Origin of the sequence: Phyllobacterium sp. OV277 (genome assembly GCF_900104355.1) — a bacterium.
In the GTDB taxonomy this organism is placed as follows: Bacteria; Pseudomonadota; Alphaproteobacteria; order Rhizobiales; family Rhizobiaceae; genus Phyllobacterium.
In genome coordinates this window covers 57672-115342 of sequence record NZ_FNIY01000009.1, presented here as the reverse complement: position 1 = coordinate 115342, position 57671 = coordinate 57672, and the positions used below count along the sequence as shown (strand labels likewise).

Sequence of the window (57671 nt, the reverse complement as noted above, 5' to 3'; positions counted from 1 at the left end):
ATATCCTTGAGGGCGAAGTGACGCTTATCGAAGATGGCGGCGAAACGATATTGAAAGCAGGCGACTGCGCAACGTTTGCCAAAAACACCGGTAATGGCCATCACATGATCAACAGATCGTCGGCTATGGCTGTTTATCTCGAGGTGGGCTCACGCAACCCGCAAGACCTTATCACCTGTTCCGATATTGATATGATGAGCGCCAGTTCCGATGGGCGGTTCGTCCACAAGGACGGTACGCCCTATACCGGCTCCTGAAGCCGTCTAGTTCTCGAAGGCGATTTCGATTGTTTCGCGGCTTTGGACGTTTGCGAACTCAATCGCGATCCCTTCTTCGAAATGGCGCACGACACGTCCGCGCATGGAACCCAGAACAACCTGACTGTTCAGGGCAGGGCGCATGCGGATTTCGACGGCGGCACCTGAAATCGACAGATCGATGATACGGCAGGGATATTCGCGGCCATCGGACATGCCAAGCATGGAAATCGGATTGCTTGGCGCAATGCGCTGATGGCGCCGGTCCTCGGGCATATCAAGTTCATGCTTGTTGGCAAGCCAGGTCAGCTGCGCCGCGATCTTGTTCTTCTTGCGGTCTGAAGCAATGAGCGCAAGCAGGAAGCCGCCACTGACCAGACGCTCCACATGACCCTCAACCCGGCCGATATGATCGATATAGGCGATGATACGCTCGCCGGTGCTTGCCATAACTTCCGTGGTGAAGAGGGCATCGCCCGGCGACATCTCGTCGATCTGGCAGACATGCTCGGTGCGGTCTTCCAGCATGAAGCGGCCATAAAGCTCCACCTTCACGCGATGAAACTTTCCCATGGCGCCGATAGTCGGATTTGTATCGTCACGGGTCAGATGCATGAAGTGTATCCGGGAGGCTAAAATGGATTTCGATCAATCCAGATTAGAACACAAGTCTTAACGGCGAGGTAACAGGGTAAGGATTTATTAGAGTTTGCCGACCTAATCGGGGATTTTCCCACCGTCGAAAACCATGAGATGCCTCACCCGGCGGCTGCCATTGGGGGCAGGCAACAGCCTGTTCGCCACCACAAGTCTGTGGTCTTCCTGTAATGGATGATTGACCGGCACAACAGTTGACTGAAGCGGGTCGACCATGGATATCGACCGGAGACTGTTCTCGATGATCGCATCGGATTCCAGCCAGAACGGTTTACCCGCGGCGGTTATCATGCCGAGGAGATGCCGTTCATTCACCTCGTTTGCCAGCGGCAGGAGAATGAGATTGAACAGCATTTTGCGGCCACGGCTGCTTTTGCCCTCATAGGTGGACTGGACGACGGTCTTGGTTGTCAGGCTGCTGGAGATGATCCGTGCAATGACTGATTTGTCCTTGGTCTGCCAGATTGAGGTAAATGTCTGGCCTTTAAGTTCACGTCCATAGATCGAGCAGATGCGCGTTCCTGCCAACCGGAAGCGTGCTTCAGATGCCCCGCTGGCGCGCAGGATGAACGTGTCGGACAGGCGCGAGCGGATGAGGGCAGGTGATATTTCCCGCCGCTCCGGTGCTGCGCGGGTTCCGCGCAGATCGTTCCAATAGGCGAAAAGCTCGCTCGCTCCATCATGCCGCATATGATGCTTCCGGTTGAGGGTTGAGACCCGCTGGTTTCTAATTCTGCATGGAGAGTGTGTTTAACCAGCCAGACATTCGCACCGGCGGCTCAGAAGCGCCATTGATGATGCGGCTGTGTCCACCGTGGGGGGCAGTTAAGGTTAACAAATGGTTTAGATTGAGCGGGTGGGTGCTCTGTGCCACAAGGATGGCGAGTAGAGTTATCTGTTGAAGTATTCAAATTGAGGCCGTTCATGTTCATTGAACGGCCTTATTTTTGTTTGGTGAGTTTGCTGCTAAGCAGAGTTCTCAAGTGAATCAGCGGCGGGAAGAATGACCGAGCCTACGAACGCGCACAATCAGCCACCGGCACGCGAGCCGATCTTCAACATTCCCGGCGTCATCCTTGCCATTTTTGCGATTTGCATCGCGGTGTTTTTGATCGAGAATTATGTGCTGACCGACGCGCAGGACAATAATTTCCTGCTGGATTATGCTTTCATCCCGGCGCGCTTTTCCCAGTTTGGCGGGTTTTATTCACCGGCGGCGTGGCTCACCACCGTCACCTATTCCTTCATGCATGGCAGTTTTGCCCATATCGCGCTCAACATGATCTGGCTGGCTGCGTTTGGCTCGCCGCTCGCTGCGCGTATCGGGCCGCTGCGTACATCGCTGTTCTGGGTCGTCACGGCGATTGCCGCCGTCATGCTGCATTTTGCCATTTATCCGGCAAGCCCGATCCCTCTGGTTGGCGCTTCGGGCGCCATCTCAGGCATGATGGGTGCTGCTGCGCGTTTCGGCTTCCGCCGCTCAACGCAGCGCAATTCTGCTGCATTCACCGGACCGATCCTGCCAATCGCGGTCGCCTTGAGAACCCGCACGGTTCTTGTCTTCGTCGCAGTCTGGTTCATCACCAATATCGCAACCGGTCTTTTTGCCTTCACGCCGGGCCAGGGCGCGGCAACCATAGCCTGGGAAGCGCATATTGGCGGCTTTCTCCTTGGCTTTTTCGGTGTTGCCCTGTTCGATCGTCCGGACCGGCGCTGAACTGTTGGAATAATTGCAAAGCTGTTGCATTGGGTGCAACATACGCGCACCATGGCGTATTGGTCGCGGGGATAAAGGAGGATTCCGGCGGTCAGGTGTTCATCAGGCTAATGTGCAAGGAGGACGTACATGACAGTCAAATTAATACTGGAACGCAAAGGCTACGACGTTTTTAGCGCTGCACCCGACACGACACTCGGTGATGCTGTTGCTGCACTTGCAAAGCACAAGATTGGTGCAATTGTTATCGTGGATGAAAAACGAGCCATCAAAGGCATTTTGTCCGAGCGCGATGTTGTGCGCGCCATTGCTGCCGACGGCGCTGATGCGCTCTGGCGTCCGATCTCGGATATCATGACCGTCAAGGTCAGCGTCTGCTCGGAAATGCACACGGTGAATCAGGTGATGGAAATGATGACCCGCGGTCGGTTCCGCCATCTGCCTGTCGAAAAAGACGGGGCATTGCATGGCATCGTCTCGATCGGTGACGTGGTGAAACTGCGTATCGAAGAGGTCGAGCGCGAATCCGAAGAAATTCGTAGCTATATCGCAACCGCCTGAAGCGGTTGTGTTGATACTGGTGGTTTAAAAAACAACCTTTTGCATGCGCTCGAGTTCGCCGAGCCGGGCCATGGTTTCCTCATAGCCGAGTTTGATCGCCTCATCGGCACGATGAAACTCGGCAAGCCCCACATGGCCGATTTTCGGCAATAGCGCGATATCAGGCGGATCGCCTGCCATGCGGGCGCGTGAAATCCGGTCCTGAATGATGTTGAAGGATTCCATCATCACGCCTGTTATCCCAAGCCGCGTGGCCCGCGCTGCACGAAAATGGCTGCCTGCGCCTTCCGGTTCGACGTCCTGCGCGCTCGGTGCTTCCGCCGAATGCTTGATCACCGCTGCACGACCGAACTGGTCGTAATGCAGGTTCACCGCCACCACCAGCGGTTGTTCATAGGAGCGGCAGACGGAAACCGGCACAGGGTTTACCAGCGCGCCATCAACCAGAATGCGGCCATTGCAGGCAACGGGTTCAAACACGCCGGGCAGGGCATAGGAAGCACGCATGGCAGTGATGAGGCTGCCGCGCGTCAGCCAGATTTCGTGACCGGTATTGATCTCGGTGCACACCGCAACGAAAGGCTTTGGCAAATCCTCAATGGCAAGTTCGGCCAGATGTTCGCGCAAGCGGCGGTCAAGTTTCATGCCGCCGAAAATGCCGTTGCCACCGAAACGCAGATCCAGCAGGCTGAAAATACCGCGTTTGGTCAGGCTGCGCGCGAACTCTTCCAGCTGATCGAGTTTGCCGCCAAGATAGCAGCCGCCCACCAGTGCGCCAATCGACGTTCCCGCGATCATGGAAATTTCGATACCCGCTTCGTCAAGCGCACGCAACACGCCAATATGGGCCCAGCCGCGCGCCGCGCCGCCGCCAAGCGCCAGCGCAATGGGGGCTCTTTTTTCAACATGTGGGGACGGGTCCAGAACAGGTACCTTCGGGCCGTCAGTGACGCCAATCGGTTCCGCCGCACGCAACCGTCGCGATGCCCATTCGAGCATGGCTTGCACTCCTAAAGTCGTATTCGCACATTATCCCCTCACTTTGGTATCCAAAGCATGAATATTGCGGAATTATGGCCGCTTAGCCAACCAACGAAAATGAGAGCAGTCGTTCGACAGTGCTTGGTAGCAAAAGTTGCGCTACGTCGCGGGTGTCATGACCAGATGGGATGTGCCATTTTCGCTGACGACTTGGCGGTAGAAACATGATCTGCGGCCAGTGTGACAGGTAGGGCCATTTCCAGCCACTGTCACCTTGAGCCAAAGAGCATCCTGATCGCAATCGGTACGCATTTCTACGACTGATTGCAGATTTCCTGACGTCTCGCCCTTTTTCCAGAGCGACTGACGCGAACGGGACCAGTAATGGGCAATGCCGGTCGCCAAAGTGAGGCGCAATGCTTCCGCATTCATATGCGCCACCATGAGGAGATGACCATCATGCGCATCGGTAACGATGGTGGTCACCAGACCAGCAGCGTCAAAGCGCGGTGCAAACACCGCGCCTTCTTCATTGTCATGTTTGTCCGCAAGGGGAGACGAAAAGGAACCGTTGCTCATGAATGCCAATTCTGGAAATGAAAGCGCCTAGCGGCCCTTGAGAAGTGTCATGAAGCGAACCTGCTCATTGACATCAGCCTTGAACGCACCGGTGAAAGTGGTCGTGGTTGTTGTCGAGCCGGAGACGCGAATACCGCGCATGGCCATGCACATATGCTCGGCCTCGATCATGACGGCTACACCACGCGGGCGCAGCGAATCCTGAATGGCATTGGCAATCTGCGCCGTCATGCTCTCCTGCGTTTGCAGACGACGGGCAAACATGTGAACCACGCGGGCAATCTTGGACAGGCCAACCACTTTTTCGCCATCGGGAAGGTATGCAACATGTGCCTTGCCGATGATGGGAACCATATGATGCTCGCAATGGGAAAAGAACGGAATGTCTTTTATAAAGACAATATCGTCATATCCGGCGACCTCCTCGAAGGTCCGGCCGAGCACGTCATCAGGGCTTTCATCATAGCCCGAGAACAGCTCCTTATAGGCCTTGGCGACGCGCTGCGGCGTATCCAGAAGACCTTCACGATCCGGATTGTCACCGGCCCAGAGTAACAGCGTGCGCACTGCTGCTTCCGCTTCTTCCTGTGTCGGACGTCGTAGATTGTTCTGATTGACAGTCGTTGACTGCAAACTTTTTATTACCGCATCCATCGCGATCTCCCGTAGTCGCCCTCAGAGGAGCGACGAGTTAAACGGCAATACACGATAATCGTTCCGTAACGAGTACGCGGTGTATTGAAGCCGGCTTGGCCCGAAAGCTTCCGCCTGGGCGATCACAAATACCATTGTCGCAGAATTTACGCCATGGTGCTTTATGCTGGCCCGCTCAAATACTATATAGAGAGTGAATTCAGGATTCATAGGGCCAAATACCAGACAATTCTCTGGTTACACTTTGGTTCGGATGAGGTGCGGAAGTCCATTATGATCAACGACGTCTACAATACGCGTATTCTGGAATTTGCAGGAAATATTCAACGGCTTGGACGTTTGGATAGCCCCGATGCATCCGCAAAAGCCCACTCCAAACTCTGCGGCTCGACGGTGATTGTCGATCTGAAGGTCAAAGACGGTGTGGTGACGGATTTTGCCCATGACGTCAAAGCCTGCGCCCTTGGTCAGGCGTCCTCGTCGATCATGGCCCGCCATGTGATCGGGGCCACAAGCCAGGAATTGCGCGATGTGCGCGATGCCATGTTTAAAATGCTGAAAGAAAATGGCACGCCGCCGGAAGGGCGTTTCGAGGAATTGAAGTTTCTGGAGCCGGTGCGTGATTACAAGGCGCGGCACAATTCCACCATGCTGACTTTCGAGGCCGTGGTCGATTGCCTCGACCAGATCGAGAAGAAAAACGCCGAAGCTGCGGCCTGACGCTCATGTGTGAGCATTCGGCTGATGATCCCGCCGGGAAACCCAAAAAATATTCCCGTAACTGGGGCGGTGTCTGGCCGAAAACTCCCGGACGATTGTTTGGAACCGGCTTTATCAGGCTCTACCAGCTGACTTTATCAGGCTTTATCGGCAATTCCTGTCGGCACCTGCCGACCTGTTCTGAATATGCCTATGAATCCATTGCCCGCTATGGGTTGTGGACGGGTGGCTGGATGGGGCTCTTCCGCTTTGTCCGCTGCGGGCCCGGTGGCAGCCATGGTCATGATCCTGTGCCGACATCGCTCGATGCGCGGTTTGTGTGGTACTTGCCGTGGCGCTATTGGGGGGTGAGCAAGCAGAGTTGACACCCATCTCTCCCACTCTCCGTCATCCTCGGGCTTGACCCGAGGACCCACGACTGAGTAGCCGAGATCACGGCGCATTCAACGTTTGCCCTAACGTGAAACTTAAAAAATTGCGGATGTATTCCTGCTGTTTACCGTGGGTCCTCGGGTCAAGCCCGAGGATGACGGAGAAAAGGGGCTTGAGGTAAAGTAAGGCAGCCAATCCCCTTTTCATCGACAGGTACTTTACGCCGGTCACAACTCTGATTAAAAGTCCGCTCGCCGGAGCCGTTCCGGTTACCAAACACCACCCGCAACCGTTGGCGGGACTGGATAGGAGCAATCTGATGTCACAGACAGTTTCCAAAACTGTATCCATGCAATTCCCCGATGGCTCGACGCGCGATTATGACGCTGCCATATCTGGTGCGGAACTTGCTGAATCAATCTCGAAATCCCTTGCCAAGAAGGCAGTCGCCTATGCGGTTGATGGCGTTGTGCGCGATCTTTCCGACCCGCTGCTGGCTTCGGGCAGCATTGAAATTCTGACCCGCGATGATCCGCGTGCGCTTGAGCTGATCCGGCACGACTGTGCCCACGTTCTGGCCGAAGCCGTGCAGGAACTGTTTCCGGGTACGCAAGTTACCATCGGTCCGGTGATCGAAAACGGATTTTACTACGATTTTGCCAAGAACGAGCCCTTCACGCCCGATGACCTGCCTGTCATCGAGAAGAAGATGCGCGAGATTATTGGCCGCAACAAGCCATTCACCAAGGAAATCTGGTCACGCGAAAAGGCTCGGAAAGTCTTTGCCGACAAGGGCGAGGCCTACAAGGTTGAACTTGTCGATGCCATTCCTGAAAATCAGGACCTGAAGATTTATGCGCAGGGCGACTGGTATGACCTTTGCCGTGGCCCGCATATGGCCTCGACGGGGCAGGTCGGCAATGCCTTCAAGCTGATGAAAGTGGCCGGTGCTTACTGGCGCGGCGATAGCAACAATCCGATGCTCAGCCGCATTTACGGCACGGCCTTCGCAACCGATGCGGAATTGCAGTCTTATCTGCATGTGCTTGAGGAAGCCGAGAAGCGCGATCACCGCAAGCTTGGCCGTGAGATGGACCTGTTCCATTTCCAGGAAGAAGGCCCCGGTGTTGTGTTCTGGCACGCCAAGGGCTGGCGCATGTTCCAGACGCTGGTCAGCTATATGCGCCGCCGTCTCGATGGCGTCTATCAGGAGGTCAACGCACCGCAAGTCCTCGACAAATCCCTGTGGGAGACGTCGGGTCACTGGGGCTGGTATCGCGACAACATGTTCAAGGTGACGGTTGCCGGCGACGAAACCGACGATGAACGCATTTTTGCGCTCAAACCGATGAACTGCCCCGGCCATGTGCAAATCTTCAAGCATGGCTTGAAGTCTTACCGTGATCTGCCGGTACGGCTTGCAGAATTCGGCAATGTGCATCGTTATGAACCATCGGGCGCCCTGCATGGCCTGATGCGCGTGCGTGGTTTCACACAGGACGATGCGCATGTTTTCTGCACGGACGAACAGATGGCGGCCGAATGCCTGCGCATCAATGATCTGATCCTGTCGGTCTACAAGGATTTTGGCTTCGATGAGATCACCATCAAGCTTTCGACACGTCCCGAAAAGCGTGTCGGTTCGGACGCGCTCTGGGATCGCGCCGAAGAGGTCATGATGGGCGTTCTGGAGCAGATCCAGCAGCAGTCGAGCGATATCAAAACCGGCATTCTGCCGGGCGAGGGTGCCTTCTACGGCCCCAAGTTTGAATACACGCTGAAGGACGCCATTGGCCGCGAGTGGCAATGCGGAACGACACAGGTGGATTTCAATCTGCCTGAGCGTTTTGGTGCGTTCTATATCGACTCGACCTCGGAAAAGAAACAGCCGGTGATGATCCACCGTGCCATCTGTGGCTCGATGGAACGTTTCCTCGGCATTCTCATCGAGAACTTTGCCGGTCATCTGCCGCTGTGGTTTGCGCCGGTGCAAGTCGTGGTTGCCACAATCACCACGGAAGCAGACGATTACGGCAGGCAGGTTGCCAAGGAACTGAAAGCTGCTGGTCTTCAGGTCATCACGGATTTCCGCAACGAGAAGATCAACTACAAGGTGCGCGAGCACTCCTTGCAGAAAGTGCCGGTCATTCTCGTCTGCGGCATGCGTGAGGCGGAAGAGCGTACGGTCAATATGCGCCGTCTTGGCTCGCAGAATCAGGTTTCACTCAGCCTTGACGACGCCCTTAAGCAGCTCAGCCATGAAGCAACGCCGCCCGATCTTTTGCGTCTGGCCGCCGAGTAATCCCGAAACACTTTATGACAGCGTGGTGAATTTCATCACGCTGTCATGGAATGGCGTGATTATTCAGCCGATTCACTATTTGCCGGGATGCAAACGTGCAGTTCAGAGAACTCTCCTACGCCAACGACACCCAGTCACGCGCAACGCAATGGCTGATCCGTTCGATTGAAGGTCTGTCGGGCCGCGATCATTATGTGCGGCTCTACAATGCGTGGCGCACGGATATTGTCCCTGTTGGTATCGATGTGTTCTGCCGCATGATGGACCTGATCAACATCAAACTCGATGTTCAGGATCAATGGCCGCCGCAGCATTTGCCTGAAACACCGCTGGTGATTGTTGCCAACCATCCTTTCGGCATTGGCGATGGCATTGCCGCCCTGGCATTGGCCGAACAGCTCGGGCGTCCGTTCCGGGTACTCATCAATAATGACCTGATGAAAGTGCCGGAAATCCGTCCCTATGCGCTGCCTGTCTGTTTTGACGAGACCAAGGAAGCCGTGGCGATGAATATGGCGACGCGTCACGAAGCCGTGCGCCTGTTGAAAGAGGGCGTCACCATTGTCGTCTTCCCGGCGGGCGGCGTTGCGACAGCGCGCAAGGGCTTTGGCCGGGCGGAAGACCTTCCATGGAAGATTTTCCCGGCAAAGCTGGTGCAGCAGGCCAAGGCCTCGGTCATTCCTGTATATTTCGGTGGACAGAATGGTCGCTTCTTCCATCTTGCCAGCAAGATTTCCATGACCCTGCGTATTTCTCTGCTTATCCGGGAATTCCGTAAACTGTCGGGAAAAGCTATCAATGTGCGCATTGGCCGGACCATGGACTGGTCGGAACTTGCCCCATTGGTCGATCGCAAAGCTTTGCTGGATTATATGTATGGCGCGGTGTTTTCGCTCGATCCGGCCAAATCCCGCTAGGCATTAATCCAGCGGTTCGTCGCCACCAACAGGTTGATTGGCTGTGGACGCCGCACTGGCGCCGCCTGTTGCCAGCACTTCGACATCCTGATTGCGTCCGGCAACGACCTTGAAGTCGCGCTGGTAAATCTTGTCCTTGTTCTTGGCGATGATGATGTATTCACCCTCTGCCAGAACAATGGATGCAAAAGCGCCGACGCTTTCACGCACAATATCGCCTGAGGTCGTCAGTACAGACCAGGCCGTATCCGCAAGCGCTTCACCGCCGTTTTCACGTACCAGTTTCATGGTCAGCTGCGCCGCGCGGTGTTCCACATTGGCTTCGGTGATCTTGCCCGCTTCGACGCGAATATCCGCACGGATGACCGCATTGGCTGTGCCGTAATTGGAAACGATCTGATAGGTCCCGGCATTGAGCCGCACAACGCTTTCCGGTTTGACGTCGGGGATGATCAGCGCGCGCTCGCCCGTTGCATCTTCATGATCTTCATAGATCGAGAAGCGCAACTGGTCCTGCGGAATACGTCCGCCACCGGAGAGAACGGCATTCAGCTTAACCCCGCCCGCATCAAGAATCATCGTCTCGTTGCGCTTGGCGCGTGTCATGGTGATGCGTTTTGTGGCGCCCGCCCGTCCGAATGCCACATGCACGAGATAGCTGCCCGGTGCCAGATTGAACGAGGTTGTGCCGCCCTTTGAAGTTGCAAGAAGTTGCAACTTGCCGTCGGGATCAGGTTCCGGTGAGAATACGCGCCAGACAAGGCCGCGCCCGATATTTTCGCCATTTTCCGCAAGCTTTGCCGACAGAACCAGTTCCGGCTCATTGGCAATAGGGTTGTTGGCAGGTGCTTTCGGATTGGCATATTCATTGATGGCGGGAATCGCCGGTAGCTTTACATCGGGCGCAAGCGACTGCGCCGATGCACTCCCGGCAAACAAGTTTGCCGGGGCAAGCAGGCTCACAGCCAGCGCGACAAGCAATTGCCTGTGTTTGCCGGAGCCAATGGCTGCTTGCTGATTGAAGAATTTGCCCATTCGCTGTTTTGATCTCAAGCGGGTGGCAATTTCAAGGCTTTTTCGCACGATCGTGACTTTACACAGGCGATGAAACCAAGACATTGTCCGCCCATTCGAAAAACAGGACCTGGTACATCATTCCATGGATCATTCTATGCCTTCTCCCATTATAGAGTTTTTGTCGCAGCGCAGCTCCACGCCCATCTCGGCCATTGGCCTTCCCGGTCCAAGCGATGCGGATATCGAAACCATGATCCGCATCGCCTCGCGCGTGCCCGATCACGGCAGGCTGACCCCTTGGCGCTTTGTGCTTTATCGTGGCGATGCCCGGGTTGAAGTCGGCAAATATCTGGCTGATCTGGCCGAAGAGCGGGAAGGGCCGCTAACCGAGCAGCGCCGCGAGCAGGAGCTGAAACGCTTTGCCCGTGCGCCTCTGGTCATCGGTGTGATCTTTTCCAAGGTGGATCATCATATTCCTGAATGGGAACAGTTCCTGTCCTCCGGCGCAGCGGCAATGAACCTTGTTCATGCGGCCAATGGCCTTGGCTATGCCACCAACTGGATCAGCAACTGGTATTCTTCCGATGAAAAGGGCCGCGCCTTGCTGGGCCTTGCACCACACGAACGGGTTGCGGGGTTTGTCCATATCGGCACATGCGATACCAAGGTGCCGGAACGTCCGCGCCCTGACATTAAGGACATCCTGTCCGAATATTCCGGGCCTTGGAAGGGCTGAGCATCAATGTTCTACAAATTCGATGATGGCCATGGCCTGCCGCACGATCCGCTGAAGGCCATTGTTGCACCGCGTCCTATCGGTTGGATATCAAGCCGCTCAGTTGATGGCAGGGTCAATCTGGCGCCTTACTCCTTCTTCAACATGATCAGCACCAAACCGTGCCTGATCATGTTTTCCTCGGAAGGACGCAAGGACAGTGTGACCTTCATTGAGGAAACACGCGAATTTGCTGCCAATCTGGTCAGCGCCAACCTGTCTGTTGCCATGAACAAGACATCGGTGAATGCCCCGCGCGGTATCAGCGAATTTGAATATGCCGGGCTGCATGCCGCCGATTGCAATCTCATCGGTGCGCCGCGTGTGGCCGAGGCTTTTGCAACACTGGAATGCATTGTGACCGATATCCAGCATCCGAAGGATCGCCACGGCAATCCGGTTCAGGCAATCATGGTCACGGGTGAAGTGGTCGGTGTGCATATTAACGAGGCAATTCTCAAAGATGGTCTTGTTGATATGACCAAGGCGCAACCGGTCTCCCGCCTCGGTTATATGGATTTCGCCACGGTATCAGAGACATTTCAGATGTTCCGCCCGAAATGGGAGGGGTGAGCACCTGCGTGGTTCGTGGTTCGACAAGCTCACCATGAGGGAGAGTGGGGATGAAGGGGCGTGATATTCTGCAAACTCTGTGATGGGCCGCAACGTTGGACATTATCGTTGCATCACCCATCTGCCTCATGGTGAGTTTGTCGAACCACGAACCACGAACCACGAACCACCCGCAACAGTCCTGCAATCTTGTTGTCTAACCACCCACCCGTGCCATCAACCGCTCCGCTCTTCTCAAATGCGGGCGATCGAACATCAGGCCGTCGATGCCGATAACACCGGCAGTGGGATCATCGGCAAACGCCTGAATGATTTTTTGTGCATGGGCGACCGCGTCGATGGATGGCGTAAACACCTCGTTGATCACGGGCACTTGTGCCGGGTGAATGGCGAGTTTAGCCGTAAATCCCTCCCGTTCAGCCTCGGCACATTCGCGCGCAAGACCTTCATCGTCCCGGTAATTGATATAAACAGTATCAATCGCAGCCACATCGGCGGCGGAAGCACCCAGAATTGTCAGCGCACGGGCCAATCGAAACACATCCGTATAGCGCCCATTATCATCCCGCACTGCCCGTGCGCCGATCACGGCGGACAAATCCTCCGCCCCCCAGCTCAAACCGATCAGCCGCGACGAGGCATCGGGATAAGTGGCTGTTGATAGCGTACCAAGCGCGGTTTCGGTGATGATCGCAAGGATTTGCGTTGAACCTTCTGCCGCGCCTGCATGGGCTTCATGCACGTTCAGTTTGGCCGAAAGCCGGGTGACATCCTTGCCGCTGTTGGATTTGGGCAGAAGAATGCCGTGAGGAAGCGACGGCATCACCGCATCGAGATCCGCATCGGCCAAGCCGCTGGAAAGATCATTGATGCGGACGAACAGGCGCGGCGCGTCTTTATCGCGGTGGGATTTCAGAAAATCCGCGGCGATCTGCCGGGCTGCATCCTTGCGCTCGGCACTGACCGAATCCTCAAGATCGATCAGCAGCACATCCGCACCACTGGTCAGACCCTTTTCCAGCTTCTTTTCCGAATCGCCCGGAACAAACAGCAGCGAGCGCATCAGGCAGTACTCTTGGATTTCATCATCGCCTGACGCGTGCATTTGGCAACAAGAACGCCATTCTGATTGTAAGCGCGGTGCTCAAACTCGACAATGCCGCGATCCGGCTTGGATTTGGAGGGCCGCGTTGACAGAACGGATGTTTCCACCCGCACCGTATCGCCATGGAACAGCGGAGAAGGGAAGGTCACGTCGGTCATACCAAGATTGGCAATGGTGGTGCCGATGGTGGTGTCATTGACCGAAATACCGATCATCAGCCCCAGCGTGAACAGGGAATTGACCAGCGGCTTGCCCCATTCTGTCTTGGCGGCAAAGTCAAAATCAATATGCAGCGGCTGTGTATTCAGGGTCATGACCGAAAACAGCATATTGTCGCTTTCGGTGATGGTCTTGCGCAGGCTGTGATTGAAGACGTGCCCGACTTCGAATTCTTCCAGATATAGTCCGGCCATTTGTCTGGCGTCTCCTCGATGCGAATTTTTGCAAAAGATTAGGGCGGCTTTACCGGCTTCGCAACGGGCCGGAGAAAACTTCTCTCAGGACGTCAATTGAGTATGGTTAATCGATATGGTGAACCGATCGTAAACCTTTTGCCATTAGCCTCCATCTTAATAAAAAGCTTGGGGTTTAACAGTTCATGACAATACAGCATTATCTGGCAATGGTCGGACATGCTGCGGCGGCACAACGTTGCCACGCTGCAGGGGCTCTGGCTCATATCTATCTCGAAACTGGCCGTGCCTTTGAAGATCGCTGTGCGGCGGAAGCCGCCTTGACGCTGCTGCTTGATGATCCCTCGCCAAAGGTGCGCCTTGCGCTGGCGGAAGCGTTCTCAACCAGCGCCCATGCACCTGTTCATATCGTTGCCAGCCTTGCCCGCGACCAGATCGAAATCGCTGCCTATATGCTCGCAAGGTCCACGGTGCTGACCGATATTGACCTGATTGACTGTATCGCCGGTGGCTGCGGCGAAACCCAGAAGGTGATTGCGGGCAGGGCGAAGGTTTCCTTCGCTGTCAGTGCGGCTCTTATCGAGATTGCCGAGCCAGTCGCAATGCTTGCGCTGCTCGCCAATACCCGCGCCCAGATCGCCGATATCAGTTTTCGTCGCCTGATCGAGCGCTTTGGCCATGTGGCCGATATCCGTGCGCTTCTGGCAGATGATAATAGATTGCCCGCCGATTGCCGCCATGCGCTGGCGCTGAAAGTTGCTGAAGCCTTGTGCCGGATGGATATCGTCATGGCGCTGATGGGCGAGCGCCGGGCAAAGCGCATTACCAGTGAAGCCTGCGTAAAGGCGTCGATCAGCCTCGTGGCCGCAACGCCTCCGGAGCAATATCCGGCACTGATTGAGCATTTGCAGTTGCGTGGTGATCTGACCACTGCCTTCGTCATCCGCATTGTCGCCTCGGGCAAGATCGATTTCTTTGGCGCTATTCTGGTTTCATTGTCCGGCCATACCCTTTCTCGGGTGCGCAACCTTTTGATTGATGGCCGCGATGCGGCACTTGGCGCGCTGTTCACCGCCGCTGGCCTGCCTGACAGTACCCATCAACCGCTGCGCATTGCACTTCATGCCTGGCGTGATGTTGCCAATGGCAAGCTGGCGATTGGACCACAGGAAGTCACGCGCCGCATGATGGAGCATCTTGTGCCTGAGAATCATGGTCTATCGGGAGATTTCACTGTCGCTAACGATGATATGCAGTCCCTGCTGCGCAAGATCTATCTGGAGGCGATTCGAGAGAATGCGCGGGATCATGCGCTCGCGATGGCTGCTGCCTGAGCCCGGTTTTCATGGTTGAGCACGCATTTGATTACAAAATCAGATGCCCGGATGAACGAATGAATACGCGGCTCGCGTATTCTGGGATGCAATATTGCTTTTTTGCGATAGGCTGAGCGAAAACAAAACCACCGTTTGTCCGGAACAAGTATTTATTTCAGATGGTTATATCCGGATGTTACCAATTTTCTGCAGCTCTTGGAGGAGAGGGCGGAATAATAAGACAGTATTACTGACCTAATATTTCATGTTAGACTGCGTGGAAAATCGCCTGACTGGGAGGTCTGCTGAATGTCTGATGATTCCCTTAGTGAATTTGGTCCACTAAGCCTGCACGTGCCTGAGCCGGCCGTGCGCCCCGGCGGCGAGCCGGATTTTTCCAATGTGAACATTCCTGAAGCGGGTTCGGTGCGCCGCCCGCCCGTTGATGCCAATCCGGAAGAAATCCGCGATCTGGCCTTTTCCATCATTCGTGTTTTGAACCGGGATGGCGAAGCGGTTGGTCCTTGGGCTGGCGAGCTTTCGGACGAGCAACTGGTTGAAGGTCTGCGCCATATGATGACGCTGCGCACTTTCGATGCGCGCATGCAGATCGCACAGCGGCAGGGCAAAACCTCGTTCTATATGCAGCATCTGGGTGAAGAAGCCGTCAGCTGCGCCTTCCGCAAGGCGCTCGCACCGGGTGATATGAATTTCCCGACTTATCGGCAGGCCGGTCTCCTGATCGCGAATGATTATCCGATGGTCGAAATGATGTGCCAGATCTATTCCAACGAGAAAGATCCGCTGAAGGGCCGCCAGCTGCCCATCATGTATTCCTCCAAGGAACATGGTTTCTTCTCGATTTCAGGCAATCTGGCCACGCAATATATTCAGGCTGTGGGCTGGGCCATGGCATCGGCGATCAAGAACGACACGAAGATTGCTGCAGGCTGGATTGGCGATGGATCGACGGCGGAGTCAGATTTCCACGCTGCCCTGGTTTTCGCATCCACCTATAAGGCTCCGGTTGTTCTGAACATCGTCAACAATCAGTGGGCGATTTCCACCTTCCAGGGCATTGCCCGTGGCGGTGCGGGTACATTTGCAGCACGTGGTCTTGGTTTCGGCATGCCCGCGTTGCGCGTTGACGGTAATGATTATCTTGCTGTCTTTGCCGTGGCCAAATGGGCGATTGAGCGGGCGAGACGCAATCTCGGGCCGACGGTTATCGAATATGTGACCTATCGTGCCGGTGCGCACTCAACTTCGGATGATCCTTCAGCCTACCGGCCGAAAACCGAATCCGATGCCTGGCCACTGGGTGATCCGGTCATGCGCCTGAAGAACCATCTGATCGGCCGCGGTGTCTGGTCCGAAGAACGCCACACACAGGCCGAAGCTGAGATTCTCGACACTGTTATCACTGCCCAGAAGGAAGCTGAAAGCTTCGGAACATTGCATGCGGGCGGCAAGCCATCGGCGCGCGATATGTTCGAAGGGGTCTATGAGGAAATGCCGCCGCATCTGCGTCGTCAGCGTCAGCAGGCGGGAGTTTGATCAATGCCGCGTAAAACAATGATTGAATCCATCCGCGATGCGATGGATGTGATGATGGAACGCGACGACAATGTGGTCGTGTTCGGCGAAGATGTCGGGTTTTTCGGCGGTGTTTTCCGCTGCACCCATGGTCTGCAGGCGAAATATGGCAAGACACGCTGTTTCGATGCGCCGATCAGCGAACTGGGTATCGTCGGTACGGCGATCGGTATGGCTGCCTATGGTTTGAAGCCATGCATCGAAATCCAGTTCGCCGATTATGTCTATCCGGCCTATGACCAGATCGTATCGGAGGCGGCGCGGCTGCGTTATCGCTCCAATGGCGGCTTTACCTGCCCGATTGTCATTCGCATGCCTGCCGGTGGTGGTATTTTCGGCGGACAGACGCACAGCCAGAGCCCGGAAGCACTGTTCACGCATGTATCGGGGCTCAAAGTGGTTGTTCCTTCCAATCCGCATGACGCCAAGGGCCTGTTGATTGCAGCCCTTGAAGACCCCGATCCGGTCATCTTCCTTGAGCCAAAACGGCTCTACAACGGACCTTTCGACGGCCATCATGACCGCCCGGTCACGCCTTGGTCGAAGCATGAGCTGGGTGAGGTTCCTGATGGTCACTATACGGTGCCGCTGGGCAAGGCCATCAAGCGCCGCGAAGGCAAAGAACTGACCGTCCTCACCTATGGCACCATGGTCTATGTCGCGCAAGCTGCCGCCGAGGAAACCGGTATCGACGCGGAGATCATCGATCTGCGCACGCTGTTGCCGCTCGATCTTGAAACCATCGTGGAATCAGTCGCCAAAACGGGCCGCTGCGTCATCGTGCATGAAGCAACGCTGACATCAGGCTTTGGCGCGGAACTGGCGGCACTCGTCCAGGAGCATTGTTTCTACAATCTTGAAGCACCGGTTGCGCGGGTCACGGGCTGGGATACGCCCTATCCGCATGCGCAGGAGTGGGATTATTTCCCCGGTCCCGCGCGCGTTGGCCGTGCATTCGTTGAAACGCTGGAAGGGTAGGAGCTGGCGATGGGTGAATATGTCATCAAGCTGCCGGATGTCGGTGAAGGCGTTGCAGAAGCCGAACTTGTCGAATGGCATGTAAGGGTCGGTGATCTCGTGCGCGAGGATATGGTCCTTGCCGCCGTCATGACCGACAAGGCAACCGTAGAAATTCCGTCACCCGTGGACGGCGAAATTATCTGGCTGGGCGGTGAGATCGGGCAGGTGATTGCCATCGGTTCGCCGATTATCCGCCTGAAGATCGAAGGCGAGGGCCATGCCCCGGCGCCGGAATCGGCGAAGCCTGCCGAGGCAGAACAGCCAAAGGCTGAACCCGTCAAGGCCGTGCCAAAGCCCGAGATCAAGGCCGAGAAGCCGGTTGAAAAACCCGCAGTACCGGTTGTTCACACACCCTTGGCTGCACCTGTGACCATCGGCGCACCGCGTGCCGAGGGCGACAAGGCACTTGCTTCGCCAGCCGTGCGCCTGCGGGCCCGTGATGCGGGTGTTGACCTCAGGCAGGTGACTGGCACTGGTCCTGCCGAACGTATTACCCATGAGGATCTCGACACTTTCTTTGCCCGTGGCTCGCAAAAGCCTGTTGTCTCAGGTCTTGCACCCGATACATCGGTCAAGGAAATCAAGGTGGTGGGCCTGCGCCGCAAGATTGCGGAAAAAATGGCGATTGCCAAATCGCACATTCCGCACATCACCTATGTGGAAGAAATCGACGTCACATCGCTGGAAGAGCTGCGTGCCTTGCTCAATGCCAAGAAGCGCGCCGACCAGCCAAAGCTGACGCTGCTGCCCTTCCTGATGCGTGCCATGGTGAAAGCCATTGCCGAACAGCCGCAGCTGAATGCGCTCTACGATGATGACGCCAATATCATTCATCAGCATGGCGGCGTGCATATTGGTATCGCTGCTCAGACACCTTCGGGTCTTGTAGTGCCCGTCGTTAAACATGCGGAAGCGCGTGATCTCTGGGGCTGTGCTGCCGAAGTCAATCTTCTGGCAGATGCGGCCAAAACCGGCACGGCAACGCGCGAGCAGCTGACCGGCTCGACCATCACCATCACCTCGCTCGGCAGCATGGGCGGCATCGTCACCACGCCTGTCATCAACTATCCCGAGGTCGCCATTATCGGCGTCAACAAGATGATGACCCGGCCAATGTGGGACGGCGCAGCCTTTATCCCGCGCAAGATGATGAACCTGTCCTCAAGCTTCGATCATCGCGTCATCGATGGCTGGGACGCCGCTGTCTTTATTCAGCGGATCAAGACGCTGCTCGAAACACCAGCGCTGATTTTCGTGGAGGGTTGATCCGATGAAAGATATTTCCTGCAAGCTGCTGGTCATTGGCGCTGGTCCCGGCGGCTATGTCTGCGCCATTCGGGCCGGACAGCTCAATGTCGACACGGTGATTGTCGAGGCAGCAAAGGTTGGCGGTACATGCCTGCTTGTCGGCTGCATTCCCTCCAAGGCGCTGATCCACGCGGCGGATGAGTTCGCGAAGGTCGCGCATTTCGCCGCAAAGCAGACGCCGCTTGGCATTTCCGTTACCGAACCCGCGATTGACTTTTCCAAAACAATCGCCTGGAAGGACGGCATTGTCAGCCGTCTGAACAATGGCGTTGCCGGTCTTTTGAAGAAAGCAAACGTCAAGATCGTCACGGGCAAGGCAAAATTCCGCGATGGCAAGACAATCGAGGTGGAAACGCTGACAGGCCAACAGATCATCCGCGCGGAAAATGTGGTGATTGCCACGGGATCAGCGCCGGTTGAAGTGCCGTCACTGCCCTTTGGCGGCAATGTCATTTCCTCGACCGAAGCGCTGTCCCTGCCTGAGATTCCTGAAAATCTCGTGGTTGTTGGCGGCGGCTATATCGGGCTTGAGCTTGGCACTGCCTATGCAAAGCTTGGCTCCAAGGTGACTGTGGTCGAAGCACAGTCAAAAGTTCTGCCGCAATATGATGCGGAACTGACCCGTCCGGTGGTCAAACACCTGAACGAGCTTGGCATCACCGTATTAACGGGTGTGAAGGCCAAGGGCGTTGCCACCAAGGGCGATGCACTGCTCATTGAAACGGCTGATGGCAAGGATGAAAAAATTCCTGCCGACAAGATACTCGTCACCGTTGGCCGTAAGCCTGTTACGTCGGGCTGGGGACTGGAAGAGATCGACCTCGATATGGATGGCCGGTTTGTCCGCATTGATGACAAATGCCGCACATCCATGCGGGGCGTCTATGCCATTGGCGATGTCACCGGCGAGCCCATGCTCGCACACCGTGCCATGGCGCAGGGCGAGATGGTGGCGGAAATCGTTGCCGGCGAAAACCGCAGCTGGGACAAGCGCGCCATTGCTGCCGTCTGTTTCACTGACCCAGAGATTGTCACGGTAGGCCTGTCGCCAGACGAGGCAAAAGCCGCCGGGCATGAGATCAAGATCGGACTCTTTCCTTTCGCCGCCAATGGCCGCGCCATGACCAAGGAAGGCGAGGAGGGGTTTGTGCGTGTGGTCGCCGCTTCAAGCAATCATCTGATCCTCGGCATTCAGGCGGTGGGGCATGGGGTTTCCGAACTTTCCGCTTCCTTCGCGCTCGCCATGGAAATGGGCGCGCGTCTGGAAGACATTGCCGGGACAATCCACGCCCACCCGACACAGGGCGAGGGCTTTCAGGAAGCCGCCCTCAAGGCGCTGGGTCACGCGCTGCATATCTAATCAGATTTATTGCCGCATCAGGGCGCCAGTGATGGCGCCCTTTTTGTTTGTGGGTGGTGCGTGGTTCGCCCTTCGACAGGCTCAGGATGAGGGGTGCTAAATTCTGCGACCTTTGAGATCTGCAATCTTCGCGATTAGCGTTGCATCCACCGCTCTCCCTCATGGTGAGCTTGTCGAACCACGCACCACGAACCTCGCACCATGCATACATATCGGCGGTGCTCACCCCCCTCTGTCCTGTCGGACATCTCCCCCACAAGGGGGGAGATCAGCCTTCAATGCTATCTTGCACAATTTGCAAAGTTTCCGGTTGTGCAAAGGCGTTGATGTCAATGTGATCTCCCCCCTTGTGGGGGAGATGTCCGACAGGACAGGGGGGTTATTGCATCCACAACATTGCAGTTACGGAACACACTCCCCCATCACCACACCCGCTTTCGCGTCTGGCTATTGATAAGGTGGGAAAGACGGGCGATCCAAAGGGGAACGCGGAAGTCTTGGTATTGGTAGTTTAATCAGTGCGTTCCCCGGAGATTTTCCTGTTTCAACCAAGAAAACTCCCGGATCACCCGTCCCGATGACTGATTTTACCCTTGTGAGATAAAACCGATTCCCCTGCGGCTGGGTTCTCCCCGCAGATGAAATCACCGATCCTTTCCTGACTTCAGAAAGTTTCCGGAGCATTCCCGCCGGAAAGGACACCATCAGAATAAGCGAGGTGGGATGGTGTTGGATAAGTTGGCATGATTTTTCTTTGAAAAGATTGTTGCAGTAACATAGCGCGTGGTTCGACAAGCTCACCATGAGGGAGAGGGAGGGTTGCAAGGTGCTCTATTCTGCACCGGTTGGCGATTAGCATTGCAGCCAACACTCTCCCTCATCCTGAGCCTGTCGAAGGGCGCGACAATGGTTGTGCAACCCACCATCTCCCTCATGGTGTTATGTCGAACCACGAACCACCAGCATTCACCCCTCCAAACAAAAATGGCGGTACCGAAGCACCGCCATTTCAAACTGATTACCTCAAACGGATGTTCAAATATCCAGCTCTTCCACGAATGCAGCGCGGTCCTGAATAAACCGGAAGCGGGCTTCGGGCTTGGTGCCCATCAAATCATCCACCGCAATTCTGGTTTCTTCGATCCATTCCTCATCGATCTGAACGCGCAGGAGCGTGCGTTTCTTGCGATCCATCGTCGTTTCCTTGAGCTGGTCGGCGCGCATTTCGCCAAGGCCTTTGAAGCGTCCGATTTCAATTTTGCCTTTTCCGGTGAACAGCGTGCGCATCAATTCATCCTTGTGGGCATCATCGCGCGCATAGGCAACTTTGCCGCCCTGAGCGATGCGATAAAGCGGCGGAACGCCAAGGAACAGATGGCCATTGCGGATAAGATCAGGCATTTCCTGATAGAAGAAGGTTATCAGCAGCGAGGCGATGTGCGCACCATCGACGTCAGCGTCGGTCATGATGATAACGCGGTCGTAACGCAAATCCTCATCGCGATATTTTGACCGTGTGCCGCAGCCGAGCGCGAGGATAAGATCACCGATCTGCTGGTTGGCAGTCATCTTTTCGCGACCGGCACTGACCACATTGAGGATTTTACCCCGTAGCGGCAAAACCGCCTGCGTGGCGCGATCGCGCGCCTGCTTGGCCGAACCGCCAGCTGAATCACCCTCAACGATGAAAAGTTCAGCGCCAAGCGCGCCGGTCTGGCTGCAATCGGCAAGCTTGCCCGGCAAACGCAGTTTGCGCACGGCCGACTTGCGGTTGACTTCCTTATCCTGACGGCGTTTTACGCGCTCGTCGGCGCGCTCCACCACCCATTCGAGCAGTTTTGATGCTTCCTGCGGCGAGGCAGCAAGCCAGTGATCGAATGGATCGCGGATGGCGTTTTCAACGATACGCTGCGCTTCAACGGTCGCCAGCTTGTCCTTGGTCTGGCCGACAAACTCCGGCTCACGGATGAACACGGACAGCATGGCCGCCGAAGAAATCATCACGTCATCGGTGGTGATGATTGAGGCACGCTTGTTGCCTGTTAGTTCCGCATAGGCTTTGAGGCCACGGGTAAGGGCGATGCGCAGACCCGCCTCGTGCGTGCCGCCTTCGCCTGTCGGGATGGTGTTGCAATAGGAATTGACAAAGCCATCGCCGCCATACCAGGCAACGGCCCATTCCAGCGCGCCATGGCCACTGGTCTTTTCGGTCTTACCTGCGAACATTTCGCGCGTAACCTGAAAATCCTTGCCAAGCGAAGCGCCGAGATAATCCTTCAATCCGCCGGGAAAGTGGAAAACCGCCTTGTCGGGCGTCGGGTCCTTCGGGTCGAGCAATGACGGCGCACAATTCCAGCGGATTTCAACGCCGCCGAAGAGATAGGCCTTGGACCGCGCCATCTTGAAAAGCCGGGCAGGATCAAACTTGGCGCCCTGACCAAAAATATCGGGGTCCGGATGAAATGTCACGCGCGTACCGCGACGGTTGTGCACCTCGCCAATATCCTCAAGGGGGCCGAGAGGGTGGCCACGCGAAAACCGCTGCCGGTAAAGACGCCGGTTGAGCGCCACTTCCACTTCCACGTGATCGGACAGGGCATTGACGACGGAAATGCCAACGCCGTGCAGACCACCGGAGGTCTCATAGACCTTCGAGTCAAATTTGCCACCGGAGTGAAGCGTCGTCATGATGACTTCGAGAGCAGATTTGTCTTTGAATTTGGGGTGCGCATCGATCGGGATACCGCGGCCATTGTCCGTCACCGAGAGATAGCCGTTCTCGTCAAGGTCGATATCGATGAAATTGGCATGGCCAGCCACCGCTTCGTCCATGGCATTGTCGATGACTTCGGCGAAAAGGTGATGCAGCGCCCGCTCATCCGTTCCGCCAATATACATGCCGGGGCGGCGGCGAACCGGCTCAAGCCCTTCGAGAACCTCAATATCCGCAGCGCTGTAGCTGCCGCTGCTTGCGGGTGTTGAACGCGGGGATGCTTTGGCCGCCGGAGCAGGTGCGATTTTCACAGGTGTCACTGACGTGACTGGCGTCACTGGAGCGGCCGGGGTCACAACAGGTTCGGGCTTAGGTTGCGCAACCCCCGCCTGACGTTCCCGTGCTGTTTTGACTATCGCTGAAAAGAGGTCGTTATTGTCATCCATATCGTATTTTGGCCAATGCTACAGGGGCTGCGAATCACCAGCAATCTTTACATGGTTCGCATGGAAACGCGATGGGAGTTCGCGATCTGTTCCGGCGTTCACCACAGAACTATGGTCTGATAACCCAGGTTTCAAGCCGCTTTAAGGCTTAAGACCACCTTTTCGAGTTCTTCAATGCGCTCGCCAAGCGCTTCATGCAGAACCTTGAGATTCGCAATCTGGCTTTTCAGCACCTGATTATCGTCGACTGTTTCGCTTTCGTCAGGTGATTGCCCGACACCGTGCATCAGCCATGTCGGCGTAACGCCCAACGAACCTGCCAGCATGAACAATCTGTTGGCGCGCGGTTCCGACCGGTCGGATTCCCAGGCGGCAAGCGTTTCTGCTTGGACACCAATACGTTCAGCCAGTTCTGCCACTGTCATGGACTTGGCATCACGGGCGCGCGACAGGCGGCCGCCTGTCGTGTCCATATCGGGCACATCAGTCATGATGTTATTGGAAAAAGTCATGGGGATTCTCCATTTTTTTCTTGTTTTTGCGGGTGTGGGAGGGGCCTTTTGCAACATTTACTGGCTGAAAAGTCAAATCTGCCGCCGTTTTGCGTCAGTATTCCATTCTCCGGGCGATTGCATTTTTCCACAGAGCCGATATGCCAGAAGGCCTCGCCTGAGCTATTTGTCCCGGAAAGGTCGACAGCATGGAAAACACAACCTCACCGCAAATGAGGGGCGTTGGAACGATGGCCGGTGCCATGTTTATCCTGCCGATGATGGATGCGATCGCCAAATGGCTTTCAACGGTCGATAGCCTGCCACCTGCGACCGTGACGCTCTCCCGCTTCGTGGTCCAGACAATCCTGACTTTGCTGATTATTGTCGCGCTGACAGGTATGCATTCTCTGAAACCACACAATCTCTGGGGCAATCTGTTTCGCGGCTTTCTGATGGGGATTGGCAGCCTGTGTTTCTTCGCCGCCGTCAAATATATGCCGCTGGCTGATGCCATGGCGGTGTTCTTTGTCGAACCGCTGATGCTGACGCTGCTCTCCGCTGTCGTCCTGAAAGAGACGGTGGGCTGGCGCAGGCGCATTGCCGTTGCCATCGGGTTTATCGGCACGCTGATCGTTATCCAGCCAAGCTGGGAGCTTTTCGGTTGGGTGTCGCTTCTGCCGCTGGGCACGGCGGCGCTCTTTGCCGTCTATCTCGTTCTCAATCGCCGCTTTGGCGCCCATGATACGCCGCTTGTCATGCAGCTTTATGCGGGCATTGGCGGCACGGTGACAGTCATCATTGCTCTGTTTTTGGGTGCTTGGTTCGGCGTCAGCGATATGACGCTGGGAACGCCGTCAACGGGCATGTCGTGGTTCCTGCTGTTTGCCATCGGGGCAATTGCCACGGGTGGGCATCTTCTGGTTGTGCAGGCCTCGCGCCTTGCACCTGCCTCGCTTCTGGCGCCATTCCAATATCTCGAAATCGTCATGGCCGTCATTATTGGCCTCTTCGTATTTCAGGAGTTTCCGACCGCTTCGAAATGGCTTGGTATCGCCATTATCATCGCGTCGGGTGCCTATGTGGTCTGGCGCGAAGGCAAAAAACAGAAGGCTCCGGAGCCCGCTTTCAATTAGCGATCTTACCTGTTGAGCAAAGCTGCCATTGGCAATAGAACCAAAGACGCATTTTGTGCGGGAGGTCCATAAAAGTGTTCAAGAAAATCCTGATTGCAAACCGTGGGGAAATTGCCTGCCGTGTCATCAAGTCGGCAAGGAAAATGGGGATCGCCACGGTCGCCGTCTATTCCGATGCGGATCGCGATGCTGTTCATGTCGAAATGGCCGACGAAGCGGTGCATATCGGCCCTGCTGCAGCCTCCGAAAGCTATCTCGTCGCGGACAAGATCATCGCCGCCTGCAAGGCAACAGGCGCGGAAGCGGTTCATCCCGGCTATGGTTTCCTGTCCGAGCGTGCCTCCTTCTGCGAGGCGCTTGAGAAGCAAGGTATCATTTTTATCGGGCCAAAACCCAGGGCGATCATCGCCATGGGCGACAAGATCGAATCGAAAAAGTTTGCCAATGCCGCCAAGGTCAACACCGTGCCGGGCTTTCTTGACATCATCACCGATGGCGCCCATGCGGAAAAGATCGCCGGTCAGATCGGCTACCCCGTGATGATCAAGGCTTCCGCTGGCGGCGGTGGTAAGGGAATGCGCATTGCGTGGGACGAGAGCGAAGTGCGCGACGGGTTTGAACGCGCTACCTCGGAAGCGCGCAATTCCTTCGGCGACGACCGGGTTTTCATCGAAAAATTCGTCGTTGAGCCGCGCCATATCGAAATTCAGGTGCTCGGCGATAGTTTTGGCAATTGCATCTATCTGGGCGAGCGCGAGTGTTCCGTGCAGCGCCGCAACCAGAAAGTGGTTGAGGAAGCGCCGTCACCCTTCCTTGACGAAGCAACCCGCAAGGCCATGGGCGAGCAGGCCGTGGCATTGGCCAAGGCCGTTGACTATCAAAGCGCCGGTACGGTCGAATTTATCGTCGACAAGCACCGCAACTTCTATTTCCTTGAAATGAACACGCGCCTGCAGGTGGAGCATCCGGTAACGGAGCTGATCACTGGCGTTGATCTTGTCGAGCAGATGATCCTGATTGCAGCGGGCGAAAAGCTCAAGCTGAAACAGTCGGATGTCAAGCTGAACGGCTGGGCCATTGAAAGCCGTCTCTACGCGGAAGACCCGTACCGCAATTTCCTGCCTTCGATTGGTCGCCTGACCCGCTATCGCCCGCCGAGTGAGGGCCCGGTTGGCAAAGCCATCATCCGCAATGATACCGGTGTGACCGAGGGCTCCGAGATTTCGATGTTCTATGACCCCATGGTGGCAAAGCTCTGCACCTGGGCGCCAACCCGCCTTGAAGCCATCGATGCAATGGCTGACGCGCTGGATACTTTTGTGGTCGACGGCATCGAGCACAACATTCCGTTCCTTGCTGCATTGATGCAGCATCCGCGCTGGCGGGAAGGACGGCTATCTACCGGTTTTATTGCTGAGGAGTTCCCCGATGGCTTCCATCCCATCGCGCCCACGGCCGAGGACAGGGACGTACTGGCCGCCATCGCTCTCAGTGTGGAATTGGTGCGCAAGGGACGCCTCGACGGCCTCAGTGACCGTCTACGGCCACATACGGGCAAAATCCGCGCCGAATGGGACGTGCGGATCAATGATGAATATGTGCCGGTGAGCATTCACCAGAGTATTGCCAAGCCGCCAGTCAAGATTGAACTCTCGTTGCATGGTGGGGAGGACATTACCATCCGCAGCGATTGGCGGCCCGGCGATGCGGTCTGGGACGGCTATATTGATGACCGCTCGGTGAAGGCACAGTTGCGCCCGGTGCTCAATGGCATGCGCATTGACTGGAAGGGCATGTCGGTCATTGGCCATGCCATGCAGACCCATGTCGCCGCGCTGGAAAAATTGATGCCGGTGAAGCTGCCGCCCGATACGTCAAAAATGCTGCTATGCCCGATGCCCGGCCTGATCGTCTCGATCAATGTGAGCGAAGGTCAGGAAGTAAAAGCAGGCGACACGCTGGCAATTGTCGAAGCCATGAAAATGGAAAACGTGCTGCGCGCCGATCGCGATCTGACCGTTTCAGCCATCAACGCCAAACAGGGGGATAGTCTGGCCGTCGATGCTGTTATCATGGAATTTGCGTGATGATGGGTTGGTCTGTTTTGCATCGTCCCATCACCTTTATCCGTCATCCTCGGGCTTGACCCGAGGATCCACCCTTGAGAAATCGTTTTTGCTTCTCTGTCATGGGTCCTCGGGTCAAGCCCGAGGATGACGGTGGGGTAGGTGATCGGGTAAAAGAGTAGCTTGTCTAACCAAGCACAATCTTTGCAGCCAGCCTTAGCCCTTAACCGCCCCAAACACATCCTCAAATGATTCCCGCATTGCGCGGTCAAGATCATCCATCCCCACCGGCAACCCCAGATCGACAAGGCTGGTGACGCCATGCGCACGCACGCCGCAGGGAACAATGCCGTCGAAATGCGTAAGGTTCGGTTCCACATTGATGGAGATGCCATGAAAGCTCACCCATTTGCGCAGGCGGATACCGATAGCGGCGATCTTGTCTTCGGCGGGAGAGCCATCTGACAGCGCCGGGCGCTCCGGCCGTGTCACCCACACCCCGACGCGATCTTCACGCCGCTCGCCGCGTACATTGAACGAGGCGAGGGTGGAAATGATCCATTGCTCCAGCGCCGTCACAAATGCCCTGATGTCCTCGCGCCGTGTTTTGAGGTCCAGCATCACATAGGCAACCCGCTGGCCGGGGCCATGATAGGTGTATTCGCCGCCGCGACCTGTCGCATAGACTGGAAAGCGATCAGCGGTGAGCAGATCGCCATCCTTGGCGCTGGTGCCAGCCGTATAAAGCGGTGGATGTTCAACCAGCCAGACGAGCTCTCGTGCCGTTCCGGCGCGAATCGCAGCCACCCGGTCTTCCATGAAGCTGAGGGCAGCTTCGTAATCGGTGAGCCCGTCAGCCACCAGCCATTCCACCGGAGACGATTCGCCTGTGGGTAAAAATGCGGGGACGAGATCATCACGGTTACTTTTCATGATCGGAAACCAAATTTTCGAATTTCGCTCCATCCGCATTGAGCTGAAGCCGATGCGACTGTTTCGTACAGCCAAAAGCACCGATTCACACGGGATGCAGAAGGTGAGCCGCATATGGACTTTTTCTTAGAAGATTTCCAGTCTGACGGGTGCGACATAACTTTTCGGCGGCTTTGCGAAAAACATTGGCGTTAAACGCCAACAGGGCTTGTTTAGCTGAAATTGATTTGCTACATGCCGCGAGCCGACACGTTCGGCTTCTACCACAGTGCGGTCGTGGCGGAATTGGTAGACGCGCAGCGTTGAGGTCGCTGTGTCGCAAGACGTGGAAGTTCGAGTCTTCTCGACCGCACCAAAATCTCTCGCCAAGCGATTGATTTTAAACAAAAATGGCAGCCCTTGGGCTGCCATTTTGCTTTTGTGCTCCCAATTGAATTTTCTATCGTTGCTGTTCAGCGCGCAGAAGCGAGCGGAGATAATCGTAGAGCTCGTCTGCCTGCCCATCAAAGCTCTGTATGCGATCTTTGTATGGATTGACGTAGCTGGAAAGCGCAGCCCGGTTGTCGATAATTTTTTCCATTGCCGCTCGCAGATGGGAGCTGTCGGACGAAATGGGAATGATGTTTCCGTTTTCGCCTTCTACGAGATCTTCTACGGCGCCGCCGGAATCCGTGGCAATCACCCAGATGTCACGCAGCAGCGCTTCGCGTACCGTCAGGCCAAAGCTCTCTTTCCATTGGGACGGAAACAAAAGCACGTCAATTCCCGAGAAGAATTCGTCGATGCTATCCTGCGTATAGGCAGGCACAACGCGGACTGGATTATGGGGAGTAAGCCCCTTGAGATTGACGCTGCTATAGCCACTGTTCAGCGTATTATCGACCATGACCAGCTCGATGCCACATTCCGGAAGCGCCGAAAAAGCCTCGCGGACGAGATCATAGCCCTTGATCGGGGTTGATCCGCCGACGTAGCCGAAGCGGATATGGTCTGATGGTTTGCGCGTAAGGGTCGGAAAGGGGAACTTGACCCCGTTTTTATTGACAAAAATCTGCTCGTCGCTCAGCCCGTTCTGCATATGTAGTTGTTTAAAGTAGTTGCTTGGAGAGATGAGGCCCTGAGCCTCTGCAAGACCTTTGCGAACGATCTGGGTGCGGCGCTCGTTAAAATTCTTGTCCGGAACGCATTTTGCACAAACGTTTGGATCGATGCGCGTTTGAAAACAATATTTGCCTTCGCCTGTTACCATGAACTGGCGTTCACACAGCCACCAGGCGTCGTGTAGCGTTATGACATAGGGTATGCCTGCGGCCTTGCACGCGGAACCCAACTCAACTCCCAGTGTCTGTATCGAATGCAACTGAACAATATCGGGTTGAACTGCCTTGAGAACGTCTGCAAAAGCCTGCCCCATGTCATCGTCTTTGATATCCATCAAGCGAGTGCGGACGACAGGCACTTTTGCCGCGAAAACGGTAGCGCCTTTTGCGCTATAACGAACCAGATCGTAATTTGAAGCATGATCATGCGACCATGAAGTGAAGATGTAGATTTCCACATCCTCTTTCCGGGCGAGCCTTTGAGCCATCTCTTCCGCAACGATCGTCGCTCCACCAAACGATTGCGGAGAGAAATACACATTCGCAAAGAGGATGCGCATTACATCAGGCTGAAGCTGGCTGGGGCGCTCTATCAGCGGTGCTAGTTGCCGGTGGGCAATCTGCTCGGGCGCATAGGCCTTATTGACGCTTTCAAGCGCCCTCTGTGCCATTTTTATGCGAAGATTCGGCTGATCGACAAGCTGAAGCAGTTTTTGCTGCCATTGCGCTGGATCGGCTGCAAGAAATCCATTCTCTCCGTCAACGATAGCGGTACGAAACGCATCGGCAGGAGAGCAGACAGAGGGAACACCGAGGACAGAGGCCTCCAGAAACTTGATATTGCTTTTAGCATCATTGAAAACTGAATCTTCAAGCGGTGCGATTGAAATATCTGCTTCGGCAACAAGCTGCAAATAACGATCAAAACTCACGAATGAAAACCGTTCGATCCGGTCAGAGAAAATATCAAACCGGCTTTCGATATTCAAAGAACCTATAATCCGGAGTTTTACATTGGAACGTTCCGACAAAATGTAGAACAGCGCATCAGCGGCCGCCAGAAAATCAATGTCGTGCGTCTTGGTGCCTGAGCCATAGACAATTGTGATGTCCTGCTTGGTCTCTTTTGGCGTTGCCGTCTGATTTTTGCGAATTCTTTCCGCGATTAATATTGTATCGCTGTCGAGCGCATTCTCCACAATGACGGCATTTCTATTCGTAACCTCGCTCATGACTTTTGCGAGGGCTTTGGTGGACGCAATACCTTCGTCGCACAGGAGCAGCGCTTCCCGATAAAGTCTCATCCCTTCGAGAACACCTTTTCGATCTCCCGGCGACAGAGTTTCGATATTTTTGTTCGAGAGGTATCCTTCCGGATCGAAAATCAGGTCATCGACTTCCCAAAATGTGTGAATGCCAAGCCGCTTGGCTTCCTTTATCAATAAGATAGCTTCAGGCACAGCTGGAACGCGGTAAAATATGACGATTGAATGGGTCTGGAGCAGTGTCCGGGCTTCATCAAAGTGGGTCCAGTCAACCACTGATGCCTCGATACCAATCTTCGAAAACAGCTCGGCCTTTTGCGTGACGCGGTATTTCTTGCATTGTGGAATCGACATCTCGGCCACGATCAAAACGCGTGGTGTCATAAATTCCGATGCAGGCCGATTGGTCTCGCCGGGATAGAACGAAGAAAGGCGATGCTTGTTTTCGTTTGTAACAGTGGAAAGCAATGTCGCACGGCGGTTTGCAAAAAGAGCAACGAATTTTCCGGAACGCAGGAATGCAACAATGCGGCCGAATGTTCCGGATATGCCGAATATCCGGATGGATTCAGCAAACTTGCGGATAACGAAGCGAAGAGTCCCCAAAGGCGCTTTCGCTCGCCTGATGGCAGAAGCATATATCACGCTTAAAGGGCGTATAGGCTTCATGCATTCAACGATGGGTTGATCGTTGAATACAAAAACAACAGCTCAACGTGTTTTGCTTTACTGATTTCCAAAATACGCATCGGCAACGGTTTGGGCGTCTCCATCCATTTTGATCTTACCATGTTCCAGCCAAACAATGCGCGTGCAATTCTTGACGAGAAGCGCCTTCGAATGGCTTGCGATAATCAAAATCTTGGTCTTGTTAACAAGATCATGCAGTCGTTCATTTGCCTTGTTCTGAAAGCTCTCATCGCCAGCAGCCAGCCATTCATCCATGATGAGGATCTCAGGCTGAATGACTGTTGAAATCGAGAATGCCAAGCGAAGCTGCATACCACTGGAATAGGTACGAACAGGCATGTCAAGAAAGTTGCCGAGTTCAGAAAATTCTTCAATCTCGGTCTGTTTGGCTGCCATCTCGCGTTTCGAAAAGCCAAGAAGTGCACCGCGAATACCAATGTTTTCCCGGCCAGTTGCTTCCGCATCGATGCCCAGAGAAATGTTGATCAACGAGGTACATTTACCGTTGATTGCAATACGTCCACCAGAGGGATAGTAAACGCCGCTCATGACGCGCAGCAGCGTGGTTTTGCCGGAACCATTATGTCCGATCAGGCCAAGCCGTTCGCCGTCACTAAGGTTTAAACTGATGGATTCAAGGCCGCGAATAACCACGTGGCCCTCAGAGTTTGAACCAATGGTGCCACCTGTCGCCAGACTCATCACCTGGTTCTTGAGAGAACGGCTTTTCGCATTATAGATCGGGAAATCGACTGTGACGTCTTCGAGAATCATTGAGGTCATGATTGCCTTCGCAATTGAATAGAGTGGCGTTTTACAGCCAATAGGTGATGCGTGAACGGTAACGGTTCAGGAAAAGCAGCGCGACGATCCAGCCGACAATGGCCATGCCGATCACGACACCCCAATTGAGCGGGGTGCCCATCTGTCCAAGAAGCGGTTCTCTGATTACGCTGATCAGGTGATAGAATGGGTTCAGATCCAGCAACAGAATGGACTTATCAGCAGGTAACTGGTGCGGTTGCCACATGATTGGCGTGACATACATGCCAACCTGCATAATGTTCTGAATGATCTGTGTCAGGTCGCGGTATCGCGTACAAATGACCGAGAGAATGACCATCATCCATAGGAAATTCAGCGATACGAGGAAGAATGCAGGAATCACCAGCAGGGAAGTCCATCCCATAAATTTCCCGAATATCAGCAGCACGATGGGAAAAATGATGATGTTGTGGAAAAGGATGATCGAATTTCGCCACCATGTCCGCAGGACATAGGTAAAGAATGGCAAGGGTAGCTGCAGCATGGTTTCAGTATTGGTGATGAAACTCACGCAGCCTTCATTGATCAACTGCGAATAGTAGCCCCACATGATGAGGCCAACGCAGATGAATGGCAGAAATTCGGACATGGGGGAGCGGAAAATAGTGCCGAATACCAAGCCCAGAGCCGCAATCAGGACACCCATATTGATCGTCAGCCAGAAAGCACCGACGCTGGAACGGCGATAGCGCTGGGCCACATCTTGCCAACCCAGAAGTGCGGCGAGGCGAAAATTGCCGACGGCCCCGGTTATGTCTTCCCACGCAGTGATTTTTTGCGAATTGGCTATTGTCATGTGGCCGCGCATCTTTCTGTCAGTTTTGGCAAGTTCACGTTTGACCTGCCTATACACCGGTTGCCGCAGCGATTCCAAGCGGCATCACGATTCATCCATATCGTGGGAAACTCGCGGTAGCATGAAGAAGTACCGTTCGAAACCCCCGACTTCAGGATTAGAGCCGCTCCCTAAACAGCAGTCTTGGTCGAAAGATGGCAGGGCTCTGCATTAGTTCAGAGGTTTCACCATAAAGAGGCAAGGATGACCTTCAGCCCACAATGTAGGGAAGATCTCCGCTTTGAGGAAGCCATTCCTGTCGTAAAATGCGCGCGTATCGTCGAGGTGCGGTTCATGCTTGCCGCGTGGCGCGAGGGTTTTGACCGTGAGCAAGGAGCAGCCGGATTGCCGGGCATGCTCCTCAGCCGCTTGCAGCAGGGATCGACCGATTCCCCGGCCATGGCATTGCTTGCGCGTTGCAATGACAAAGATTTCTGCGGCTGCCGGCGGGTGATATTTCAGGGCGATAAATCCGTTGCAGATATCTTGCTCCACACTTGCCAGGACGGGCAGGTCCATTACCAGTTTGGCGCACGCGCTGATGCCTGCCGGTTCTTCGAACCATTCCGGCAATCCGCTCATGATTTCGGTGCAAAGGGTGCTCTTGTTTTCGGGGCAGGTAATTTCGCTGATCATCGGAAACATCCATCATTTTTCGAGTGCATCTTCGGGAAATTGAGGCATGAGGTTTTTTCATCTATTTTCAAGACGCATGGGTTTCCCCCTAATTTAGAGAATTTTTTTCCAATCAAGCGGTTGTGAATTTCGGAGGCGCTTTCGATTCCAATTTATAGGGAGCGAAATTGGGTGAGGTTGATTGCAAGATGAAATTCATATGACGAATCCACACCACAATAGGTCGCGCGGGAGAAACATGCGGACTGGCGCCTGTTGTAGGATCATGAAAACAACGGGAACCGATACTATTGTCCTCACATGACGATCCGCTTCTGCAGCCCTATCAGCTTAAACATCTGAGGCTGAAAAACCGCCTGATGTCGACCAGTCACGAGCCGGCTTATTCGGAAGATGGAATGCCGAAAACACGTTACCGGCTCTACCATGCGGAGAAAGCAAAAGGCGGTATCGCCCTGACGATGACGGCGGGATCGGCTGTTGTCTCGCGGGAATCTCCACCGGCATTCGGCAATCTTCATGCCTATAAGGACGAGATCGTGCCATGGCTGCGTGAGCTTGCCGACGATTGTCATGAACACGGCGCCGCCGTCATGATCCAGCTGACACATCTTGGCCGCCGCACTAGCTGGAACAAGGCCGATTGGCTCCCCGTCGTCTCCGCATCCCCCGTGCGCGAACCCGCCCACCGGGCTTTTCCGAAAGAAGCTGAGGATTGGGATATCGAGCGGATCATTGCCGATTATGCAGCGGCGGCGCAGCGTATGCAGGCGGCGGGGCTCGATGGCATTGAGTTCGAGGCTTACGGTCATCTGATGGACGGGTTCTGGTCACCCGCCACCAACCGGCGTGACGATGAATATGGCGGCTCGCTTGATAATCGTCTGCGTTTCACCTGGGCTGTCATCGATGCGGTGCGACGGTCCGTGGGCCCGGATTTTATTGTCGGTATCCGCATGGTGGCTGATGAGGACTGGGAGCAGGGGCTCTCACGGCAGGAAGGCGTGGAGATTGCACGGCGTCTTGCAGCATCGGGCAAGTTCGATTTTCTCAACATTATTCGCGGCCATATCGATACGGATGCGGCGCTCAATGGCGTCATTCCCATTCAGGGCATGCGGTCTTCGCCGCATCTCGATTTTGCCGGAGAGGTCAGGCAGGAAACCAAATTTCCGGTTTTCCATGCGGCGCGTATTGCCGATGTTGCCACCGCGCGCCATGCCATTGCCGAGGGAAAGCTCGACATGGTTGGTATGACCCGGGCGCATATTGCCGATCCGCATATTGTCCGCAAGATTGAGGCAGGTGAAGAACATCGTATCCGGCCCTGTGTCGGGGCAACCTATTGTCTTGACCGCATTTATGAGGGCGGAGAGGCGCTATGCATCCACAATGCGGCGACGGGGCGTGAAGGCACCATGCCGCACGCCATAGCCAGGGCCAAAGACAGCCGCAACATTGTTGTCGTTGGTGCAGGACCCGCAGGACTGGAAGTGGCGCGCGTTGCGGCAGAAGGCGGCCATAGCGTGACCGTGCTGGAAGCAGCGGATCAGGCGGGTGGGCAGGTCAGGCTCGCGGCGCAGAACCCGCGGCGCAAGGAAATGATCGGCATTATCGACTGGCGTCTTGAGGAACTGGACCGGCTTGGCGTTTCCATGCGCTATAATGTCTGGGCGGAAAGTGGTGATGTTCTTGACCTTGCCCCAGACGTGGTGGTGATCGCAACGGGCGGCTTGCCGCAAAATCCGCCGCTGCAGGCGGGCGATGAACTGGTCACGTCAAGCTGGGATATTTTGGCAGGCGCGGTGAAGCCTGGCGAAAATATCCTGCTTTATGATGATAATGGCGGACATCAGGGCATGAGCGCAGCGGAGATGATCGCGCGCGCTGGCTCGAAACTTGAACTCGTCAGCCCGGAGCGATTCTTTGCGCCTGAAATGGGTGGCATGAATCATGTGCCCTATATGCGGACTTTCCAGCAACATGGTGTGCGGGTGACAATCAATACGCGGCTGGTGAGCGTCACCCGCAATGGCAACCAGCTTGTTGCCGTTCTGGGTTCGGATTTTGATCCTGAATATCGCGAGGAGCGGCTGGTGGATCAGGTGGTGGTGGAACACGGTACTTTGCCGATCGATGATCTCTACCGTGAATTAAAACCACTATCGCGCAATGGCGGCGCGGTGGATTATGATCGTCTGGTCAATGGGGGTGCCATTTTCCCGCAGCGGCAGGCTGACGGGCAGTTCGATCTGTTGCGCATTGGCGATGCCGTTCATGCCCGCAACATTCACGCTGCAATCTATGATGGCTTGCGTTACGCGATCAGGTTTTGATGCGTTTTATTTGAGAGAGTAGCACGGTGTGTGCTTCGACATAACGCCCGTGAGGCACATGGGTGGACGTAATGATAATCGCCAGCATTGCATGCAGAACATGGCTTTCTTCCACCACCTCTCCCGTCATCCTCGGGCTTGACCCGAGGACCCACGGCAAAGGAAATCAGATGAATCCAGATATTTAGCACGTTTGAATTATGGGTCCTCGGGTCAAGCCCGAGGATGACGAAGGTGGGTGAGCCGCGATGAGTGGAGTTTTGCACCCATTGTGAATAGCATTACAGCCACCCACGTTCCTCATGGTTATCATATCGAACCACGCATCATACCAAGTCACCGCATCTCCCCCAAAGGGGAAATGCGGCTTAGCTTACTCACTACTCACTTCAACGAAGCTTTTACCTTCGTTGCGACATCGGCGCTGACCCATTTGGTCCAGATATCCTCGTGGTTCTTGAGGAAATATTTCGCGCCATCTTCGCCGGTGGCCTGATTGTCAGTCATCCATGCCAGAAGCTCGTTGACTGTCTTGTTGGACCACGAACGAGCCTTCAGGTAATCCATCACAGGACCGGAACGTTCGCTGAACTTCTTGGTGACGACCGTATCTACCTCGGCCAGTTCCCAGGCATTCTTCTTCGGGTCTGCGCAATCGGCGACGGTGTTGCAGCGCTTCCACTCTTTGGCGTCAAAAGGCACGCCATGGTCGAGCTTGACCATCTGATATTTGCCGAGAAGGGCAGTCGGTTCCCAATAGTAACCAACCCAGCCCTGTTTGCGTTCATAGGCTTTGGCGAGAGAACCATCGAGCCCGGCAGCCGAGCCCGTATCAACCAGTGTAAAACCCTTCTTTTCCGCGTCATAAGCTTTGAAGAACTGGGTGGTTGCCAATGTGCCGCCCCAGCCGGGAGGGCCGTTGAAGACAGCGCCCTTGGATGCATCTTCCGGTGCCGGGAACAGTTCCGGATGTTTCAGCGCATCGTCAATGGTCTTGATATCAGGATGGGCATCAACCAGATATTTCGGGACCCACCAGCCCTGAACACCGCCGTCTGACAACGACTTGCCCGTGTAAACAAGCTTGCCATCAGCAACAGCCTTGTCGAGGATATCACGCATGAAATCCACCCAGCCTTCAGGGGCGATATCAGGCTGGCCCTTTTCGGTCATGGAGGTCAGCGTCGGGATCGTATCACCCTGAACAATATCGGCATTGCAGCCATAACCCTGGTTGAGAATGATCTTGTCGAGATTGGCGAGTACCTCCGCCGACTGCCAGTTCATGCTGGCAATCGTCACATCGCCGCATTCGGCGGCTGATGCAGCACCCGCTGCACCCAGCAGGGTGAATGCCATGACGCCGCTCATCAATAATGTCTTCATGTGAGAACCCCTTTTATTGGTTTTTGATATCTGTCTTGGAGATGGTCATCCACCCACGCACCGGACGCAGAAGCTGCACCCGGTCCTGATAATGCCGATAGAAAAAAGGCTGGACCATGGGCAAACGATAACCCCCCATGGGGTGGTCGAGAAGCCCGAACGCGCCACATGCTTTGTTGGCTGCGACATGGTTGTTTTGTGGTTTGGGGTGAGGGGGCGTGGTTCGTGGTTCGACATAACAACCATGAGGGAGAGTGGGGATGCAACGCTAATCGCAGACGCCGCCGATTTTGCCTCCTCACATCCACCAATCTCCGTCATCCTCGGGCTTGACCCGAGGACCCATGAAGATGGAGCGCTTGTTTTGTTGTCATTTGCGTGGGTCCTCGGGTCAAGCCCGAGGATGACGGGAAGAGGTTCTCCCTCATGGTTGTTATGTTCAACCACGAACCACGCAAAACAGATGTATTGCTAGGAAACATCAACAACTTTCCCCGGATTCATGATGTTGCGTGGATCGATTATCCGCTTGATTGCCCGCATCAGCGAAAGCTTTACCGGATCAATAAGCGCGTGCAGTTCCGGCTTTTTTTCAAGGCCTATTCCGTGCTCGGCGGAGAATGAACCGCCCATCTCACGCAGATTGGCATAGACGACCGATTTAACCGCGTCCTTGTCAGGATTGCCGTTCTCCCCGGCGACACAAATATGCAGGTTGCCATCCCCGAGATGTCCGAAGGCAAAGCCTTTTACATCAGGACCAAGCGCGGCAACACCCGCTTCAAACTGCCTGAGATAAGCATCGATATGCTGCAACGGCACAGAAATATCGAACCAGTATCCATACGGGTAGGCGCGGGTGATGACATTGCTGTCCTCGCGGATATTCCAGATGTCGTTCCGCTCTTTGCCGCTCTGGGCAATGATCGCGTCGAGCACCAGTTCATTTTCTATGGCCATACCCAGCGCGTCTTCCAGCGTCGATTGCGCGCTCTGCTGGTCAAGCCCTTCCGTCTCCACAATGAGATAGACGGGTGCCTCGGTGAACGCTGCGAGCGATGCTGGTCCGAGTGCTTCGACGGCAACGCGGAAATAGCGCTCACCCATGAACTCAGTGCGCAGGAGAGTGACCGAGCGATTGTGCCGCAGTGCCTGAAACAGCGCGACGGCTTTGCTGGCGGATGCACAGGCGACGAGCGCCGTGGCCGTGAACGCATCAACCGGAGCGAGCTTGATAACGGCGCGGGTGACAATGCCGAGCGTGCCTTCCGCCCCGATGAAGAGCTGTTTCAGATCATAACCCTCATTGCTCTTGGTCACTTGCGCAAGGTCGCTCATAATGGAGCCATCAGGCAAAACCACCTCAAGCCCCAGCACCCGCTGGCGCATGACGCCCTGCCGAAAGGCCTCCATGCCGCCCGCATTGGTAGAAATCATGCCGCCGATGGTGGCACTGCCGCGTGACGGAATGTCGATGCCCGTGGTCAGTTTCACCTTGGCAGCTTCTTCCTGCACGGCTTGCAGTGTGACGCCGCATTGGACAATGGCAGTGCCTGCCGCCGCTTCAATGGATTCAATGCGGTTGAGCGCGCCCAGCGAGAGGATGATTTCGCCTTTGGCCGACACAGCACCACCGGCAAGACTGGTGCGTCCACCATGGGGTACAACCGATATAACGTTTTGGTTGCAAAATTTTAGGATTTCTACAATCTGACCCGTTGTGCGCGGGGTGACCATCAGATCGGCATTGAGATTATGCTCATCGGAACCGGGATGGACAGTCCGCAAGGCCTCACCGGTTTTGACGCCCCCAGCGCCGGTAATCGCTTCAAGCGCGGCCACAATATCATCTGCTGTCATTTCGTCTCCGATGCCCCGCGCCGTTCGATGAAAATCCTTAAAGCCAGAATGACGGCGGTCACGATGATCAGAAGCACGGAAATAGCGGCGATGGCAGGATCAATATTGTCGCGCAGGCCCATCCACATCAGACGCGGCAGGGTAATGGCGTTGACGCTGGTGATGAACAGGGTGACGCCGATCTCCTCCCACGACAGCACAAAGGAAAGCAGCGCCGCGGTGGCAATACCGAACTTGATATTGGGAATGATGATGCGAAAGGCGCGCGTGGTAAGGTTCGCGCCAAGACCACGCGCGGCAAGGTCAATGCGCCGGTCCACCTGAAACAGCGCCACCAGAATAAGAACCACGGCAAAGGGTGTGATCATCACCGCATGGGCAAGCGCAACGCCGATCCATGTGTCATAGCCGATAAAGCTGTTGAAAGCGGAAAGGGTAGTCATCAGGAAATACAGCGTCATGGCTGATACCACGGGCGGTACGATCAGCGGCAGGAGGACAAAACCGATCAGCAGCGCGGAGAAGCGCGGTTGAAACATCCAGATGCCCAGCCCGAACATGGTGGCCAGCACCGTCGCGATGGCGCTGGAGAGAATACCGATGCGCAGGCTGAGCAAGACGCTTTGCCCCCAAGCGGGATTATCGATGAGCGCCTGATAATGCCGCAGCGACAGCACGCCATTTGGCATCGACAAAAACCGCTGCGGCGTGAACGATACGGGCACCACAGCCAGAAGCGGCATCAGCAGGAAAAGTGCAACGGCAGTGGCGATAATGAGCAGGATCGGACCGGGGCGTGATGATTGCATGGCTTAGCCCACCAGATGCGCGGGTTTGATGAAGCGCCGCATCAGGGCGAGCAGGATGCCGATGAAGATCACAAGTACGACACTGATCGCCGCACCAAGACCCCAATCGGGGCTTTGGAAAATCCTGAGATAAACCAGCTCCGCCACCATGACGCTGCGCCCGCCGCCGAGAATGGCCGGAGTAACGAAAAAGCCAAGCGCGAAAACAAACACAATCAGTGCCGCGCCGATCAGACCGCCATAGGTGAGGGGCACAAACACGCTCCAGAAAATGCGGCTGCGCGATGCGCCCATGCCACGGGCGGCCAAAAGCACGCGCTCATCAATGCTGCGCATGGCGGATGCTATGGGAAAGACAGCAAAAGGGATGAGAAAATGCGTCATGCCGACGATGACACCGAATTCATTGCGGGCAAGCGCCAGCGGCTCGCTGATAATCCCGGCCGCCTGTAGCCATGTATTGATCAGGCCGCGATTGGACAGCAAGGCGAGCCAGCCGAAAGCCCGCGTCAGCACTGAAATCCAGAATGGCACGAGAATGCAGAATTCCGCCAGCATGCGCTGTGTCGGTGTTCCGCGCACCCAGACATAGGCAATGGCATAGGCCATAACGAGCGCCGCAGCCGTGACTATGAGACAAATGCGCAAGGTGCGGATGAAGACGGATTGGACCAGAGGATCGGTCAGCACTGCACGGTACTGCCCAAGCCCCGGTTCGGGCAGCGTTACGCTCCACCTGATAACACCGAGAAACGGCACGACATAAGCGAGCCCGAGAAACAGCAGCAGCGGCGCAAGCAGCAATATCGTTCTGGGTACAGCCGACTTTCCGGTCATTCAGAGTCCTTTACTGGAAACAGATACGAGCGTGCGGAGATTGGAAAACCTCCGCACTGTGTTTGATCACGCCGAGATGACTTTGGTGTACTGATCGAAAGCCGAGGCATAGTGCTCCGCATACCATTCCATGTTGAGCGGGATTTGCTTGGTCATATTGGCCGGATCGACGCAATTGACCCGTTTTTTATCTGCCGGAATGAGCGCGTCGGTGGCCGGATTGGCGGGGCCTTGTCCGAGCAGTTCGAACATCTGCAATTGCCGCTCGGGCGTCTGGGCACTGGCAATAAACTTCATCGCATTGTCCTTGCCGCCGGGATTGTTCTTCATCACAGCCAGTGCGCCGGGGGAAATCAGCCCCTGATCCCAGACAAATTTGATATTGCCGCCAGAATCCTGTTCGAGCAGTTGCGCACGCGTTGACCAGATCAGCGCCATGGAAGCTTCGCCATCCATGAGAACAGACTGACTTTCCGCGCCGCCACCCCAATAGGCCACGACGTTTTCCTTGAACGCCGCGAGCTTGTCATGGGCGCGCTTCAGATCGAGCGGATAGAGCTTTTCCGGAGCGACACCATCGGCCATCAATGCGGCTTCCCACATGGCCGAGCCCCATTTGTAGAGTGAGCGTTTACCGGGAAATTTCTTTACGTCGAAAAAGTCCGCCATGCCCGTTGGCACCTGATCGCCGAATTTCGATGAATCATAGGCAATGATATAGGAGAAGAAATAGGTGGAAGCCGCATGATCCCAGCCAAAGCCGGGGCGCATCTTGCTCTTGTCAACAATAGTATAGTCGATGGGTTCAAGCATGCCCTGTTTGCCCAGGGTAATACCGGAGAAGGGATCGATATCCATCAGGTCCCAGCTGGGTTTACCGCTCTTGAACTGCGCGGTAATAGCGCCTTCCGTCGGGCCGGAACCATCCATCTTCACGGCGATACCGCTCTCCTTGGCGAATGGCTGACCATAGGCCTTGTCATAGGCGGTCATGGCATCGCCGCCCCAATTGACCAGAACCAGATCTTTTGATTGGGCCAAAGCGCGGTTGGAGCGCAGCAGGGCAGGCGCGCCTGCAAGCAGCATGGCGGCCATCTGGGTGAAGCGGCGGCGGCTTATCTCGCCCCGTTCCACCTTGTCGGCCAGTATTTCCAGACAGTCTTTTTGAAATGCGTGATCCATTGTGTTCCCCTTTGGATTGTTATTGTCACATTCCGGATGCGGTGTGCTTATCCTTGCTGCGGTAGCAAAAATCCCTGTTCTGTGGGCCATGACACCCAGACATCAGAGCGATGGGCAAAGCCTGTGGTTGCAGCTGTTGGCATCGACACGGCGATGGATGTGCCGGTGCGGGTTTTCAGGTGATATTTGGTCACCGCGCCGAGATAGGTCGCATCCTCGATCCGGCAGGCGATGGCGTTATGATCAGGGTTTTGCTGCGTGGCGGCGATGGTCATATGCTCCGGGCGCACGGCGGCAACCGCGTTCGGGCCGATTTGTGGCCCTGTCTGGCTGAGCACAATCGTGCGGTCCTCAAACTGGCCCGCCGCTTTGTCGCCATCCAGCCTGAGCGCACCAAGCGGTAGAAGATTGATCTCGCCGAGAAACTCCGCCACAAAACGATTGGCCGGTCGCTCATAGACGTCCTGCGGTCGCCCGACCTGCAACAACTCGCCATGATTGAAAATCGCAACCCGCGAGGAGAGGGCCAGCGCTTCAGACTGATCATGGGTGACGAAAACAAATGTCGTGCCGGTTTCCTGATGCAGGCGTTTGACTTCCTCCTGCATCATCTCGCGCAAATTCTTGTCGAGCGCGGAGAATGGTTCATCCAGCAAAAGCACCGATGGTTCAAACGCCAGCGCACGGGCAAGCGCCACACGCTGTTGCTGGCCACCGGAAAGCTTTGTTGGTAGTTTTTTCTCATGCCCCACAAGACCAACGCGTTCGATCATCTCGCCGACCCGTCGCTTGATATCGGCGGAGGAACGGCCGCGCACTTTGAGCGGAAAGGCGATGTTCTGTTCGACGTTAAGATGCGGAAACAGCGCATAGCCCTGAAACACCATACCGTAGGAGCGGTCTTCGGCAGGCACATCCGTGATGTCTTTGCCATCCATCATCAACCGGCCTTCGCTGGGCGCGGTAAACCCGGCAAGGATCATCAGGAAGGTCGTCTTGCCCGAACCTGAAGGGCCGAGAAGGGTCAAAAACTCGCCGCGTCCGATGTCGAGCGACAGGTCTTTCAGCGCACGGAATGCACCGAATGTCTTGCCAATGGATACAGCCTTGATCTCGGCGGCCTTTGCGTCGCCCAGTTGTATGCCTTGAGGCATTGAGAGACCTCTTTCCCCTGCTTTTTGGGAAAGCCTAGGCACAATCTGCGGTGACGACAATTGAAATATATTGCCGCGATACGTGAACGAAATTCACGCCAATATGAGAAAAGACCGTTTGGGTGTCTAAGCGTTGCGTGTTTGCGACAGGCGCGATTTCAGCCATTCCGTGAACGCCAACTGGGCAGGATGCTCAACTTTGGCGAAATCCGCGACGAGGAAATAGGATTTCGGCGACTTGATGCCAAGGTCAAACGGACGGATGAGTTGACCTGCCTTCATGGCTTTGCGGCAGGTGAGTTCATCGCCCATGGCGACACCCTGCGCCGTAATGGCAGCCGAATAGACAAGATTCATGTCGGAAAAGATGATGCCGCGCTCGGAATCAGGGTTTTCTACATTGGCCAGCGCCATCCAGCGGGTCCAATCCTCAAAATCGCCCAGATGCAGGAGGGGCGCGCGTAACAGGTCTTTTGGTTCGGCGATGCCACCGATTTTGTTGAGCAGGACGGGGCTGCATAGTGGCGTGAACTCCACCTCACACAGCAGTTCCACCGCGCGGTTGGGCCAGTTGCCGTCGCCGAAGGCTATAAAAATATCGACAGAGGAATCCGTCACATCATCCAGTTTGCGCGGGGTGACGATGCGCAGCGATACCTCAGGATATTTCTCCTGAAACTCGGTAATGTGGGTACACAGCCACAGCGAGGCAAAGCCCGCCGTCGAACTGATGCACAGCGAACCGCCCACACCGGCAGGATTTTGCCTGCCACCGGCATCGTCAATGACAATCAGCGCCTTGCGCACATCATTGGCATATTTGCGCCCGCGCGGGGTAAGGGCGACACCTTTGCCATCGCGCTGCAACAGTTCAAAGCCGAGATCGCGCTCCAGCAGGCGCAATTGATGGCTGACGGCACTGCGGGTGAGATGCAGCTCATCCGCCGCACGCCAGACGCTGCCATGCCGGGCAAAGCTTTCAAGGGACCGCAGGGCTTGCGTGGAGGGAATGCGCATGAACGGGATTCCAATGATGAGGTGAATAGAATTTGCACGTTTTGAAAAAACATATCACTTTTTGTCCCGCCTTCCAGATGATTATCTCGCCGCAACGGGAGATGGATCGTGACCACGGCAGCAGGAACCACAGCGCTGGATTTTGTCGAAAAGCGCCAAGCTGATCTCTCGGCATGGACCCGCACCATTTTCGATTTCGGTGAAACTGCCTGGCGCGAATATCAATCGGCAGAATGGTATGTGACGCTGCTGCGCCGTGAAGGTTTCGACGTGGAGACCGGTTCAGGCGGTATGCCCACGGCATTCTGTGCGCATTGGACCAACCGGGCAGGAACCACGGGTAAATCCCCAACCATTGGCATGTATGCGGAATATGATGCGGTGCCCGGCAATTGTCAGGACGCGGCGACGGTCCAGCGGCCAAGGCCCGGTTTGAACGAACATGCTGGCGGTCACACCGACCCGCATTCGGGGCTCGGCATATCCAGTCTCGGCGGTCTGCTGGCGACAAAAGCTGCCATGGAAAAGCACGGCATAACAGGCACATTGCGCTTTACCGGCGAACCGGCGGAAAAAGTGCGCGGCTCAAAGCCCATTCACGCCGCCAAGGGCTATTATGATGGGCTGGATGGAATGATCTCGTTCCATCCGTTCTACATGCTGCCGCTGTGCAATACGGTGCGTTGGGACACGCATTGCGGCGCTGCCTATTCGATGATTTATCGCTTTGTCTGCGATCAGCCTCAAAGTTGGGGCCTCAGCGATGGCGCGCCGATCCCGCAATCCCATTCGGCGGTGCGGGCGCCCGGTGCCAATGATGCACTGATGATGATGTATATGGCGTCAAAAGCCCTGCGCGATTCCATGCTGCCGCATCATGGCGGCTGGTCGATCAGCGAGGCAATTCTGACCGCCGGGCAGGCAACTGCTGACAACCTTCCCGCTGGGCTCGCCGAAATTCAGTACATGATGCGTGTGCCAACCATAGGCATGGCCGAGCAGGTGACATCAGTGCTTGACCGCAATGCCGAACATGCGGCCGCAATGACCGGCTGCCGGGTGGAGCGGCATTGGGTGTGCAAGTCACGTCCCGGCCTTGCCAATCATGCCATGGCAGAAATCACATGGGATGCGCTGCAGACAGTCGGTGCGCCGCGCTGGAACGAGGCGGCAAAGGCGGTGGCGCGGGAAATTCAGGTCAATGCCGGGATCGAGCCGATGCTTGATCCTTTCCTTGACGAGTGCGAGACATTGATCGCGCCAAGGGATGCTGAAGCAATCCTGCGCCGTGACCTGCCGCCATCCCAGATCAACTCCACCTCCGACGATTACACGGATATGACATGGCATGCGCCAACAGTGCGCTTCTATGTGGCGCGTCCCGCATTGAAGGCACCGAAGGGCTTTGCCTATCCGGGCTGGGTGATGAATGCGCTGGGCGGTATCCCGGAAACAATCGATCCTATGGTGATCACCGCCACCAAGACCGTGGCGCTGACTGCCCTGCGCCTGCTTGAGGACGGCGATGCCCGCAGAAGCGCAAAGGATGAGTTTATCCAACGCACCGGCGGCGGCATTGGTGGTTCGAACTGGATAGCGCCGCTTTGCGATTACGAACCGCCGATTCATTTCCGCTGGCCGGAATATGTGACCACTGCACGCGGGCGGGCGTGGTGGATACCCACACGCCCCTGATGAGGAGACAGGACCAATGACACGTCATGAACAGGGCTTTGAAGCCGACGCATTTACATTGAAGCGCCGCAATCCAAATGGCGGCACAGCACCGCTGAAAGGCTGGGGTTTTCGCAATGAAACTGACCCGCTGACTGATGTGCTGCTGGGCTCTCCGGCATTTCTGCGGCACATGGCGACAAGCTCGCTGTCGCGCAAACATCTGCGTGAAGCACCATGCAATATTCAGACCGCACAGGCGCAGCACAAGGAACTTGTCGCGGCCTATGAACATTTCGGCGTGAAAATCCATTGGCATGAGCCGGAGCCGGAGCTGCCGATGCAGGTCTACTCACGCGATTCCAGTGTGATGACCCCCTATGGCGCTGTGATCACCGCCATGGCCAACTGGTGGCGGCGCGGCGAGAACTATGCCGCGATCCGCACCTATGAAAAGCTCGGTATTCCGATCTACGACATGGTGACAGCGGGTACCTTTGAGGGCGGCGATTTCAATGTGATCGAAGAGGGATGTGTTCTCATCGGCTGCGGCGGTGCGCGCACGCAGGAAGAGGGCGCCCGTCAGGTGGAAGAATGGTTCCGCAAGGAGGGTTGGGAAACGCGGCTTGCCTTCATCGATGAGTATTACGTGCATATCGATCTGATGGTGGTGCCAATTGCGCCAAAGCTGACAGCGGTGTGTCTTGCCTGCACCGAGCCCGGCATCGTCGAGTGGCTGAAATCCAAAGGCCACGAGATCATCGATGTGCCGTTTCAGGATACGATGAATCTGGGCTGCAATTTCATGTCGCTCGGCAAGGACCGGATCATCGCGCCGACATCCAGCAAGACGCTGATCGATAAATTGCGCGCACGCGGATTTGAAGTGGCGGCGGTTGATATGAGCGAGATCTCCAAAACCGGCGGTGGCATTCACTGCATGGCACAGGCGCTGTTGCGATCAGCGGATTGAGTGTGTGCATGAGTTGCACATCTCGCCACTATCCTAAAGCAACCATCTCTCCATCATCCTAAAGCGCCCATCTCTCTCCGTCATCCTCGGGCTTGACCCGAGGACCCACCGTTGATGACGAGTAATATTTCCCTTTCACAGTTCGATGTCGTGAATATCGTTTCTTCTTTGTCATGGGTCCTCGGGTCAAGCCCGAGGATGACGGAGAGAGAATGGCGAGAATGATGGAGAGAGGGCCGCTTTAGGACGACGAAGAGGATACAGAGAGGTAAGTGTTCACACTTTCCGTCGTTTTTGTATCTGGCATCCAAACCAAAAGCCCCATACCATTTGCAGAACGACCAGTATTCAAGCGGAGGCAAATATGCTCATCAAGCGGGATTTTTATATCAACGGTGAATGGGTGCCTCCTCTTGTGGCCAATGATCTTGAAGTGATCAATCCGGCTACGGAAAAGCCCATTGCGATTATTTCCATGGGAACACCAGCGGATATTGACCGCGCCGTGGCGGCGGCGAAGAAAGCTTTTCAGACCTATAGCCAGACATCCGTCGAGGAACGTCTGGCGCTTCTGGAAAAGCTGCTCGATATCTACAAACGCCGCTATGACGAGATGGCGCAAACCATCACGGCGGAACTCGGCGCGCCGATCACCATGAGCACGCAGCAGCAGGCCGATGTCGGCGTTGGTCATTTGCAAGGGTTCATTGACGCCCTGAAAAACCTCCATATGCGTGAAGACCTGCCGAATGGCGACCTTCTGGTGCGCGAACCCATCGGCGTTTGCGGCCTGATCACGCCGTGGAACTGGCCAGTAAACCAGATTGCGCTAAAAGTTATTCCGGCGCTGGCAACGGGCAGCACCTGCGTGCTCAAACCAAGCGAATTCACGCCGCTCAACGCGCTGCTTTATGCTGAGATGGTACATGAAGCGGGTTTCCCCGCTGGTACGTTCAATCTGGTCAATGGCGATGGCGCAACGGTTGGCGCGGCGCTGTCCAAGCACAAGGACGTCGACATGATGTCCTTCACTGGCTCCACCCGCGCCGGTATCGCGGTCAGCAAGGATGCGGCGGAAACCGTCAAGCGCGTGACGCTCGAACTCGGCGGCAAATCACCGAACATTGTGTTTGAGGATGCCGATCTGGAAGACCGTGTTGCGGGCAGCGTGCTTGAATGTTTCAACAATAGCGGCCAATCCTGCGACGCGCCAACGCGCATGCTGGTGCAGCGGTCCGTCTATGACAAGGCAGTGAAGATTGCCGAAGCCACGGGCAAGGAAGCGCGCGTCGGCGATCCGCAGGAGGATGGCGACCATATCGGTCCGCTCGTCAGCCATATCCAGTACGGCCGCGTACAAAGCCTGATCGAAGCCGGTATCGCCGAAGGTGCACGCGTGCTGGTGGGCGGTGCAGGCAAGCCAGAAGGTTATGAAACCGGCTATTTTGTCCGCCCGACAATCTTTGCCGACGTGCGCAATGATATGCGCATTGCCAAAGAGGAAGTGTTTGGCCCGGTGCTCTCGCTCATTCCTTTTGATACGGAGGAAGAAGCGATTTCCATCGCCAATGATACACCCTATGGCCTTGCCGCCTATGTGCAGACAGGTGATGCCAAGCGCGCCGAACGCGTTGCCTCAAAGCTGAAAGCAGGCATGGTGCATATCAATGGCGGTGCGCATCGTTATGGTAGCCCGTTCGGTGGCTACAAGCAGTCAGGCAATGGCCGTGAAGGTGGCAAGTTCGGGCTTGAGGACTTTCTTGAGGTCAAGACAATCCACCGGCCGTAACCGATGGAAAAGGTTGATGGCCACTCGGCCATCAACCGATCAATGTTTCATCAATTTCAATCAGATATGGATTTCCGCTCGCCTTGGCTGTCAGCAGCGCGGCGGGCAGTTCGTCCAATGTTTGCAGCTTGATGGAAGCCACGCCATAGGCCTCGGCGATTTTGAGATAATTGGGCGCTGATGGGCGCACGCCAACCGGGTTGATGTGCACGTCACGCATGGCGCGTTCGATTTCCTGATAGCCCTGATTGTTCCAGACAATGAAGATGACAGGCGTTTTTTCATCGACTGCCGCGCCGAGTTCTCCCAGCACAAATTGAAAGCCGCCGTCACCGACGATGCAGATCGTTGATGTCTCGGGCTTGCCGAGCGCTGCGCCAATAGCAGCAGGTGGGCCAAAGCCGAGGGCACCAAAGCCGGTTGCCGCATTGAACCAGCCACCGACGCGATCATGGTCGTAATAGAGATTGCCGGAATAGATGGCCTGGGTGGAATCGCCCACGATCAATGAATCCGGCAATGTGTCGCGCAAAATATTGAGAAAGCGCACATGGCTCTGCGTTCTCGGGCCGATTTCCGCCCATGCCGCATCGCGGGTTGCCAATGCACGGTCTTCACCCGACTTGGTATTGCGCCGCGCGGGCAATGTGGCCGCCAGTGCTTTGACTGTTTCCTGCGCCGATGCCTCGATGGGCATGAAAGCCGGGCGGCGATCCAACTGTCCGGCGTCGATATCGATGCGTACAAGGCGTTTGAGTTCCGGAAAACCGCCGTCGCCATACATGTCGTAGTCTGTTGGTCCCATTTCGGTGCCGATGGCGATCACCAGATCGCTTTCAGCGAGAAGCTTGCGTACAGCGGTGAGGCTGGCGCTGGCCGGGATCAGCAGTGGGTGATTGTGCAGAATGCCGCGTCCATTGGTGGTTGCCACCACGGGCGCATCCAGCTTTTCCGCCAATTCCTTTAGTTCTGCCGCAGCGCTTCTAGCACCGCCGCCAATCAGGATAACCGGTCGTTCAGCGCCAAGGCATTGGCGGGTTAGTTCAGCCATGGTTTCCGCCGATGCCTGCGGAATAGGTGCATCCGATAGCTGGCGGGTTGCACCATCCAGTGGCAGCGCCATCACATCCAGCGGTATCTCGATATGAACAGGGCCGGGACGCCGCGAGGCAAACAACGCAAAGGCGCGGGCAAGCACAATCGGCAATTCATCCGCTGTTTCAATACGATGCGAGAACATCGCAACCGTTTGCAGCATGGCGCGCTGATTGGGCAGTTCATGCAGGAAGCCCATGCCCTTGCCAAGGGATTCGCGCTGATTGACACCCGAGATCACCAGCATCGGAATGGAATCGGCACGGGCCTGACCCATGGCGGTGATGGTGTTGGTGATGCCAGGCCCGGTAATGACGAAAGCGACGCCGGGCTTGCTGGTTGCCCGTGCATAGCCGTCGGCCATAAAGCCCGCGCCTTGCTCATGGCGCGGTGTGATATGGCGTATTTTTGAGGCGGCAAGGCCGCGATAGAGTTCTATCGTATGAACGCCGGGGATACCGAAAACCGTATCGACGTCGTAGGATTCGAGCAGATGGACGAGGGCTTCACCAACCGTTGTCATGCGGATTTCCGTTGCTGGAGGCGGGAGGCAAGGCGGACAATACCGGCGCAGGCAGCGTCTATCTTGTCGTCGGCAACACTGAGGCTAAGGCGCAGATAACCCGCCAGATTGTCGCCGAAGGATTCGCCCGGCATGACCGCTACATGTTCTTCTTCGAGAAGCCGCATGGCGAAATCATTGCCGCTCAGACCCGTTGCGCGAATATCGGCGAGGATGAACATGCCCGCCTGTGGCATGTCGGCACCGATACCAGCAATCCCGTCAAGTCGCTTCGAGATCAATTGCGCGCGGCGGGAATAGCTTTCGCGCATGGTTGCCGCTGCTGCCGAGGGCTGGCCAAGCGCATAGGCGGTCATATCCGCGATAAAGGGCTGGACGCCAAACAACAGGGATTCCGATAGGGGCAGAAGTTTCTGGGTGAACTCTGCCGGGCCGACACACCAGCCGCTGCGGAAGCCCGGCGCGGCATGGGATTTGGAAATGGAGGCAACAGCAATGGTCCGGTCGGCGAGTTCCGGCCGGTCAAGCGGCGAGGCGAACTTGCCGTCAAAAATCAGCAGTTCGTAGACTTCATCGGAAACAATCCACAGATCATGCTTGCGGCAGACTTCACCGATCTCTGCCACTTCCTTCTCGCTCAGCACGGCGCCGGTTGGATTGTGCGGCGTGTTGAGCAGGAGAACGCGGGATTTCGGTGTGATGACCTTTTCCAGATCGGCAGCCTGCATGCGAAAGCCGTTTTCGGGGCGCAGGGGAACGGAAACCCGTGTTGCGCCAGTTGCGCGGACAACGCCGTCATAGGTGGCATAGAGCGGATCGCCGGTGATGATCTCGTCGCCTTCTTCGGCAAGACCGAGCATGACAAGCGACAGTGCCGTCTGGGTTCCGGGAAAACACATGATGTGTTCAGGCCCGATAGCCCGGCCCGTGCGCGCGGTATATTTGGCCGAAAGTGCAGCAAGAACAGCGGGTTCGCCGCGACCGTTGGAATAGCCGGTACGCCCTGCACGCATAGCGCGCTCGGCCACCTCAAGCATGTCAGTCGGGGTTGGAATGTCAGGTTCGCCGATGGTCAGCTCGATGATCTCCTGGCCAGCGCGTTGCATTTCACGCGCACGGATATGCACGGCCCATTTATCCGATCCCAGTCCGGCCAGACGGTCGGTCAAAGACGCATAGCGCATCATTCGGCTCCTTGAGTGTGAAGTGAGATTCCAAGTACGGCTTCAATAGCGGCAATGCCGGTTTCAGCCAATTCCCCATCGGCGAAAATATCGCCGGCAAGACAGCCTTCCAGCCACAATCCATCGATGATCGCATTGATGGCGATAGCATGGCGGCGGGTATGAATAGGTTCCGCCGGTTTTTTCGATGCAATAAGGGCCTCGCGGATCAGGATTTCCAGCTCGTCGCGAAAACCGAGATAGCCGTCGCGGTGCGCGGCGGCCATGGCAGGGTCCGCATGAACAAGGGCAATGAAACCTGCCCATAGCGACAGATTGTGCGGGTCCATGATCGGCTCGCCAAGGTTGGCGGTAACAAAGGCCTGTAGGCGCGAGCGGGGATCAGCGGCGGCATTGTGCAGGGCATCGCTGGCTTGCACGGTCATGCGGTTCATGACGGCGCGATAGGCAGCGCCAATGAGATCATCCTTGGTGGGAAAGTAATAGCGGATAAGCCCGGCTGTAACATCGGCCCGCTGGGCGATTTCGCGCACGGTGGCACCGGCAAGTCCGCGCTCGGCCACACATTCAAGCGTTGCGGCGATCAGATCCTCGCGGCGCTTGTCCTCGCCTTCACGGCGAAAGGTTTTGCGTGTGGCCGATTGCGTCTTCATTGCCGGAAGACCGGACGGGTGAGGCAGGTGGGACCGCCTTCGCAGGCAATGCACAATGCATCGGCTTCGAAGGTTGTGACAGTGCAGCCAGCAGCTTCCATAGCCGCCTTGGTCTTCTCAAAGCCCGCCACCGCGATGACTTCATAGGGCGCGGTTGGCAGCACGTTGAGGTTGAGCCCATTGCTGGCGGCAAATTCTTCTTCCGGCGCTGCGATGAGGCGAATGCCGCGCTCTTTCAGCAACTGATAGAAGGCGGCTGGCAGCAGGGGCAGATGGACAAGAGCAAGGTCTTCAGCCAGCGGCGAGATGATGGACATCAGGTGCAGGCAAGCCTCTTCGCCCTGCCACAGCGGCAGGTCAAAGCCGAGAACAGTCACGCCAAGTGGCTCAAGAATGGCGGCCATCTGCTCGATACCGGATTGATTGGTGCGCACGCCGCGGCCAATGGCCAGTGTCTTGCTGTCGACCCAGACGCAATCGCCGCCTTCAACTGTACCCGGCGCGACAATGCGGCCAAGAACCGGCACATCCATCTGGCTATAGGTTTCGTGATGAAGATCGGTCTCATCCAGACGCAGGGGTTTGCCCATGCGCAGAAGGATTGCACCCTTGTCGGTGACGAGAGAGGGATCGTGCGTGAAGATGGAATCCGACAATCCATCATTGCCGTCTCTGATCCAGGTAATGTCAGCACCTGACTGAGCCACAAGGTCAGCAAATACGCGGTGCTGTTCGGATGCACGGCGCGGATCGAACTGCGGGCCATAATGCCAGACGTCACGCTCGGCACCAGCCATAACGCGGTCAGGCATGCGCATGATGACGCGTTTCAGGGGAAGGGCCATGGACTGGGAACCGAATGCGCTCATCGACTGCTCTCTCGTAAAAATTGCATCTGGAGTATTTATACGCTTGCATAATTAGAGCGCAAGTGGTGTGATGCTCGAAATTAGGCAGTTTCGCCTCATGCTGACAAAACAGGCAATAATGATGACAGCAGGTGCCAGACAACCCATGGAAACCGCACGATGACGGAAGCGTTACACGCATCCGCTCAGATGGAGCCTCTCCAATCCGTCCCGGCCGAAAAAGCCGAAGCCATCCACGTCTGGAACCTGCACAAGAAATTCGGCGCCCTTGAAGTTCTCAAGGGCGTTTCGCTGACCGCCAAAGACGGTGATGTCGTGGCGATGATTGGCGGCAGCGGTTCCGGCAAGTCAACTTTCCTGCGCTGTATCAATTTCCTCGAAAACCCGACAAGCGGCGTCATTCGCATCAATGGCGAGGATGTGCAGATGGTCAGCGATGGCGAGGGCGGGCAATACCCAGCCAACCGTCGCCAGATCGAACGTATCCGCAGCCGTCTCGGCATGGTGTTCCAGAATTTCAATCTCTGGCAGCATATGACCCTGATCCAGAACGTCATCGAAGTGCCCGTTCATGTGCTTGGCATGAAACGCGACGAGGCCATGGCTATCGGCGAACAATTGCTTGAGCGGGTCGGACTTTCGGCCAAGCGCGACGTCTATCCAGCCTACCTTTCCGGTGGTCAGCAGCAGCGTGGTGCCATTGCCCGCGCCCTTGCGATCCAGCCGCGTGTGATGCTGTTTGATGAGCCGACATCAGCGCTCGATCCGGAGCTGGTCGGCGAAGTTCTGAAGGTTATCGGTGATCTCGCCAAGGAGGGGCGAACCATGCTTCTGGTGACGCATGAGATGAAATTTGCCCGGGAAGTGGCGAGCCATGTCATGTATCTCCACAACGGCATTGTCGAAGAAGAGGGACCACCGGAAGAATTGTTCGGATCACCAAAATCTGAACGTTTGAAGCAGTTTATTCGTACTGTTTCATAAATTGCATGAAAAAATACAGGGAATAATCCTGGGGAACAAGAAAACAAATGGAGTTAAAAATGAGAGCTTTCTTGAAATCAGCGGTTGCCGCCGCTGTGCTGGTCGCAGCAATGGGTGTCGCCAGCGCTGAACAACTCAAGGTTGGCATTGCCGCCGAACCTTATCCACCTTTTGCCTCACCTGATGCTTCGGGCAAATGGGAAGGATGGGAAGTCGATATTGCCATGGCAATCTGCGCTCAGGCCAAGCTTGACTGCGTGATCACGCCCGTTTCGTGGGATGGCATCATTCCGGCTTTGACCACCAAGAAGATCGATATGATCGCCGCTTCCATGTCAATCACCGCCGAGCGCGAGAAAACGATCGATTTTTCCGACAAATATTACAATACGCCCACGGTCATCCTCGGATCGAAAGACGTCAAGATGGATGCTTCACCCGAAGGTCTGAAAGGCAAAATCATAGGCGTGCAGGTTTCGACCATTCACCAGGTCTATGCCAAGAAGCATTTTGCCGCGACGGCGGCTGAAATCAAGGAATACCAGACGCAGGACGAAGCCAACCAGGATCTGGCCGCCGGGCGGATTGACGCGACGCAGGCCGATTCATTGGCACTTGAAACCTTCGCCCAGACCGACGCGGGCAAGGCCTGCTGCGAGATCAAGGGCAAAGTTGCGCCCGATCTGGAAGTCCTTGGACCCGGTGTTGGTGTCGGCCTGCGCAAAGGTGATACGGAGCTGAAGGGCAAGATCAATACAGCCATCAAGGACATTCGTGCCAATGGCAAGTATGACGAGATTTCGAAGAAGTACTTCAACTTCGATATGTATGGCGGTTAAGCCGTTGGCTGGAGCAGGTGTTTGCCTGCTCCGGTCAATCTTTCATCGGGTAGGCTTATGCACCGCGCACATTTCCTCATAGTACGCCTGTTTCAAACAGGCGCACTGTGAGGAAGATATGCACACTCCATTATTCTGAATCGAGGATCGCTTGGCCGACGCATCGATTATTCCAGCTGGTATAGCCGGCATGTTTGATCTTCTGTCTCCCAATCCGCCGGGATGGGGCGGTAATCTCCTGCGTGGTCTGGCAAATTCGCTGCAGATCGCCGTGGGTGCCTTTGGCATGGGATTGCTGATTGGCACATTCGGTGCCTATGGCAAGCTCTATGGCGGGCCACTGGTGCGCGATATTGCGGCGATCTATACGACTATTGTGCGTGCGGTTCCGGAGCTGGTGCTGATCCTGCTGCTCTATTATGCTGGCACCGATATGATCAACCGCGTGCTGGAAGGCCTCGGCTATCAGCGTGTGGATATCAGCGGACTGGTTGCTGGTATTGTTGTGCTCGGCTTTGTGCAGGGTGCCTATGCCACGGAAGTGCTGCGCGGGGCTATCAAAGCCATTCCGCAAGGGGAAATCGAGGCGGCGCGGGCTTATGGCATGTCGCCAACGCTAATGATGCGCCGTATTACCTTGCCTGCCATGCTGCCGCATGCACTGCCGGGTCTTGCCAATCTATGGTTGATCTCGACCAAGGATACGGCACTGCTCGCGGTGGTGGGTTTCAGTGAACTGACGCTTGTGACCCGTCAGGCTGCGGGCACGACAAAGGCCTATTTCCTGTTCTTCATCGCGGCAGGCGTTCTTTACCTTGCCATCACATTGTTCTCCAACCTCATCCTTGCCAAGGTTGAGCAATGGGCGCGGCGCGGCATGCCTTCGGTCAAGGAGGCGCGATGATGAGCGAAACGCCACTTGAAGCGCCCATCGAAACATTTCCGATCCACAAGGACAGCGACACGAGCGGGCAGGCGCGTAAACTCCCGCCGCATCGGATTGTGCTGATCCTGATTGGTATTGCGCTTGTCGCCTCAGCTATTTTCTTCATGCGCTGGGACTGGTTGCCCAATTATGGCGATCTGATCCTGCAAGGCCTGTGGCGCACGATCTGGATATTGATCGTGACCGTCATCATCGGTTTCCTGCTGGCTGTACCGCTTGGATTGGCACAGGCAGCGGGCCCGGCAATTCTTGCGGTACCGGCACGGGTGTTCTGCACTATTGTTCGCGGCACGCCGCTGCTCCTGCAACTCTGGCTGCTCTATTACGGGCTGGGTTCGCTGTTCCCGCAATATCCGTGGATACGCAGCTCGGAACTCTGGCCGTACTTGAGACAAGCATGGCCTTACGCGGTGCTGGCGCTCTCCCTGTCCTATGCGGGCTATGAGGGCGAGGTGATGCGCGGCGCGTTTGCCGGTGTGCCCAAGGGACAGCTGGAATCGGCGCGCGCTTTCGGTATGCGCCGCTTCACCATTTTTCGTCGCATCTGGTTGCCGCAGGCCATTCATCGCGCTTTGCCGACACTGGCGGGTGAGGCGGTGTTACAGCTGAAATCAACCCCGCTGGTGGCAACGATTACCGTCGTCGATCTCTATTCTGTCGCCTCGCGCGTAAGACAGGATACATTCATCACCTATGAGCCGCTTTTGCTGCTGGCCGCCGGTTATCTTGTCATCACCGGCATCATTGTTTTTCTCTTCCGCCGGTTGGAAAAGCTTATTCCATCAAGGCTGGGATGAGACTTTTCCAGCGTGACGCAAATGACCGAACATATGTCGCAAGTGTTTGGTCCGCATAGCCGGACAGATGCGCATAGTACGATACAAAGGAACACCTCGCAAAAGACGAGAAAATGGGATTCATGTTTTCACCGGGTGGTCTGCCCGGTGTGCATTGGTCATTGTCGCCAAGACAAATGACCGGATCTGTTTTCCGCTCCGTTGCAGGAACGAAAGATGGTAATGCGGACAGTCGAGACTTTTCAGCACAAAGTGAAAGAAGAAGCCGATCTGGGCATCGTTCTGCCCGATGGCTGCCGCCTCTCGGCCCGAGTCTGGATGCCTGAAGATGCAGTTGAAAATCCGGTTCCCGCCATTCTCGAATTTCTGCCATATCGCAAGCGCGATGGCACCACGGCGCGCGATAATCTCACCCATCCTTATTTTGCCGGACATGGCTATGCCTGCCTGCGTGTCGATATGCGCGGCAATGGCGATTCCGAAGGGCTGATGGAGGACGAATATTCGGTTCAGGAACTCAACGATGCCTGCGATGTGATCAAATGGATCGCCGCACAGCCCTGGTCATCGGGCAGGGTTGGCATGATGGGCATTTCCTGGGGTGGGTTCAACTCATTGCAGGTGGCGGCTTTGCAGCCCGAAGCGCTGAAAGCCATCATTACGCTCTGCTCGACGGATGACCGCTATGCCGATGATATTCATTACAAGGGCGGATTGCTGCTGAACGAAAATCTCGGATGGGGCGCGACCATGCTCGCCTATTCCTCGCGTTCGCCCGATCCACTGCTGGTTGGCGATAAATGGCGCAGCATGTGGCTCGACCGGCTTGATCACGAACCGTTTCTGCCCGCGACCTGGCTGATGCACCAGACCCGTGATGCCTATTGGAAGCGCGGCTCGATCTGCGAGGATTTCTCCGCTGTCAAAGCCGCCACATTGGCGATTGGCGGCTGGGGTGATGGCTACAAGAACGCCGTACCGCGCCTGATGGAAGGCATTACTGCACCGGTCAAAGGCATTGTCGGACCGTGGGTGCATAAATATCCGCATTTCGCCGTGCCCGAACCGCGCATCGGCTTCCTGCAGGAGGCTTTGCGCTGGTGGGACCGCTGGCTGAAGGATATCGATACGGGCGTCGAGAATGATCCGGCTTATCGCGGCTATCTGATGGATTCCGTTCGTCCGAAAAGCTGGTACACGGAACGTCCCGGTTACTGGATTGCGGAGCCGCAATGGCCATCAAAGACCATCCGCAACGAAGTGCTTCACCTGACTGCCGAAAAATCTCTGGGTAACAAGCCCGTCAAGGAATTTGCCCATCTTATCGCTTCGCCGCAGGATTGCGGCATGATGGGCGGCGAATATTGCGCCATCTGGCTTGGCCCGGAACTTCCCGGCGATCAGCGCCGCGATGATGCGCTGTCTGTC

Annotated in this window: 51 protein-coding genes and 1 tRNA gene (2 of these 52 cut by a window edge); 26 read left to right on the top strand and 26 right to left on the bottom strand. The window is 55.9% G+C overall.

Features of this window, described 5'->3' with window-relative positions:
- Positions 1–257, top strand: the 3' portion of a protein-coding gene (locus BLU05_RS21745) for a cupin domain-containing protein (protein WP_091884735.1). 205 nt of this gene lie to the left of the window's left edge; 257 of the gene's 462 nt are visible here — the last part of the coding sequence; its start codon lies off the left edge, out of view; its stop codon occupies positions 255–257.
- A 6-nt stretch (positions 258–263) separates the two neighbouring features.
- Here BLU05_RS21745 and BLU05_RS21740 read toward each other — a convergent pair whose 3' ends face one another.
- On the bottom strand, positions 264–872 hold the full coding sequence (locus BLU05_RS21740) for a PilZ domain-containing protein (RefSeq protein ID WP_091884732.1): 609 nt from the start codon (positions 870–872) through the stop codon (positions 264–266).
- A 102-nt stretch (positions 873–974) separates the two neighbouring features.
- The gene (locus tag BLU05_RS21735) at positions 975–1604 is read right to left on the bottom strand and encodes a PAS domain-containing protein (protein ID WP_091884730.1); all 630 of its coding nucleotides are present in this window, start codon (positions 1602–1604) and stop codon (positions 975–977) included.
- A 313-nt stretch (positions 1605–1917) separates the two neighbouring features.
- Between BLU05_RS21735 and BLU05_RS21730 the strand changes: the two genes are divergently transcribed.
- Together BLU05_RS21730 and BLU05_RS21725 are read left to right on the top strand one after the other, a co-directional pair.
- A complete protein-coding gene (locus BLU05_RS21730) occupies positions 1918–2631 on the top strand; it encodes a rhomboid family intramembrane serine protease (RefSeq protein WP_091884727.1) in 714 nt (237 codons plus the stop codon).
- A gap of 129 nt (positions 2632–2760) precedes the next feature.
- Positions 2761–3192 (top strand): CBS domain-containing protein, encoded by a 432-nt coding sequence (locus BLU05_RS21725; protein WP_091884725.1) that lies wholly within the window; start codon positions 2761–2763, stop codon positions 3190–3192.
- A gap of 24 nt (positions 3193–3216) precedes the next feature.
- On the opposite strand, the gene BLU05_RS21720 is transcribed toward BLU05_RS21725, so the two are convergent.
- The 3 genes from BLU05_RS21720 to folE form a co-directional block, all read right to left on the bottom strand.
- The gene (locus BLU05_RS21720; RefSeq protein WP_091884722.1) at positions 3217–4191 is read right to left on the bottom strand and encodes a patatin family protein; all 975 of its coding nucleotides are present in this window, start codon (positions 4189–4191) and stop codon (positions 3217–3219) included.
- 141 nt (positions 4192–4332) lie between these two features.
- Positions 4333–4752, bottom strand: coding sequence for a phosphoribosyl-AMP cyclohydrolase (gene hisI, locus BLU05_RS21715; protein ID WP_091884719.1), 420 nt, complete (start codon positions 4750–4752; stop codon positions 4333–4335).
- A 27-nt stretch (positions 4753–4779) separates the two neighbouring features.
- On the bottom strand, positions 4780–5406 hold the full coding sequence (folE, locus tag BLU05_RS21710; protein WP_091884717.1) for a GTP cyclohydrolase I FolE: 627 nt from the start codon (positions 5404–5406) through the stop codon (positions 4780–4782).
- A 273-nt stretch (positions 5407–5679) separates the two neighbouring features.
- Here folE and BLU05_RS21705 point away from each other — a divergent pair, with 273 nt between their 5' ends.
- From BLU05_RS21705 to BLU05_RS21690, 4 genes are all read left to right on the top strand, one after another.
- Complete coding sequence (locus BLU05_RS21705; RefSeq protein ID WP_091884883.1) at positions 5680–6126, top strand: iron-sulfur cluster assembly scaffold protein; 447 nt, start codon at positions 5680–5682, stop codon at positions 6124–6126.
- 5 nt (positions 6127–6131) lie between these two features.
- On the top strand, positions 6132–6491 hold the full coding sequence (yidD, locus tag BLU05_RS21700; RefSeq protein ID WP_091884714.1) for a membrane protein insertion efficiency factor YidD: 360 nt from the start codon (positions 6132–6134) through the stop codon (positions 6489–6491).
- Positions 6492–6817: 326 nt separating this feature from the next.
- The gene (gene thrS, locus BLU05_RS21695; RefSeq protein WP_091884712.1) at positions 6818–8800 is read left to right on the top strand and encodes a threonine--tRNA ligase; all 1983 of its coding nucleotides are present in this window, start codon (positions 6818–6820) and stop codon (positions 8798–8800) included.
- A gap of 95 nt (positions 8801–8895) precedes the next feature.
- Positions 8896–9717, top strand: a complete 822-nt coding sequence (locus BLU05_RS21690) for a lysophospholipid acyltransferase family protein (RefSeq protein WP_091884709.1) — start codon at positions 8896–8898, stop codon at positions 9715–9717.
- A gap of 3 nt (positions 9718–9720) precedes the next feature.
- On the opposite strand, the gene BLU05_RS21685 is transcribed toward BLU05_RS21690, so the two are convergent.
- The gene (locus BLU05_RS21685; RefSeq protein ID WP_091884707.1) at positions 9721–10752 is read right to left on the bottom strand and encodes a hypothetical protein; all 1032 of its coding nucleotides are present in this window, start codon (positions 10750–10752) and stop codon (positions 9721–9723) included.
- Between the two features lie 136 nt (positions 10753–10888).
- Between BLU05_RS21685 and BLU05_RS21680 the strand changes: the two genes are divergently transcribed.
- Positions 10889–11470, top strand: coding sequence for a nitroreductase family protein (locus tag BLU05_RS21680; protein ID WP_091884705.1), 582 nt, complete (start codon positions 10889–10891; stop codon positions 11468–11470).
- 6 nt (positions 11471–11476) lie between these two features.
- Positions 11477–12082, top strand: coding sequence for a flavin reductase family protein (locus BLU05_RS21675; RefSeq protein WP_091884704.1), 606 nt, complete (start codon positions 11477–11479; stop codon positions 12080–12082).
- A gap of 196 nt (positions 12083–12278) precedes the next feature.
- Here BLU05_RS21675 and BLU05_RS21670 read toward each other — a convergent pair whose 3' ends face one another.
- A complete protein-coding gene (locus BLU05_RS21670) occupies positions 12279–13145 on the bottom strand; it encodes an HpcH/HpaI aldolase/citrate lyase family protein (RefSeq protein ID WP_091884701.1) in 867 nt (288 codons plus the stop codon).
- Positions 13145–13639: a MaoC family dehydratase gene (locus BLU05_RS21665; RefSeq protein WP_348271768.1), complete on the bottom strand. Its 495-nt coding sequence runs from the start codon at positions 13637–13639 to the stop codon at positions 13145–13147. The genes BLU05_RS21670 and BLU05_RS21665 overlap by 1 nt, the downstream gene beginning before the upstream one ends.
- A gap of 146 nt (positions 13640–13785) precedes the next feature.
- Between BLU05_RS21665 and BLU05_RS21660 the strand changes: the two genes are divergently transcribed.
- From BLU05_RS21660 to lpdA, 5 genes are all read left to right on the top strand, one after another.
- Positions 13786–14934: a DUF2336 domain-containing protein gene (locus BLU05_RS21660; RefSeq protein WP_091884696.1), complete on the top strand. Its 1149-nt coding sequence runs from the start codon at positions 13786–13788 to the stop codon at positions 14932–14934.
- 291 nt (positions 14935–15225) lie between these two features.
- Entirely contained in the window at positions 15226–16473 is a 1248-nt protein-coding gene (locus tag BLU05_RS21655) for a 3-methyl-2-oxobutanoate dehydrogenase (2-methylpropanoyl-transferring) subunit alpha (RefSeq protein ID WP_091884694.1), read from the top strand.
- A gap of 3 nt (positions 16474–16476) precedes the next feature.
- Complete coding sequence (locus BLU05_RS21650; RefSeq protein WP_091884692.1) at positions 16477–17490, top strand: alpha-ketoacid dehydrogenase subunit beta; 1014 nt, start codon at positions 16477–16479, stop codon at positions 17488–17490.
- Positions 17491–17499: 9 nt separating this feature from the next.
- A complete protein-coding gene (locus tag BLU05_RS21645; protein ID WP_091884690.1) occupies positions 17500–18798 on the top strand; it encodes a dihydrolipoamide acetyltransferase family protein in 1299 nt (432 codons plus the stop codon).
- 4 nt (positions 18799–18802) lie between these two features.
- Positions 18803–20200: a dihydrolipoyl dehydrogenase gene (gene lpdA, locus BLU05_RS21640; protein ID WP_091884687.1), complete on the top strand. Its 1398-nt coding sequence runs from the start codon at positions 18803–18805 to the stop codon at positions 20198–20200.
- 1035 nt (positions 20201–21235) lie between these two features.
- Here lpdA and parE read toward each other — a convergent pair.
- Together parE and BLU05_RS21625 are read right to left on the bottom strand one after the other, a co-directional pair.
- Positions 21236–23359: a DNA topoisomerase IV subunit B gene (gene parE, locus BLU05_RS21630; protein ID WP_091884685.1), complete on the bottom strand. Its 2124-nt coding sequence runs from the start codon at positions 23357–23359 to the stop codon at positions 21236–21238.
- Between the two features lie 131 nt (positions 23360–23490).
- Positions 23491–23871: a helix-turn-helix domain-containing protein gene (locus BLU05_RS21625; protein ID WP_091884682.1), complete on the bottom strand. Its 381-nt coding sequence runs from the start codon at positions 23869–23871 to the stop codon at positions 23491–23493.
- Positions 23872–24059: 188 nt separating this feature from the next.
- Here BLU05_RS21625 and BLU05_RS21620 point away from each other — a divergent pair, with 188 nt between their 5' ends.
- Both BLU05_RS21620 and BLU05_RS21615 read left to right on the top strand, forming a co-directional pair.
- Positions 24060–24986: a DMT family transporter gene (locus BLU05_RS21620; protein WP_091884680.1), complete on the top strand. Its 927-nt coding sequence runs from the start codon at positions 24060–24062 to the stop codon at positions 24984–24986.
- 74 nt (positions 24987–25060) lie between these two features.
- Positions 25061–27073 carry an acetyl-CoA carboxylase biotin carboxylase subunit gene (locus BLU05_RS21615; RefSeq protein ID WP_091884677.1) on the top strand — a complete coding sequence of 671 codons (2013 nt, stop codon included), beginning with the start codon at positions 25061–25063 and terminating at the stop codon, positions 27071–27073.
- 195 nt (positions 27074–27268) lie between these two features.
- Here the strand turns inward: BLU05_RS21615 and lipB are convergent, their stop codons facing one another.
- Positions 27269–27985, bottom strand: a complete 717-nt coding sequence (gene lipB, locus BLU05_RS21610; RefSeq protein ID WP_091884880.1) for a lipoyl(octanoyl) transferase LipB — start codon at positions 27983–27985, stop codon at positions 27269–27271.
- 270 nt (positions 27986–28255) lie between these two features.
- Between lipB and BLU05_RS21605 the strand changes: the two genes are divergently transcribed.
- Positions 28256–28340, top strand: a tRNA-Leu gene (locus BLU05_RS21605).
- A gap of 84 nt (positions 28341–28424) precedes the next feature.
- On the opposite strand, the gene BLU05_RS21600 is transcribed toward BLU05_RS21605, so the two are convergent.
- The 4 genes from BLU05_RS21600 to BLU05_RS21585 form a co-directional block, all read right to left on the bottom strand.
- Complete coding sequence (locus BLU05_RS21600) at positions 28425–30956, bottom strand: glycosyltransferase (protein WP_175540704.1); 2532 nt, start codon at positions 30954–30956, stop codon at positions 28425–28427.
- Positions 30957–31076: 120 nt separating this feature from the next.
- Positions 31077–31823 carry an ABC transporter ATP-binding protein gene (locus tag BLU05_RS21595; RefSeq protein WP_091884672.1) on the bottom strand — a complete coding sequence of 249 codons (747 nt, stop codon included), beginning with the start codon at positions 31821–31823 and terminating at the stop codon, positions 31077–31079.
- 31 nt (positions 31824–31854) lie between these two features.
- On the bottom strand, positions 31855–32661 hold the full coding sequence (locus BLU05_RS21590) for an ABC transporter permease (protein WP_091884877.1): 807 nt from the start codon (positions 32659–32661) through the stop codon (positions 31855–31857).
- Positions 32662–32871: 210 nt separating this feature from the next.
- Entirely contained in the window at positions 32872–33336 is a 465-nt protein-coding gene (locus BLU05_RS21585) for a GNAT family N-acetyltransferase (RefSeq protein WP_091884875.1), read from the bottom strand.
- A 290-nt stretch (positions 33337–33626) separates the two neighbouring features.
- Here BLU05_RS21585 and BLU05_RS21580 point away from each other — a divergent pair, with 290 nt between their 5' ends.
- A complete protein-coding gene (locus BLU05_RS21580) occupies positions 33627–35672 on the top strand; it encodes an NADH:flavin oxidoreductase (RefSeq protein WP_091884670.1) in 2046 nt (681 codons plus the stop codon).
- A 384-nt stretch (positions 35673–36056) separates the two neighbouring features.
- Here BLU05_RS21580 and BLU05_RS21575 read toward each other — a convergent pair whose 3' ends face one another.
- The 7 genes from BLU05_RS21575 to BLU05_RS21540 all read right to left on the bottom strand — a co-directional run bounded on the left by BLU05_RS21575 (position 36057) and on the right by BLU05_RS21540 (position 43917).
- Positions 36057–37058, bottom strand: a complete 1002-nt coding sequence (locus tag BLU05_RS21575; protein ID WP_091884667.1) for an ABC transporter substrate-binding protein — start codon at positions 37056–37058, stop codon at positions 36057–36059.
- Between the two features lie 471 nt (positions 37059–37529).
- Positions 37530–38918 (bottom strand): FAD-binding oxidoreductase, encoded by a 1389-nt coding sequence (locus BLU05_RS21565; RefSeq protein ID WP_091884663.1) that lies wholly within the window; start codon positions 38916–38918, stop codon positions 37530–37532.
- On the bottom strand, positions 38915–39727 hold the full coding sequence (locus tag BLU05_RS21560; protein WP_091884661.1) for an ABC transporter permease: 813 nt from the start codon (positions 39725–39727) through the stop codon (positions 38915–38917). The genes BLU05_RS21565 and BLU05_RS21560 overlap by 4 nt, the downstream gene beginning before the upstream one ends.
- A 3-nt stretch (positions 39728–39730) precedes the next feature.
- Positions 39731–40564, bottom strand: a complete 834-nt coding sequence (locus BLU05_RS21555) for an ABC transporter permease (protein WP_091884658.1) — start codon at positions 40562–40564, stop codon at positions 39731–39733.
- A 66-nt stretch (positions 40565–40630) separates the two neighbouring features.
- Positions 40631–41746: an ABC transporter substrate-binding protein gene (locus tag BLU05_RS21550; protein WP_091884656.1), complete on the bottom strand. Its 1116-nt coding sequence runs from the start codon at positions 41744–41746 to the stop codon at positions 40631–40633.
- A 47-nt stretch (positions 41747–41793) separates the two neighbouring features.
- Positions 41794–42900, bottom strand: a complete 1107-nt coding sequence (locus BLU05_RS21545) for an ABC transporter ATP-binding protein (RefSeq protein WP_091884653.1) — start codon at positions 42898–42900, stop codon at positions 41794–41796.
- A gap of 126 nt (positions 42901–43026) precedes the next feature.
- Entirely contained in the window at positions 43027–43917 is an 891-nt protein-coding gene (locus BLU05_RS21540; RefSeq protein ID WP_091884651.1) for a LysR substrate-binding domain-containing protein, read from the bottom strand.
- Positions 43918–44025: 108 nt separating this feature from the next.
- On the opposite strand from BLU05_RS21540, the gene BLU05_RS21535 reads away from it, so the two are divergent.
- The 3 genes from BLU05_RS21535 to BLU05_RS21525 all read left to right on the top strand — a co-directional run bounded on the left by BLU05_RS21535 (position 44026) and on the right by BLU05_RS21525 (position 48353).
- Positions 44026–45612 carry a zinc-binding metallopeptidase family protein gene (locus tag BLU05_RS21535; RefSeq protein WP_091884648.1) on the top strand — a complete coding sequence of 529 codons (1587 nt, stop codon included), beginning with the start codon at positions 44026–44028 and terminating at the stop codon, positions 45610–45612.
- Positions 45613–45628: 16 nt separating this feature from the next.
- Positions 45629–46564 carry a dimethylarginine dimethylaminohydrolase family protein gene (locus BLU05_RS21530; RefSeq protein WP_091884647.1) on the top strand — a complete coding sequence of 312 codons (936 nt, stop codon included), beginning with the start codon at positions 45629–45631 and terminating at the stop codon, positions 46562–46564.
- A 364-nt stretch (positions 46565–46928) separates the two neighbouring features.
- Positions 46929–48353 carry an aldehyde dehydrogenase family protein gene (locus tag BLU05_RS21525; protein ID WP_091884644.1) on the top strand — a complete coding sequence of 475 codons (1425 nt, stop codon included), beginning with the start codon at positions 46929–46931 and terminating at the stop codon, positions 48351–48353.
- A 31-nt stretch (positions 48354–48384) separates the two neighbouring features.
- Here BLU05_RS21525 and BLU05_RS21520 read toward each other — a convergent pair whose 3' ends face one another.
- Genes BLU05_RS21520 through BLU05_RS21505 form a run of 4 tightly spaced genes read right to left on the bottom strand, consistent with a single transcriptional unit; the run spans position 48385 to position 52677 of the window.
- Positions 48385–49971 carry a 5-guanidino-2-oxopentanoate decarboxylase gene (locus tag BLU05_RS21520; protein ID WP_091884643.1) on the bottom strand — a complete coding sequence of 529 codons (1587 nt, stop codon included), beginning with the start codon at positions 49969–49971 and terminating at the stop codon, positions 48385–48387.
- Entirely contained in the window at positions 49968–51155 is a 1188-nt protein-coding gene (locus BLU05_RS21515; RefSeq protein ID WP_091884872.1) for a pyridoxal phosphate-dependent aminotransferase, read from the bottom strand. Before BLU05_RS21515 ends, BLU05_RS21520 begins: the two co-directional genes overlap by 4 nt.
- Positions 51155–51808, bottom strand: coding sequence for a TetR/AcrR family transcriptional regulator (locus tag BLU05_RS21510; protein ID WP_091884640.1), 654 nt, complete (start codon positions 51806–51808; stop codon positions 51155–51157). The genes BLU05_RS21515 and BLU05_RS21510 overlap by 1 nt, the downstream gene beginning before the upstream one ends.
- Positions 51805–52677 (bottom strand): dimethylarginine dimethylaminohydrolase family protein, encoded by an 873-nt coding sequence (locus BLU05_RS21505; protein WP_091884638.1) that lies wholly within the window; start codon positions 52675–52677, stop codon positions 51805–51807. The genes BLU05_RS21510 and BLU05_RS21505 overlap by 4 nt, the downstream gene beginning before the upstream one ends.
- A gap of 189 nt (positions 52678–52866) precedes the next feature.
- Between BLU05_RS21505 and BLU05_RS21500 the strand changes: the two genes are divergently transcribed.
- The 5 genes from BLU05_RS21500 to BLU05_RS21480 all read left to right on the top strand — a co-directional run.
- Positions 52867–53661 carry an ABC transporter ATP-binding protein gene (locus BLU05_RS21500; RefSeq protein ID WP_091884870.1) on the top strand — a complete coding sequence of 265 codons (795 nt, stop codon included), beginning with the start codon at positions 52867–52869 and terminating at the stop codon, positions 53659–53661.
- Positions 53662–53720: 59 nt separating this feature from the next.
- Positions 53721–54500, top strand: coding sequence for a transporter substrate-binding domain-containing protein (locus BLU05_RS21495; RefSeq protein WP_091884636.1), 780 nt, complete (start codon positions 53721–53723; stop codon positions 54498–54500).
- Positions 54501–54690: 190 nt separating this feature from the next.
- A complete protein-coding gene (locus BLU05_RS21490; protein WP_091884868.1) occupies positions 54691–55404 on the top strand; it encodes an ABC transporter permease in 714 nt (237 codons plus the stop codon).
- Positions 55401–56243 carry an ABC transporter permease gene (locus BLU05_RS21485; RefSeq protein ID WP_244518475.1) on the top strand — a complete coding sequence of 281 codons (843 nt, stop codon included), beginning with the start codon at positions 55401–55403 and terminating at the stop codon, positions 56241–56243. Before BLU05_RS21490 ends, BLU05_RS21485 begins: the two co-directional genes overlap by 4 nt.
- A gap of 222 nt (positions 56244–56465) precedes the next feature.
- Positions 56466–57671, top strand: partial view of a CocE/NonD family hydrolase gene (locus BLU05_RS21480; RefSeq protein WP_091884866.1) — the 5' portion only. It continues 801 nt past the right edge of the window; only the first 1206 of its 2007 coding nucleotides appear in the window; the start codon lies at positions 56466–56468; its stop codon lies beyond the right edge, outside the window.

Coding starts and splice junctions, on each gene's coding strand:
- BLU05_RS21740 (WP_091884732.1), bottom strand. CDS start 872: ATGCATCTGACCCGTGACGATACAAATCCGACTATCGGCGCCATGGGA.
- BLU05_RS21735 (WP_091884730.1), bottom strand. CDS start 1,604: ATGCGGCATGATGGAGCGAGCGAGCTTTTCGCCTATTGGAACGATCTG.
- BLU05_RS21730 (WP_091884727.1), top strand. CDS start 1,918: ATGACCGAGCCTACGAACGCGCACAATCAGCCACCGGCACGCGAGCCG.
- BLU05_RS21725 (WP_091884725.1), top strand. CDS start 2,761: ATGACAGTCAAATTAATACTGGAACGCAAAGGCTACGACGTTTTTAGC.
- BLU05_RS21720 (WP_091884722.1), bottom strand. CDS start 4,191: ATGCTCGAATGGGCATCGCGACGGTTGCGTGCGGCGGAACCGATTGGC.
- hisI (WP_091884719.1), bottom strand. CDS start 4,752: ATGAGCAACGGTTCCTTTTCGTCTCCCCTTGCGGACAAACATGACAAT.
- folE (WP_091884717.1), bottom strand. CDS start 5,406: ATGGATGCGGTAATAAAAAGTTTGCAGTCAACGACTGTCAATCAGAAC.
- BLU05_RS21705 (WP_091884883.1), top strand. CDS start 5,680: ATGATCAACGACGTCTACAATACGCGTATTCTGGAATTTGCAGGAAAT.
- yidD (WP_091884714.1), top strand. CDS start 6,132: ATGTGTGAGCATTCGGCTGATGATCCCGCCGGGAAACCCAAAAAATAT.
- thrS (WP_091884712.1), top strand. CDS start 6,818: ATGTCACAGACAGTTTCCAAAACTGTATCCATGCAATTCCCCGATGGC.
- BLU05_RS21685 (WP_091884707.1), bottom strand. CDS start 10,752: ATGGGCAAATTCTTCAATCAGCAAGCAGCCATTGGCTCCGGCAAACAC.
- BLU05_RS21680 (WP_091884705.1), top strand. CDS start 10,889: ATGCCTTCTCCCATTATAGAGTTTTTGTCGCAGCGCAGCTCCACGCCC.
- BLU05_RS21675 (WP_091884704.1), top strand. CDS start 11,477: ATGTTCTACAAATTCGATGATGGCCATGGCCTGCCGCACGATCCGCTG.
- BLU05_RS21670 (WP_091884701.1), bottom strand. CDS start 13,145: ATGCGCTCGCTGCTGTTTGTTCCGGGCGATTCGGAAAAGAAGCTGGAA.
- BLU05_RS21660 (WP_091884696.1), top strand. CDS start 13,786: ATGACAATACAGCATTATCTGGCAATGGTCGGACATGCTGCGGCGGCA.
- BLU05_RS21655 (WP_091884694.1), top strand. CDS start 15,226: ATGTCTGATGATTCCCTTAGTGAATTTGGTCCACTAAGCCTGCACGTG.
- BLU05_RS21650 (WP_091884692.1), top strand. CDS start 16,477: ATGCCGCGTAAAACAATGATTGAATCCATCCGCGATGCGATGGATGTG.
- BLU05_RS21645 (WP_091884690.1), top strand. CDS start 17,500: ATGGGTGAATATGTCATCAAGCTGCCGGATGTCGGTGAAGGCGTTGCA.
- lpdA (WP_091884687.1), top strand. CDS start 18,803: ATGAAAGATATTTCCTGCAAGCTGCTGGTCATTGGCGCTGGTCCCGGC.
- parE (WP_091884685.1), bottom strand. CDS start 23,359: ATGGATGACAATAACGACCTCTTTTCAGCGATAGTCAAAACAGCACGG.
- BLU05_RS21625 (WP_091884682.1), bottom strand. CDS start 23,871: ATGACTTTTTCCAATAACATCATGACTGATGTGCCCGATATGGACACG.
- BLU05_RS21620 (WP_091884680.1), top strand. CDS start 24,060: ATGGAAAACACAACCTCACCGCAAATGAGGGGCGTTGGAACGATGGCC.
- lipB (WP_091884880.1), bottom strand. CDS start 27,985: ATGAAAAGTAACCGTGATGATCTCGTCCCCGCATTTTTACCCACAGGC.
- BLU05_RS21595 (WP_091884672.1), bottom strand. CDS start 31,823: ATGACCTCAATGATTCTCGAAGACGTCACAGTCGATTTCCCGATCTAT.
- BLU05_RS21590 (WP_091884877.1), bottom strand. CDS start 32,661: ATGACAATAGCCAATTCGCAAAAAATCACTGCGTGGGAAGACATAACC.
- BLU05_RS21585 (WP_091884875.1), bottom strand. CDS start 33,336: ATGATCAGCGAAATTACCTGCCCCGAAAACAAGAGCACCCTTTGCACC.
- BLU05_RS21575 (WP_091884667.1), bottom strand. CDS start 37,058: ATGAAGACATTATTGATGAGCGGCGTCATGGCATTCACCCTGCTGGGT.
- BLU05_RS21565 (WP_091884663.1), bottom strand. CDS start 38,918: ATGACAGCAGATGATATTGTGGCCGCGCTTGAAGCGATTACCGGCGCT.
- BLU05_RS21560 (WP_091884661.1), bottom strand. CDS start 39,727: ATGCAATCATCACGCCCCGGTCCGATCCTGCTCATTATCGCCACTGCC.
- BLU05_RS21555 (WP_091884658.1), bottom strand. CDS start 40,564: ATGACCGGAAAGTCGGCTGTACCCAGAACGATATTGCTGCTTGCGCCG.
- BLU05_RS21550 (WP_091884656.1), bottom strand. CDS start 41,746: ATGGATCACGCATTTCAAAAAGACTGTCTGGAAATACTGGCCGACAAG.
- BLU05_RS21545 (WP_091884653.1), bottom strand. CDS start 42,900: ATGCCTCAAGGCATACAACTGGGCGACGCAAAGGCCGCCGAGATCAAG.
- BLU05_RS21540 (WP_091884651.1), bottom strand. CDS start 43,917: ATGCGCATTCCCTCCACGCAAGCCCTGCGGTCCCTTGAAAGCTTTGCC.
- BLU05_RS21530 (WP_091884647.1), top strand. CDS start 45,629: ATGACACGTCATGAACAGGGCTTTGAAGCCGACGCATTTACATTGAAG.
- BLU05_RS21525 (WP_091884644.1), top strand. CDS start 46,929: ATGCTCATCAAGCGGGATTTTTATATCAACGGTGAATGGGTGCCTCCT.
- BLU05_RS21520 (WP_091884643.1), bottom strand. CDS start 49,971: ATGACAACGGTTGGTGAAGCCCTCGTCCATCTGCTCGAATCCTACGAC.
- BLU05_RS21515 (WP_091884872.1), bottom strand. CDS start 51,155: ATGCGCTATGCGTCTTTGACCGACCGTCTGGCCGGACTGGGATCGGAT.
- BLU05_RS21510 (WP_091884640.1), bottom strand. CDS start 51,808: ATGAAGACGCAATCGGCCACACGCAAAACCTTTCGCCGTGAAGGCGAG.
- BLU05_RS21505 (WP_091884638.1), bottom strand. CDS start 52,677: ATGAGCGCATTCGGTTCCCAGTCCATGGCCCTTCCCCTGAAACGCGTC.
- BLU05_RS21500 (WP_091884870.1), top strand. CDS start 52,867: ATGGAGCCTCTCCAATCCGTCCCGGCCGAAAAAGCCGAAGCCATCCAC.
- BLU05_RS21495 (WP_091884636.1), top strand. CDS start 53,721: ATGAGAGCTTTCTTGAAATCAGCGGTTGCCGCCGCTGTGCTGGTCGCA.
- BLU05_RS21490 (WP_091884868.1), top strand. CDS start 54,691: ATGTTTGATCTTCTGTCTCCCAATCCGCCGGGATGGGGCGGTAATCTC.
- BLU05_RS21485 (WP_244518475.1), top strand. CDS start 55,401: ATGATGAGCGAAACGCCACTTGAAGCGCCCATCGAAACATTTCCGATC.